The organism is Tropicimonas aquimaris, from assembly GCF_042676185.1.
GTDB lineage: Bacteria > Pseudomonadota > Alphaproteobacteria > Rhodobacterales > Rhodobacteraceae > Tropicimonas > Tropicimonas aquimaris.
Window position 1 is genome coordinate 671,969 of sequence record NZ_JBHTJT010000008.1, and the last position, 57,206, is coordinate 729,174.

Consider the following 57,206-nt stretch of genomic DNA (forward strand, 5'->3'; position numbering starts at 1 on the left):
GACCGGGCCGGCTATTGTTTCGGCACCGCGCTCGGCCAGGCGCTCTATGACAATGGCGATTGCCTGGGCAAGGAGGTGGCGCTGGCCGCGCCGCAATCCCGGCAGGTCGCCGCGATCCAAGGGCTGGAGCGGCAGATCGGCTGCAAGGTCAACACCGGATCCACGTACCTGGAGCTTCCACTGATGGAGCACTACCGCCGTCTGTCCGACATGCCGCTGCCTGACAACGGCGCTTCGGCCTGCCTGAACTGGATCGGTCCCACCGTGCCGCTCATGTCCGGATACGCCCGCGGCGCTCGACAACTGGCGTCCATCGAGCGCGGCGACAGGATCGGGTTCGGCTATATCCCTGAAGGCTCGTGGGTGGCGGTGGTGTTGAGCAAGGGCGCAGCGGGAGGGAGCGAGGTGCTCGGCTGGTTCGACAGCGGGCCGCTCAATCTCGAAACCGCCTGCTCTGGCTGGGCCGGCTAGCGCAACTGCCTCGAAAAGGGCGAACCACTCTTCTTCTTGGCAAAAATTCCCATTCGGGAATCGGGCCTACGGCGGAGGGCTATATCAAGGGCGCCGCGTAACCACCCACACTGCAAACGAAAACCCCGCCCGCGGCGTGCGGACGGGGCAATCTTGCGCTCTTTCGGGCTCAGCCTTTCGGCTTCGGGCCAACCATGTTTTCAGGCCGCACGACGGCGTCGAAGGTGGGCTCGTCGACGAAACCGAGGTTGATCGCTTCTTCCTTCAGCGTGGTGCGGTTCTTGTGTGCGGTCTTGGCGACCTTGGTGGCGTTGTCGTAGCCGATGGTCGGGGCCAGCGCGGTGACCAGCATCAGCGACTCGTCGCGCAGCTTTTCGATCCGCTCCCGGTCGGCCTTCAGCCCCTCGACGAGATTGTCGGTGAAGGCCGAGCAGACATCGCCCAGAAGCTGCATGGATTGCAGCACGTTGTAGGCCATCATCGGCTTGTAGACGTTGAGCTCGAAATGGCCCTGGGAGCCGGCCATGCCGACCGCCATGTCGTTGCCCATGACGTGGCAGCAGACCTGGGTCATCGCCTCGCACTGGGTCGGGTTGACCTTGCCGGGCATGATCGACGAGCCGGGCTCGTTTTCGGGCAGCAGCAGCTCGCCGAGGCCGCAGCGCGGGCCGGAGCCGAGCAGGCGGATGTCCGAGGCGACCTTGAAGAGCGAGGCGGCGACGGTCTTCAGCGTGCCGGACATCTCGACCATCGCGTCATGCGCGGCCAGCGCCTCGAACTTGTTCGGCGCGGTGACGAAGGGCAGGCCGGTGATGTCGGCCATGTGGCCGGCGACTTCCACATCCCAGCCCTCGACCGTGTTGAGCCCGGTGCCGACGGCGGTGCCGCCCTGGGCCAGCTCGTAGATGTCTTTCAGCGCGATTTCAACGCGTTCGATGGACTTCTTGAGCTGATGCACATAGCCGGAGAATTCCTGGCTCAGGGTCAGCGGCGTGGCGTCCTGGGTGTGGGTGCGGCCGATCTTGATTATGCCGTCGAACTCCACGACCTTCGCCTGCAGCGCCGAGTGCAGCTTGCGCAGGCCCGGCAGCAGCACGTCGCGCGCCTGCATGGCGGTGGCGATGTGCATGGCGGTCGGGAAGGTGTCGTTGGACGACTGGCCCATGTTGCAGTGATCGTTCGGGTGCACCGGGTCCTTGGAGCCGATGACGCCGCCCAGAAGCTCGATCGCGCGGTTGGCGATGACCTCGTTGGCGTTCATGTTGGACTGGGTGCCCGAACCGGTCTGCCAGACCACGAGCGGGAAGTTGTCGTCCAGCTTGCCGTCGATCACTTCCTGCGCGGCGGTCTGGATCGCCTCGCCGAGGTCCTTCGGCAGCTTGCCCGAGGCCGTGTTGGCGATGGCACAGGCCTTCTTGATCACACCGAGCGCGCGGACGATCGGCACGGGCTGCTTTTCCCATCCGATGGGAAAGTTCATGATCGAACGCTGGGTCTGCGCGCCCCAGTACTTGTCTGCGGGAACTTCAAGCGGGCCGAAGCTGTCGGTTTCGGTGCGGGTCTGCGACATCGCGGTCATCCTCCGGTTGGCGGTCGGATGCGGTTTATCCGCAGGTTCGGGACGGGGCAACAGCAACAGAAGCCCGCCGGGCCGGGCCAATTGGCGCAGGATGCCATGGGCCCGGCGGCAGGCTGAGGATCGCAGCGAGGCGGCTCTACTTCCGGAAGGAATCTAGGCTCACGATTTCCGCGTCTTTCACCGGCGCGGGCTCGGGCTCGATGTTCTCGGCCAGCGGCGCTTCCTCGTCGGACTCGTCGTAAGGCTCGGAGCCATGCGTATCGTCCTCGTCGTCCTCGTCGGCGTGACCGGTCTCGAACCGCAGGCCGAACTCGACCGAGGGATCCACGAAGGTCGCGATCGCGTCATAGGGAATATAGAGCGGCTCCGGCGTGTCCCCGAAATTCAGGGTCACCGAGAAGCCCTCGTCGGTCACGTCCAGGTTGTCGAACCAATGCTGGAGCACCACTGTCATCTCCTCCGGGTAGCGATCGCGCAGCCAGTCGGCGATCGCAACGTCGGGGTGCGTGGTGTCGAAGGTGATGAAGAAATGGTGCTGGCCCGGAAGTCCGCGTGTGGCGACTTCGCCAAGCACCTCCTGGATCAGGCCGCGCATCGCCCGGTGCATGAGTTTTCCGTAGTCGATACTTTGCGACATGGGTGGTCAGGACTCTCTGTTAACTATCCCCGTCAGCGTCAGCATAGGGGATTTGGAATTGAATGATACCCCTCCTTGGCGGGGCGGGGCGGCATGTGGAAAAACGGTCATCCGGGGCGATGCGATGGCGCGCCCGCCATGGCCGAACCGGTGCCGGAAGGCAGCGCATCGCCCAACGCGGCCCCGGTTTCCGGATCATAGGCAAGCAGCGTGAAGTCATCGGCATAGACCTCGCGCACAATGTCCCGCATCGGATCGGTCCATTCCAGCGGTGCGCGCGTGGAGCGGTTCTTGTGTGGAAGATCCGTCGAGAGGCCGGCGCGCTGGCGAATGTCGGCCCAGTCGCGGGAGAGCGTTTCGAGCCGGTAGATCCGGCTGACGAGCACCTTGCCGTCCGGATCCGTGAGAAATGTCGATTGCGGGCGGTACATCTCGTTGGCGACGCGCCGCGGAACCATGCGGTTCACAAAGGCCGCAAAATCCGCCCGCTTGTTTGCCCGGGAGTAGAAATAGAGCGATTCGAGGCGGGCGAACGGGTTGCGCACCGTCGAGAAGGTGAAGAACGTGTCCCAGAGCCGGCCGGGCAGGTAGTCGTGGTGGACGTAGTCGCGGGCCGGGAGGTGGGCGAGGCGATTGACGGAGCCGCCCCAGCTTCCGTTCTCCGGCCGCTCGAACATCAGCAGCAGGTGACGATGCCGGTTCCAGTCCAGTCCGAGATCCTCGCAGAACGCTGCCTCGATACTCTGACCGCCGCACTTGGGAATGTGCACGAAAACGGTCCGGTGCGGCAGGCTGATCAACGACGGCTCCCTGGTTCTCCAACGGCCCTGGAGTGCCGCATGCGCCCTGTTTGTTTCACGCAGCAAAGCGAGCGTCAATCCGACCCCGGGTGGGGGGACTGGGCTGCCGGTGCGGCGCCGCGCACGGGCGATCGGAAGATTGTCGGGAGAACTTCGCCCTGGCGCGGCGGGGTCGAGATGTGCGCTGCTCTACTGGAAGCAGTGGCCGGCCATGCCGAGGGCGAGGGCGTCGGGCGGCACCAGCCCGAGCTGCTCGAAAAGGCCCAGAAAATCGATGCAGTTGAAAGCCTCGACGATCCGGTCATCGACGATCCGCGCCATCAACATCCCGCTGCCGGTGATCGTCTGGCCGTTGGCGAGGACGTTCGCCTCGAAACTGGCCATCACCGCCAGCCACTCGCCCTGTTCGACGGTCTTTTCGAAGGTGACGCGTTGAACGTCGAGGAATTCGAGCAGCGCCGCGACGAATTCGTGGAACTCCACGGCTCCGACCGCCAGATCCGGCATGAGGCCGCTGGCCTCCGCGGAGGTGTCGAAAAAACGCCCGGCTTCGTCAATCGCGCCGTCGACCCAGACCCGGTCGTAGAAGCCCTGAAGCAAGTCTGTCTTGGAACCCATGGCTCAACTCCTGATTGCATGGGCCAAGCTACGGACCATTGCTGAACAATTGCTGAACCGGTGCATAAAAGGAGGGATAGAAGTGCAGGCTTCTGTTGCCAGGTGCCTGCGAACCCCGCCAGACCGCTGCTAGGCGACTGGGCTTAGATTTCGGTTTTGGTCACTGCTTACGCAGCGACGGCCACCGGAGCACGATTGTCGTTGGCAATTATGCTTATCGGACCGGTAACGGTGGTACCTCACCGAGCGAAAGCAAACCCCTTTAGACGTCCGTCGATCCTATTTCGGCCCCATGATCCCCCAACGCGGGATTTTTGGTGGAGCCGCCGGGTACCGCCCCCGGGTCCGAGCCGCTTATTACGAGCGCGTTTATCGCCATAGTCCCCGAAGAGACATGATAGAAATAGGGCTTTGGCTGCGACGATTCAAGCGCCATTCGAGGCTTGCGGGCGCGGGGAAGGATGATATTTTGGAATCATTCTAATTCATGCCCGGTATCCCCATGCGCTCCCTCCTTTCCAGCCGCAAGCGCTTCGACGATCTGTCGGAGCAGGAAATCCTCGCCCTCGCGATCTCCTCCGAAGAGGACGACGCGCAGATCTATCGCGGTTTCGCGGCACGGTTGCGCGGCGATTATCCCTCCACCGCGGCCGTGTTCGACGGCATGGCGGAGGAGGAGGACGGGCACAGGGCGGCGCTGATCGAGCTGTTCCGGAGCCGGTTCGGCGAGGTGATTCCGCTGGTCCGGCGAGAGCATGTGGCCGGGTTCTATGCCCGCAAGCCGGTCTGGCTGATGGAATCGCTGCCGCTCGAGAAGATTCGCGAGATCGCGGGGGACATGGAATTCCAGGCGGAGCGGTTCTACCGGGCGGCCGCCGGCCGGGTGACCGATGCCGCCACCCGCAAGCTGCTGGGCGACCTCGCGGCGGCGGAGGCGCAGCACGAGCGGCGGGCGGACGACCTGGCCGAGACGCACCTGACCGAAGAGGCGGTGGATACCGAGGACCGCAACGCGCATCGCCAGTTCGTTCTGACCTGGGTGCAGCCCGGGCTCGCGGGGCTGATGGACGGGTCGGTCTCGACGCTGGCGCCGATCTTTGCAGCGGCCTTTGCGACCGGCGACACCTGGAACACCTTTCTCGTGGGGCTCGCGGCGTCGGTGGGCGCGGGGATCTCGATGGGGTTCACCGAAGCGGCATCGGACGATGGCGAATTGTCGGGGCGGGGCAGTCCGGTCAAGCGGGGCATAGCCTCGGGCGTGATGACGACCCTGGGCGGCATGGGCCATGCGCTGCCTTACCTGATCCCGCACTTCTGGACCGCGACGATCATCGCGGTGATCGTCGTCTTCGTCGAGCTCTGGACCATCGCCTGGATCCAGAAACGCTACATGGACACGCCATTCTGGCGGGCGGCGTTGCAGGTAGTGTTCGGCGGGGCGCTGGTCCTGGCGGCGGGTATCCTGATCGGCAGCAGCTAGAGACCTTTGCCGGGGCGCTCCCGCCCGCCGGGGCGGCATCGAGGATGCGCCGCCGGCGGTTGGGGGTGGCCGCGCGCGATGCGCGCGGCGGGTGGCGCTGCTGCGCCGCGGCATTCTCATTGACAAGCGGGCGCGTAGGCGTCGAGATATTGCCATCGCACGGCTGCAGACGGAGCTTCGTCCGGTGATTTCAGTGGATTACGCCCGCGAATTGGCGTGCTACAACCGTTGGCAGAACAGCGCGGTGATCGCCTGCTGCGAGGCGTTGGACGAGAGCGAGCTGACCCGCGAACGCGGCGCCTTCTTCGGATCGATCTTCGCCACTTTGAATCACCTGCTGTGGGCCGACCGGATGTGGATGTCGCGGATCGCGGACTGGGTGCGGCCGGAGGGCGGGATCGCGGAGAGCGTCATACTCTGTCCGACCCTGGCCGCGTGGAAGACGGACCGGATGCGGGCCGACGGCCGGCTCGAGCTCTGGGCGCGCGAGCTGCGACCGGCGGCGTTGCGGGGCGAGCTTCGTTGGACCTCGGGCACTACCGGGCGGCAGATGTCGCGGCCGGTTGCAACCTGCGTGGCGCATATGTTCAATCACCAGACCCATCACCGCGGCCAGGTCCATGCAATGCTGACAGCGGCCGGGGCGCAGCCGGCAGCCACGGACCTCGTGTTCATGCCGGAGGATATCTGACGCCGGCCCGCGGTCCGGCAGCAACGGAACAGCAGGGAGGGTCGGGCGATGCGCGCCGTGATCGTGGAACAGGCCGAGGACGGCAGCACCAGCGCCTCGGTGCAGGAGATCGACGAGTCGCGCCTCCCGGAGGGCGAGGTGACGGTTCGGGTAGAGTTCACGACCCTGAACTACAAGGACGGGCTCTGTATCGGCCCGGGCGGGGGCCTCGTGAAGACCTATCCGCATGTGCCGGGGATCGATCTTGCCGGCACCGTGGAGGCCAGCGAGGACGCGCGCTACAGCCCCGGCGACAAGGTAGTGCTGACCGGCTGGCGGGTGGGGGAGCTGCACTGGGGCGGCTATGCGCAGAAGGCGCGGGTCAAGGCCGATTGGCTGGTGCCGCTACCCGAAGGGCTGACCACGAAACAGGCAATGGCGGTGGGAACCGCCGGCTTTACCGCGATGCTGGCGATCATGGCGCTGGAGGATCACGGACTGACGCCAGACGCCGGCGAGGTGCTGGTGACCGGCGCCACCGGCGGCGTGGGCTCCATCGCGACGGCGATCCTCGCCAATCTCGGGTACGAGGTGGCCGGCGTCACCGGGCGGCTGGAGCAGGCGCAATACCTGGCGCTGCTCGGGGCCTCGAAGATGGTGAGTAGGGACGAGCTGGACCATACCGTCAAACGTCCGCTCGAGCGGGAGACCTGGGCGGGCTGTGTCGACGCGGTCGGAGGCGCGATGCTGGCTCGGGTGCTGGGGCAGATGAAACACGGCGCCTCGGTGGCGGCGGTCGGGCTTGCCGGCGGGGCGCAACTGCCGGCAACGGTGGTGCCGTTCCTTTTGCGGGGCGTGAATCTTCTGGGGATCGATTCCGTAATGCAGCCCCATGACGCGCGGCTGCGGGCGTGGCGGCGAATCGCCTCCGATCTGCCGATGGATCGGCTGCAGGGGATGATGGTCGAGGCGCGGTTGGAGGATCTGCCGAGGCTCGGCGCCGAGATCCTCAAGGGCCGGGTACGGGGGCGTGTCGTGGTGAACGTCAACGCCTGAAACCGACCAGCCTTGCGGGGGGCGCGGGCTGCGCGTCTCCCCCCCCCTTAGTGCGTCGTGTGTCCCTGGTGTGAACCGCGCGGCCGCATCGGAAATTCGGCTCATTCAGAGACAAGCATCGGAAGAAATTCGCTTTTTCCTTCGAAATGCCCTAGGATTGCTCCGTGCGCGGCGTCGGGGTCTGCTCCCGGCCGCAGGATCGCAAGACCGCAGCCCGGCCATTGGGCTTCGCCCGTAACGGCCTCGCGAAGAGTTTCCCGGGACGCGTTCCCGAGTTGGTACGCTGCGGAAAAATCAGGGAGTGAAAGATGTTCAGCCGCATCATGATGCCGGTCGATCTCGCCCATATCGGCACGCTGAAGAAGGCACTCAAATGCGCCGCGGACCTGTCCCGGCTCTATGGCGCGCCGGTGACCTATGCCGGCGTGACGACAGCGCTGCCAAGCAAGCTGGCCCACACGCCGGAAGAATTCGCGCGCCTGCTGGCCGGCTTCGCCGAGGAACAAGGCAAGGCCGAGGGGATCGAGACGGGCTTCCATTCGATCCTGTCCCATGACCCGACCATCGACCTCGATCCCGCGCTGATCCGCGCGGCGGGCGAGATCGAGGCGGACCTGATCGTCATGGCGAGCCACCTGCCGAACCCGATGGACTACGTCTGGCCGTCGAACGGCGGCACCATCGCGATGCATTCCAGGGCCTCGGTCTTCGTGGTGCGCACCTGACCGCGCATGACCTCGACGATTCCTGAAGACTTTCCGGAAAGGGACTGAAATGACAGATGAAACACCGCAGGGAATTCCGGAGCCGGAAGGGCCGGTAGAGTTGATCGAGACGGATTACGAGATCGGCCAGGACAATGTCGAGGGCAGCGTGGGACCGTTCGGTTTCGACGTCCACAACCCTGTATTCCTGATCTCGGGCCTGTCGATCGTCCTCTTCGTCTTTTACGCGCTGGTGTTCCGCGAGCAGGCGACCGAGGCCTTCGGCGCGCTCCGGCCCTGGCTTACCAGCACGTTCAACTGGTTCTTCCTCGGAGCGGCAAACATCTTCGTGTTGTTCTGCCTGGTGCTGATCGTCACGCCCTGGGGCAGCGTGCGCCTTGGCGGCCAGGATGCGACGCCGGATTATTCCTACGCCGGCTGGTTCGCCATGCTCTTTGCCGCGGGCATGGGGATTGGGCTGATGTTCTTCGGGGTGCTGGAACCGGTCTATCACATGGCCATTTCCGAGCCGCTCGGGGTGCCGTCGCCGATCGCCGAGGACGGCACGATCATCGAGGCCAATGTCGAGGCGGCCAAGCGGATGGGGCTTGCGGCGACGATCTATCACTGGGGCCTGCACCCCTGGGCCATCTACGCCGTCGTTGCGCTGGCGCTTGCACTGTTCAGCTTCAACAAGGGGCTGCCGCTGACGATCCGCTCGGCCTTCTACCCGATCTTCGGCGAGCGCGTCTGGGGCTGGACCGGCCACGTGATCGACACGCTGGCCGTCTTCGCCACGCTCTTCGGCCTCGCCACCTCGCTCGGCTTCGGAGCGCAGCAGGCCAATGCGGGGCTGGAGCATGTGTTCGGCGTGCCCAACAACGTCGAGGTGCAGGTGGTTCTGATCACGCTGATTACGGTGGTCGCGCTGGTTTCGGTGCTGCGCGGTCTCGATGGCGGGGTAAAGGTGCTCTCCGAGATCAACATGGTGATGGCGGCTGTGCTGCTGCTGTTCGTGTTGCTGGTCGGGCCGACGCTGGTGATCCTCTCCGATTTCGGTGCCGGGCTCGTCACCTATGTCGGCGATCTGGTGGCCTTCTCCAATCCGATCAACCGCGTGGATACGGACTACATGAACGGCTGGACGGCCTTCTACTGGGCCTGGTGGATCTCTTGGTCGCCCTTCGTCGGCATGTTCATCGCCCGGGTCAGCCGTGGTCGAACGGTGCGGGAGTTCCTGATTTGCGTGCTGATCATCCCGAGCCTCGTCTGCGTGCTCTGGATGGCCGTTTTCGGCGGCGCCGCAATCGAGCAGGTGCTGGCCGACCCGGTCAACAGCCCGGTGAAGGCGCAGGTGATCGACAGCTACAACCCGCCGCTCTCGCTCTTCGCGATGCTCGAAGGGCTGCCGCTCTCCGGCCTCACCTCGACGCTCGGGATCATCCTTGTGATCGTTTTCTTCGTCACCTCGTCGGATTCCGGCAGCCTCGTGATCGACACGATCACCGCGGGCGGCAAGGTCGACGCGCCGGTGCCGCAGCGGGTGTTCTGGTGCACCTTCGAGGGCGCCGTGGCGATCGTGCTGCTGCTTGGCGGCGGGCTGACGGCGCTGCAGGCAATGGTGATCTCCACCGGACTGCCATTCACCATCATCCTGCTGCTGATGTGCGTGGCGATCGGGAAGGGGCTGGCCAGCGAGCCGCGCTGACCTCGGGGAATGTCGGGGCGATTGACGGGCGGCGGTGCTTGCGCATCGCCGTCCTTTGTCCTTTCTATGGCGCGATCATACGCGGCGGAATGGAGAGGACCCATGGCACTCGATGTGGATTTCGTGCGGGCGCAGTTCCCGGCCTTTTCGGAACCCTCGCTGGATGGCCAGGCCTTTTTCGAGAATGCGGGCGGCTCCTATACCTGCGGCCCGGTGATCGACCGGCTGACGCGCTTCTACCACCAGCGCAAGGTACAGCCCTATGCGCCCTATGCCGCCTCCGAACTCGCAGGCGCAGAGATGGACGAGGCCCGCGCGCGGCTGGCGGCGCTGCTCGGTGTCGAGACAGATGAGCTGAGCTTCGGGCCATCGACCACCCAAAACACCTATGTGCTGGCCAATGCGGTGCGTTGCTGGCTGACGCCGGGCGAAGCGATCGTGGTGACAAACCAGGACCACGAGGCCAATTCCGGCCCCTGGCGGCGGCTCGCCGACGAGGGGATCGAGGTGCGCGAGTGGCGGATCGACCCCGAGACCGGGCATCTCGACCCCGAGGCGCTGGAGCCGCTGCTGGCCGATGGCAACGTCCGGCTGGTCGGCTTCCCGCATTGCTCCAACGTGGTGGGCGAGATCAACGACGTCGCCGCGATCACCGCGCTGGCCCATGCCGAGGGCGCCTTTGTCTGCGTCGACGGGGTGTCCTATGCGCCGCACGGCTTCCCGGACGTGGGCGCGCTTGGGGCGGATGTGTATCTGTTCTCGAGCTACAAGACCTACGGGCCGCACCAGGGGATCATGGTGATCCGCCGCCAGCTTGGTTTCGAACTGCCCAACCAGGCGCATTTCTTCAATGGCGAGACGCTCTACAAGCGCTTCACGCCGGCGGGGCCGGATCATGCCCAGGTCGCCGCCTGCGCCGGCATGGTCGATTACGTCGAGGCGCTGGCCGCCCATCACGGAATCGCCGGGAAGAGCCCGGCCGAGACCGGCGACGCGGTGCACGCGCTCATGCGCGACCACGAAAGCGCGCTGCTGCAGCCGCTGCTGGACTACCTCGCCGGGCGCAACGACCTGCGGCTGATCGGTCCGCGACAGGCGGAGGGCCGGGCGCCGACCGTAGCGGTGGCGCTCGACCGCAATGCCGAAAGCGTGGCGGCCGAACTGGCCGAGCACGGGATCATGGCGGGGGGCGGCGATTTCTATGCCGTGCGGCCGCTGGAGGCGCTCGGGGTGGACAGCAAGAAGGGCGTTCTGCGCCTGAGCTTCGTGCATTACACCAGCCCGGCGGAGATCGAGATGCTGATCGCGGCGCTCGACGCAACGCTCTAGCGGCGCTTGCGTCCCGGTGCGCGCTGCCGTTCTAATGAGCCTTGTCGTTCCTCCGGGATGGCGACAGGGAACAGCCACGGGAGAGCCACCATGTCCGACGATCAGATACGCGCCGCGCTGGATCACCTGAAGGCGGGCGGCCTCCGGACGGGTCCCCAGATGGAGGCGGCGCACGAGATCTGTCAGCAGCACGAGGGCGAGCCGGCGTTCGACTGGATCCACGCTCTGGTGCACCGGATCGAGGGCGACGAATCCAACGCCGATTACTGGTATCGCAGGTCCGGCAGGATGCGGCATCCGGGCACGGTCGAGGAGGAATGGGACGTCATCCGGATCGCGTTGCTCGGCCGCTGAGGCCAAAGCCGCCGGCAAGTGGTGGCCACGGCTTGCCCTTCTTCAGGACGGGCTAGATCAAGGTTCCCCAACGAGGCCGCATCATGACGTCTGCATCCCCGATCCTTCTCTGGCTGCGCCGCGACCTGCGGCTCCACGACGCTCCCGCACTGGCCGATGCCTGCGCCTCCGGTCGCCCGGTGATCCCCGTGTTCATTCGCGATGCGCTGACCGACGGGTTGGGCGCGGCGCCGAAGTGGCGGCTGGGGCGCGGTCTGGAAGTGTTTTCACACCTGCTGGAGGCAAAGGACTCGCGGTTGATCCTGCGCAGCGGTCCGCCGCAGGAGGCGCTGCAGGCGCTAGCCGAGGAGACCGGCGCGACGGATGTCTACTGGACGCGCGCCTACGACCCGGCATCGGTCGAGCGGGACACGGGCGTCAAGGCGAGGCTCAAGGACGCCGGGATCGGCGCGCGCAGCTTTGCGGGCGCGCTCCTCTTCGAGCCCTGGGAGGTGCAGACTAAGGATGGTGGGCCGTATCGGGTCTATTCGCCGTTCTGGAAGGCGGTAAAGGGCAGGGAGGTTGCGCCGCCCTGTGCCGCGCCCAAGCGGATTGCCGCGCCGAAGGCCTGGCCCGAGAGCGAGCGGCTCGCCGACTGGGCCATGGGGGCGGCGATGCAGCGGGGGGCGGACGTTCTGGAGCGCCATGTCGATGTGGGCGAGGTCGCCGCGCGCGGCCGCTTCGAGCGGTTCCTCGACGAGACGCTCGACAGCTACAAGGCCGACCGCGACGCGCCAGCGGCGGACGGTACCTCCGGCATGAGCGCCTTCCTCGCCACCGGCGAGATCGGCCCGCGCACGCTCTGGCATGGCGCGATGCGGGCCTGGCACGAGGGTAATGCGGGCGCGGAGACCTACCTGAAGGAGCTGGTCTGGCGCGAGTTTGCCTGGCACCTCGCCTGGCACACCCCGCATATCCTCGAACGCAACTGGCGCGAGGAATGGGATGCGTTCCCGTGGAGCGAGGACGAGGACCGTCCCGAGGTGCTGGCGTGGAAACAGGGCCGCACCGGGATCCCGCTGGTTGACGCGGGGATGCGCGAGTTGCAGGTGACAGGGACCATGCACAACCGCGTGCGGATGATCGTGGCCTCCTACCTGACCAAGCACCTGATGACCCACTGGCGGATCGGTCAGCGCTGGTTCGAGGAGCACCTGGTGGACTGGGACCCGGCCTCCAACGCCATGGGCTGGCAGTGGGTGGCGGGCTCCGGCCCCGACGCGGCGCCCTATTTCCGCATCTTCAACCCCGAGACCCAGCGGGAGAAGTTCGACCCCAAGGAGCGCTACCTCCACCGCTGGATTGGCGAGGGGCAGGGCGCGCCCTCGGAGACCGCGCTGGCCTATTACGAGGCGATCCCCAAAAGCTGGAACCTGTCTCCGGGGGATGCCTATCCGGAGCCGGTGGTCTCGCTGCCCGACGGTCGGGCGCGGGCACTTGCAGCCTACGAGGAACGCCGAGGCTGAGCCGACGGCCGGGGCTGGCCGATTTCTCAAAGGTTTGCGGCCCGAGGCTTGACGCGCGGGTCAGGCTCGGGTCCGATCGTCCCGTCGCGGCCGCAGCGGGCCGGGAACAGGGGACAGGGGCGTCATGCCGGAGGGGAACATGCAGATCAGGACCACCACCACGGGCGAAACCGGGCTGCCGCGCTATTTCTCCCACGTCTTCGACCGGGCGCGCCTCGTGCCCGGCGGGCGGCTGGACATCGCCCTGCCGGACGGCCGCGTGTTCCGTGCCGAAGGCACCGGCCCCGGTCCGGTGGCGCGGCTCGACGTGGTCAACGAGGACATCTTTGCCAGGCTGGTGCGCGAGGGCGATCTCGGTTTCTGCGAGGCCTATCTGGACGGCTGGTGGACCACGCCCGACCTGCAGGCTTTCATGGATTATGTCCATTGCGCCGAGGAAGAGATCTATGACGAGTTCCGAGGCATGGCGCTGGTGCGGCTCTACGAGCGGCTGCGCCACCGGCTGCGCGACAACAGCCGCGCCCAGGCCCGGCGCAACATTTCCTACCATTACGACCTCGGCAACGACTTCTACCAGCTCTGGCTCGACCGCACGATGACCTATTCCTCGGCCCGTTTCGACAGGGGCGACGAGACGCTGGAGGAAGCCCAGACCCGGAAATACGCAAGCCTTCTGGACGGAATGGGCGCGCGGCCCGGCGATCACCTGCTGGAGATCGGCTGCGGCTGGGGCGGTTTCGCCGAGTTCGCGGCGCGCGAGCGCGGGGTTAAGGTCACCGGGCTGACGATCAGCCGGGAGCAGCACGATTTCGCCCGCGCCCGCATCGCCCGTGCCGGTCTTGCCGATCAGGTGGAAATCCGGATGCAGGATTACCGGGACGAGCGCGGCCGCTACGACGGGATCGCCTCCATCGAGATGTTCGAGGCGGTGGGCGAGAAGTACTGGCCGACCTATTTCAGAACCCTGCGCAACTGCCTCGAGCCCGGGCGGAATGCCACGCTCCAGATCATCACCGTGCAGGACCGCCGCTTCGATATCTATCGCAAGGGTGTCGATTTCGTTCAGAAGTACATTTTCCCGGGCGGAATGCTCCCCAGCCCCTCGGTGCTGCGCGCCGAGGTCGAGAAGGCCGGACTGGCGGTGCTGGGATCGGTCGAGTTCGGCGACAGCTACAGCCAGACGCTGCGCCGCTGGCACGCCACCTTCAACGAGCGGTGGGACGAGATCTCGGCGCTCGGCTTCGACGAGCGGTTCCGCCGGATGTGGGAGTTCTATCTTTGTGCCTGTGCTGCCTCATTTTTGTCCCGAAACTGTGATGTAACGCAGATCACCGTCAATCGGACCGCGTGAAACGCGCCCCACAAAGGAGCCTCGACCCGAATGCCGACCGCCGCCAAGCTCTTTGCCGCCGTGGCCTTTGCCTTCGTGGCCTTCTTCGCTTCCGAGGTCTACAAACCTCTGCTGCCCGAGGGCACGCAGTTCGGTATGCTGACACCGCTCAACACGCTTGTCGGCATGTTGTGCGGCTGGATGACGATGGGGCGTCTTGCCGGGCGCGGCTACTACTCCGCCGCTGGTGCCGGTGTTCGCACCACCGGCGTCATGCTGTTCTACGTCCTGCTGATCTGGGCCTGTTACGAGATGCTCAAGCGTTCGACGCGGTTGTATTACGATGGGCCGACCGAAGCTCTCGCTGCCGTGATGGACCTGATTGCAAAGTATTTCTTGCTGATGCTAAGCGATCCGCAGGTGCCGATCATTCTGATCTGCGGGGGGATTCTCGCAGCCTTCCTGTCGGAATGGGCGTCCGAACGCTGGGCCTGAACCCCAGGCCCGCTCCGAGCAGCGGGGGCTGACATCATGACGCCGATCTTCCTTTATGGCAGCCTGTGTCATGCGCCTCTTCGGGAGGTGGTGACCGGAGACGCCGGTGGCGGCAAAACTCGTCCCGCGCGGCTGTTGGACCATGCGGTTGTCTGGGCCGAGGGCGAGAGTTTTCCCATGATCGTGGAACGGGTCGGAGCGGAGGCCGAGGGCCTGCTGCTGGACGCGCCAGGCGAACAGGCGCTGGCGCGGCTGGACTACTACGAAGGCGGTTTCGGCTATCGGCTGGTCCCGGTCGAGGTGCAGACCGATGACGGCACGGTGCAGGCGCGGATGTATGTGCCGCCCGAGGTCGGTCTGACACCCGGTTCGCGCTGGCTTCTCTCCGAATGGGCGGAACGCTGGGGACCGTTGAGCTGCCTGACTGCCGAGGAGGTGATGGCCGACATGGACCAGCGCCCGCCGGCGGAGGTGGCGCGGCGGTTTGGCCCGATGCGGGCGCGGGCGCAGGCGCGGCTCAATGCGCGCAAGGCCGCGCCGACGACCCTGCGCCGCCGTGCGCGCCCCGAGGACGTGCACCTTCGGCGCCGCAACCTTGCCTATTCGCAGTTCTTCTCCGTGGAGGAATACGATTTCAGCCACCGCCAGTTCTCTGGCGAGCACGGGCCGGAGCTGAACCGGACGGCCTTCATTTCGGCCGATGCGGTGACCGTGCTGCCCTACGATCCGGTCCGCGACCGTGTCCTTCTGATCGAGCAGTTCCGCGCCGGGCCCTTCGCCCGCGGAGATGCGCAGCCCTGGATGCTGGAGGCGATCGCCGGGCGCATCGACGGCGGCGAAACGCCCGAGGAGAGCGCCCGCCGCGAGGCGCTGGAGGAAGCCGGGCTGGAACTCGGCCAACTGCACCTTGTCGCGCAATATTACCCGACGCCGGGGGCCAAGAGCGAATTTCTCTATGGCTATATCGCGACGGCGGACCTTCCCGACGAGGTGGCCGGTGTTGCCGGGCTGGAGGTCGAGGGCGAGGACATTCGCAGCCACGTGATCAGCTTCGACCGCGCGATGGCGCTGCTCGACAGCGGCGAGATCAACGTCGGGCCGCTGATCCTGCTGGTTCTCTACCTCTCACGTCTGAGGGAGACGCTGCGCTCGGGCAGTTGACACGGCCCCGCCCTCGGATAGCAAGGGGGGCAGCCTAGTTGATGGAGCCCAGACGATGCAGATCAAGACAGACCTCGCCGATGCCGTCGGTAATACGCCGCTGATCCGGCTACGGGCGGCCAGCGAGGCGACGGGCTGCGAGATCCTGGGCAAGTGCGAGTTCCTCAATCCCGGCCAGTCGGTCAAGGACCGTGCGGCGCTGTTCATCATCCGCGACGCGATCGCCAAGGGCACGCTGCGCCCCGGCGGCACGATCGTCGAGGGGACCGCCGGCAACACCGGCATCGGGCTGGCGCTGGTCGGCGCGTCGATGGGGTTCCGGACGGTCATCGTGATCCCGGAGACCCAGAGCCAGGAAAAGAAGGACATGATCCGCCTCGCCGGAGCGCAGCTCGTCGAGGTGCCGGCGGTGCCTTACAAGAACCCGAACAACTATGTGAAATATTCCGGCCGGCTGGCCGAGGCGCTGAACCGGACCGATCCCAATGGCGCGATCTGGGCCAACCAGTTCGACAACGTGGCGAACCGGCAGGCGCATGTAGAGGGCACAGGACCGGAGATCTGGGAGCAGACCGGCGGCAAGGTCGACGGCTTCATCTGCGCCGTAGGGTCGGGCGGCACGCTGGCCGGCGTCGGCGCGGCACTTCAGCCGAAGGGCGTGAAGGTCGGGCTGTCCGATCCGATGGGGTCGGGTATGTACTCGCTCTTCGCTACCGGAACAGCAGCCCCCGAGGGCGGCTCGATCACCGAGGGGATCGGGCAGGGGCGGATCACCGCCAATCTCGAGGGTTTCCGCCCTGACATGGCCTACCAGATCCCCGACGCGGAGGCGCTGCCGGTCGTGTTCGACCTGCTGGAGCATGAAGGGCTCTGCCTCGGCGGCTCCTCCGGCATCAATTTGGCCGGCGCGATGCGAATGGCGCAGGAGATGGGGCCGGGCCACACCATCGTCACCGTGCTCTGCGACTATGGCACGCGCTACCAGTCCAAGCTCTTCAACCCGGCATTCCTGAAGGAAAAGGGCCTGCCGGTGCCGCACTGGCTCGAGGGAGCGCCACGTAATCTGCCGGCCGTCTTCGAGGAGACGTGATCATGCGCCGCCTGCTTGCCGCGCTGCTGGTTCTCGTTGCGACTGCGGCGCTGCTGTCCGCCCAGTTGGGCAACGGGGCAGGCGGGGCCGGTCTGTCTTCGGGAGCGGCCTGGGCGCAGGAGGCGGCACAGGACACTGCTGCGGCGGCCCAGGCTAAAGCACCGCTCAATGATGAGGAATACCGGGCCTGGGAGGAGCAGGCGACCGCGGCGGAGGAAATGCTCGACTCGGGCGATGCCTCGATCAGCGAGCTCGAGAGCCTGCGCCGCGCCCTCAACGACTGGCGGTCCCGTTTCAACGTCGAGCAGCAGCGCGACTCCGACCGGATCGGAACGCTGGAAAGCCAGATCGACGCGCTCGGCCCGCCCCCCGAGGAGGGCACGACCGAGGCCGAGGACGTCGCGGCCCGGCGAACGGCCCTGAACGAGGAATACCAGGCCCGCCTCGCGCCGGTCGTGCGGGCGGAGGAAGGCTACGCCCTTGCTCAGAGTCTGATCGGCCGTTTCGACCGACTGATCCGCGAACGCCAGACACAGCGCCTGCTGGAGCGGAACCCGGCGCCGATCATGCCGGCTAGCTTGCGTTCGGCGCTCGAGGACGCCGTGGAGATTGTCAGCACTCTGACAGGGGAGGTTCGGGAGTCGATCTCCCAGGACAGCCATCGCCAGGAATTCCGGAACAATCTGCCGTCCATCGTGTTGATGCTTGCGCTGGCCCTGCTCCTGCTGGTTTCCGGTCGCGGCTGGATAGGCCGGACGGTGCGACGCATGGTCAAGAACCGTCCGGGCGGCGACAAGCGCTTCGTCGCGGCGATGATCCTTTCCATCAACCAGTTCCTGCTGCCGCTGATCGGGCTGGCGGTTCTGGCGGCGGCGCTGAAGCTGACCGCCGCCTTCGGACCCGTGGGCGAATCCGTGATCGATTCCATGGCGGGCGGCGGTATCGCCTTCGCCTTCGCCCGCTGGCTTGGCGGACAGACCTTCCCCAAGGACGACAACTGGCCCACCAGTCTGACACTGTCGTCGCGGGAACGTGTGCGCGGTCGGTTCTACAGTTCCTCGCTTGGGGTGCTGATGGGCCTCTCTGTGGTCGTCGCCCAGCTTGTCGACCTGTTTCCGCTCGGTTCTGCCACGGTTTCGGCCTACGCGTTTCCGATCATCGTCGCGACGGCGATCTGCGTCAACGGGCTGGCGCGGCTGCTGGTGTCGAGCGGCAAGCGGGTGGACAAAGCCGACGATGCCGACCCGGAGTCGGCCGAACGGCGCTTCTTCGACAATCTCTTTGGCGCCATAGGACGCTTCGTCGCTCTGCTGGCCTTCATCGGCCCCTTGGTCGCGATGATCGGCTACACGCGGGCAGGCATCGGGCTGACCCTGTCGCCGGGGCTTACGCTGGGGCTGCTGGCATTGATCGCCTACCTCCAGCGCCTGTCCTCCGGCATCATCGGGTTGTTCTCCGAGCCGGGCCAGGCGCGCGACGGTCTACTGCCGGTGATCATCAACTTTCTTATCGTGATCGCGGCACTTCCGCTCTTCGCGCTGATCTGGGGGGCGCGCGTCGCGGACCTGTCCGAGATCTGGACCCATCTGCGGGACGGATTCACCATCGGCGGCACCCAGATATCGCCCTCGCTGCTGGTGGTGCTTGTGACGGCCTTCGGTGCGGGCTTCCTGCTAACCCGGCTGGTGCAGGGCGCTCTGTCCTCCTCCGTCCTGCCGCGCACCTCGCTCGACCCGGGCGCCCAGAAGGCCATGATCTCGGGGCTCGGCTATGTCGGTATCGCGCTCTCCGCCGTGGTCGCCGTCTCGGTCGCGGGGCTCGACCTCAGCAACCTTGCCATCGTCGCCGGTGCGCTCTCCGTGGGCGTTGGTTTCGGCCTGCAGAACATTGTGCAGAACTTCGTCTCGGGGCTGATCCTGCTGATCGAGCGCCCGGTGACCGAAGGCGACTGGGTCGAGGTCGGCGGCGTGATGGGGACGGTGCGCAAGATTTCCGTGCGCGCGACCACGATCGAAACGTTCGACCGGACGGATGTCGTGGTACCAAACTCCGACTTCGTCACCGGGCAGGTCACAAACTGGACGCGGGGCAACCTGACCGGCCGGCTGATCCTTACGGTGGGCGTGGCGTATGGCAGCGACACGCGCAAGGTGGCCGAGATCCTCCAGGAGATCGCCGAGGCGCACCCGCTGGTGATCGTCAACCCGCCGCCGATGATCGTCTTCCAGGGATTCGGCGCGGATTCGCTCGATTTCGAGATGCGGGTGATCCTGCGCGACATCAACTTCGGCCTCGGTACCCGCAGCGAGCTCAATCACCAGATCGCCGAACGTTTTGCCGCCGAGGGGATCGAGATTCCCTTCGCGCAGCGCGACATCTGGCTGCGCAACCCCGAGGCACTGCGCGGCGGGAAGCCGACGCCCGCGCCGCCGCCGCTGCCCGATACTGGCACGGACACGGGCTCGCGTTCGGCGCCCGGCCCGATCCGACCCGATTCCGACCCGGAATTTCCAAGCGAGGACGTCCGATGACCGAAATGCTGTTCCGATCCGATCCCTACGCCCGCGAAACCATCGGCACGGTGGTGGCCCATACGGCCGAGGGCGGCATCGTGCTGGATGCGACGATCTTCTATCCGCAGGGCGGCGGCCAGCCTGGCGACAGCGGCGCGCTCCATTGGCGGGACCAGATCCTGCGCATCGCGACGACTCTCAAGGGCGAGGGCGACCAGATCGTGCTGGTGCCAGCCGAACCCGCCGGCCTGCCGCCCGTCGGCACCGCGTTGCGCCAGGCGCTGGACTGGGAACGGCGGTTCCGACACATGCGCGTCCACACCGGCCTACACCTGCTGTCGGTCGCGATCCCGTTGCCGGTGTCCGGCGGTGCGATCTCCTCCGACAAGGGCCGGCTTGATTTCGACATGCCAGAGGCGCCCGAGGACAAGGAAGCGTTGGAGGCGGCGCTCCAGGCGCTGATCGATCGCGATCTTCCGGTGACGGAGGACTGGATCACCGACGCGGAACTCGAAGCGAATCCGGGCCTGGTCAAGACCATGTCCGTCGCCCCGCCCAAGGGCCAGGGCCGGGTGCGGCTGGTGCGCATCGGGCAGGGTGCCGCCCAGATCGATCTGCAGCCCTGCGGCGGCACCCACGTCGCCACGACGGTCGAGATCGGCCGCATCCGCATCGGCAAGATCGAGAAGAAGGGCGCCCGAAACCGCCGCGTGAACATGCACCTGGTCGACTAGCACCGAGCTGTCACGAAAGCGCGTTTATCCCCTTGCATGTCTCCCCGGGTTGCGGATAAACCCACGCGCATCGGAGAGGTGGCCGAGTGGTCGAAGGCGCACGCCTGGAAAGTGTGTAGGCGGGAAACCGTCTCCAGGGTTCGAATCCCTGTCTCTCCGCCACCGACAATCGTCTCTTTTTTCCATGTCCATTTTGCGCCGAATAACGGCGTTTTTCCAGTCGGTTAAGCGCTGCGCTCAAGACCTGAGACGCACCTTTCCCAGCTATTCCCGGAGCAAGACTCGAGGTGTCTCAGTTGGCCCGAACCGCCGGTCCGCTTTCGGGTGGTTTTCCCTGATCCGGCCCGAATTACAGGGAAAATTGATGATTTGCAGGGATTTCGGCTTTGAATCCAGCCGATTTTGCGAGCGATATCAGTGGCTTAAGGAGGATTTCCCTACTCCGAAGAACAGGGAATTATTGGACCCGGACAGGGAATGTTTCTTGACGGAACAGGGAAAATGTCCGCGCGATCAGGGAAGCGGTTCAGGCGCCGAATCCGAGCACCTGTTTCTGAGCGCTCCATTCCAACGGCAAACTGTTGCGCAGGAGCCGCTCCAGCGTGAGATCGATCGGCTGGGTGCCGTCGACGATGGCGGCCTGGATCTTCGGCGAAAGACCGGCGAGCGCGATGATGCGCGCGACGTATCGTTCGGAGACGTTCACCTCAGAGGCAAGTCGTTTCAGCGAGGTGCCGGACTTGACCGAGTCCGACCAGCCGTGAGCGTTGCGCAGCGCACGGATCATCGCGACATCGGGCGCTTGGGCGATGTTGCCAGCGATGATCTTCATCTCGACACCGCGACGACGGAAGGCGAACGGTTGCTCGAGCGTCAGCAAACCCGGATTGAAGTCTTCTACCGACAAGCCAGTTGCATCGGCAATGGCACCGACATCAAGCTCGATCGTGATGCGTCCGTTTCCAAGGGCCCCTTTGGTGATCAGTGTGCTCGCGGCGAGGATTCCGTCGGACCGGATCTGGTGCGAGAGCCTCTCCACGGCTTCTGACGCGGCGACAGATTGCAGAGCGTCCTTGCAGCAGAGAACGGCATGGCGGCTCGCATGTTCCGCGAGATGACCCGCGATGAGTTTGGCAACGGTTGCCTCGAGTGCTGGTGCCGGCAGGCGCCACCCTGTCGGATCGGTACCGCCGGAGACCAGCCGGTTCGAGATGTAGTAGCGCAGATGCTTACCGTTCTTCCGGGTATGGGTCGGGGTGAGCAGATCCTCGGTTTCGTCCCGGAACTTGCCCTTGAGCGGTGCTGCATCACTGCTGGGCTGTCCGGCTGGAACGCCGCGCCGCCGGGCACTGGCGGCCTGCAGAAGGTCCTGCACCTCGTCCCATAAACCCTGATCGACGATGGCTGGATGTTTGCCGGGGAAAGTCTTCTCCTTGTGCCGGATCAAGCCAAGATAGATCGGGTTGGTGAGAATTTTGTGGATCTGGCCGCGGCTCAAGCTGTTGCCGCCCTGAACCCTCCCGGTCGAGAAGACATGGCACTTGGAGCGCAGGCCAATGTCTTCAGCTTCGCGGGTGACGAGGTTCAGGCACCTATGAGTGGCATAGAGAGCAAAGATCTGTCGGACCACGTCGGCCTCTGCCGCGTTGACCACGAGTTCCCGGCGCATCGGATCCGGATGTGGGTCGTAGCCGAGTGGGGGAACGCCGCCCATCCAAAGCCCCTTCTTCTTCGAGGCGGCGATCTTGTCGCGGATCCGCTCAGCGGTGACTTCGCGCTCGAACTGGGCAAAGGAAAGCAGCACGTTCAGTGTCAGCCGGCCCATCGACGAAGAGGTGTTGAAGGCCTGGGTGACGGAAACGAAGGAGCAATCTTTCTCTTCCAGACGCTCGACCAGCTTGGCGAAGTCGGCGAGCGAGCGGGTCAGCCGGTCGATCTTGTAGACCACGACCATGTCGATGCGACCGGCATCGATATCGGCGAGCAGCCGCTGCAACCCGGGGCGCTCGAGCGTGCCGCCGGAGATGCCGCCATCGTCGTAGCGCGCCGGCAGCATCTTCCAGCCCTCGTGGCGCTGGCTGGCGATATAGGCGGCACAGGCCTCGTGCTGGGCATCGAGAGAATTGAATTCCTGGTCAAGCCCCTCGTCGGAGGATTTGCGTGTGTAGATGGCGCAGCGGATCCGGGGCTTGCTCATGACCGGGCCTTTCTGTTGAGGCCGAAGAACCGCGGTCCGGACCAATGGGCGCCGGTGATCTCGCGAGCGATGACCGACAGGGACCGCCAGCTCTGGCCATTCCAGCGGAACCCGTCCTCGGTGACCTCGACAACATGGGTGACGCCGTTCCACTCACGCAGCAACCGACTGCCCGGCTCGAGTTTGGCCGTCTTCGAACGACGTCCAAGATCATCGCTCTGCATCAACGCCTTCCGGACCCGGGCGGGCAGACCACCGGATCTGCGGGTCTGGATCTCGGTGGCAAGGAACCGGCGCAGGAAAGACCGGCTTAGCCCTTTCGGCACCTGGGTGTCGAAGATCTCGGTCCAGGCCGCGATCAACGCGGCCCGGTCCATAGTTTCGAGATCGGCGACGCGGATCATTCGGACGCCTCGGCCTCGGCCGTGATCCGGTAGAGGGACGGACTGCCCTTTTCGAGGGCCGTTTGCCGCTCGACCGTGTAACCGGCCTTCCGTAAACCGCTCAGGACCGCCCGGGCGGAATGCGGCTGCCATCCGGTGGCCTTGCAGATCGCCTCGATGCTCGTGCCCTCGGGGCGAGCGAGCATCGCACGCACCTTGTCGGTCTTTGTCTGCTTGCGCTTGGTCATTGGTCTTCTCCTCAGGTAGCGGGCCGGCGGGATGCCAGCCCCGGTACCGAGGAGAGCCCGATCTGTTCGGGCGTGTTGTCAGTGACGCTCTGATCGCGGCAACAGTCCAGCGGAACTTGTGCAATGGCGCATGCTCGAAAGATCCTTTCATGTTCGTTCACAGAGCACCTGTCGAAACCGGCAACCGATCACGTTTTGCCTCTCTCGATGCTCGGCTGCGCGCTGCACAACCCGGACAGGCAGAATTATAGCATGCCCACGATTTTTGTTTATTTACAATTCATTAAGGCAATTTCATCCTTGACGAGAACAGCTGCGCAATGATAGGCGCTATCCTGCCTGCTTCATTACGGGGGCTAAATCGCTACCCTGGCAGCACTCACATGGGCACCATGCCCAGCAGAGAGCATTCGAAGCGGCAACAAACCGGATCCATCGGTCCGGGGAGTTGCTGTGTATGCTCTCTCCGTATTCCCGACGCGATCCATTCTGACCTTCGCCGTTCCCACGGCACCTATGAATGGAGACACAAATGCGTGCCCGCCCCACAAAACCCGCCGCCCCGGCATCGACCAAACCCATCTGGATGGCTGACAAGGTCGTCCAGACCCCGGTTGCTGACCTCAAACCCTATGCCAACAACAACCGTATCCACACGGCGAAGAACGTCGGCAAGCTGAAGGCCTCGGTGGCCAAGTTCGGCTTCGTCGCGCCTATCCTCGTTGACTGCGACGGCGTCATCATCGCTGGCCATGGGCGCCTGGAAGCTGCGAATGCGCTCGGCCTGACCACAGTTCCGACCGTGGTGGCGGATCACCTGAGCCCGGCCGAAGTGCGGGCGCTGCGGATCGCCGACAACAAACTGGCCGAACTCTCCGACTGGAACCCGGAAGCATTGCAGATCGAGTTCACCGAGCTGATGGACCTGAGCCTCGACGGCGACCTCGACTTCACGCTCGACATCACCGGCTTCGAGATGCCGGAGCTCGATATCATCATCGGTGGTGCCGGCGAGGCCGAGGCGGCACCTGCGGAAACCGTCGAGGCGCCCGATCCGTCGAAGCCGGTTGTGACCCAACCCGGCGACCTCTGGGTCCTCGGGGATCATCGCATTCTCTGTGGCAATTCGCTGGAGGAGGCCAGCTATGCCCGTGTCCTCGATGGCGAGAGCGTCGGGATGGTCTTCACCGACCCGCCCTACAACGTGCCGGTGAACGGCCATGTCCGCTCGGGCAATGGCGGGGAACATCGCGAGTTCGCCATGGCCTCGGGCGAGATGTCGGATTCTGAGTTCCGCAGTTTCCTCGCGACATTCCTGACCGGGACCCGGGACAAGATGGCCGAGGGTGCCGTCGGCATGATTTGCATGGACTGGCGGCACATCGGGGATCTGATCGCGACAGGCAAGTCCTGCGGCCTCGAGTTGATCAACCTCTGTGTCTGGAACAAGACCAATGGCGGCATGGGCAGCCTCTACCGTTCCAAGCATGAGATGATCTGCGTCTTCAAAAAGCCGGGCGCGCCGCACATCAACAATGTCGAGTTGGGCAAGCACGGTCGCAACCGGACCAATGTCTGGGACTATGCCGGCGTCAACAGCTTCGGCAAAGCTCGCGAGGCGGATCTCGCCGATCACCCGACCGTCAAACCGACCGCCCTTGTTGTCGATGCAATCATGGATGTGAGCCACCGCGGCAGTGTGGTGCTGGATGCCTTCGGCGGCTCTGGCGCAACGCTCCTCGCCGCCGAGAAAACCGGTCGTCGGGCGCGGCTGATCGAACTCGACCCGGCTTATGTCGATGTTGCCATCCGCCGTTGGCAGGAGATGTCCGGGAAGACGGCAGTGCATGCCACGACCGGCGAAACCTTCGATGACCATACCGCGGCTGTCGGTACTGCCAATCCGATGGAGGCGAGCCATGTCTGAGCCCGAGAAAAACTACGAGGTCGGCTACGGCCGGCCTCCGAAACGCACGCAGTTCAAGAAGGGCCAGTCGGGCAATCCGAAGGGCCGGCCGAAAGGCGCGAAGGGTTTCAATGCCAGCCTGCAGCGTGAACTGGAGACCAAGGTCACCGTTCGCGAGGGCAATCGTGAGGTGAAGATCTCCAAAGCGGAGGCCGCAGCCAAGCGCCTTGTCGCAACGGCCCTGAAGGGTGACATGAAAGCCCTGACGATGCTCGCGCGTTTCGATGCCGACCTGTCCGGACGGCTCGACGCCGACGCCGCGGGCACTGCTCTTTCCGACACGGCTGAGCAGGTGGACTACGACATCCTTCGCCATTTTTTTGCAGAGGAAGATGGCGACGATGCGACGACTGAGGATGAGGAGGGAGTCGATGACTGCTCCTGATCCGCATCAGGTTCGTCTGGCCGCGCTTCAGCGCAGCCGGAAAAGTTTCTTTTTGTTCGTGTGGCGGGTGTTCGACACCCTCCACAAGGGGGCGAATGACCGGTTTGAACCGGCGTGGCACGTCCAGGCGATGTGCCATGAGCTCGACAATGTACGCATCGGCGAGAACAAGCGGTTGGTGATCAACATCCCGCCGCGGTGTCTGAAATCCGTGACGGTGGCGGTTGCCTATGTCGCCTTTATCCTTGGGCACAACCCCGGGGCCAAAATCATCGTTGCGAGCTACGGGCTCGATCTTGCGCGCAAGCATTCCGACGATTGTCGGCGGGTCATGTCCTCAAGATGGTATCAGCAGATGTTTCCTTCGACCCGGCTCGCGAAGAAAGGCAACACTGCCGAGGAAATCCGGACAACGAAAGATGGCAGCCGCAAGGCCGTCTCCATCGGCAGTTCAGTCACAGGCCACGGGGCCGACTACATCATCATCGACGATCTGCTGAAGGCCGGGGACGCAAACTCGGAAGCGGAACTTCTTCGCGCGCAGGAGTTCATCGAGGGATCGCTGCTGTCGCGGTTCAACAACCAGGCCGAAGGCCGCGTGGTGATGATCGCTCAACGGCTCCATGAACTGGATCCGCCGGGATACCTGCTCGACAAGGGAACCTATCGGCATCTCAACCTGCCGGCGATCGCCGAGGAGAACGAGAGCGTCCGCATCGGGAACACGAAGGAACAGGTCCATTGCCGCTGCCCCGGTGATCTGCTGTTCCCTGAGCGGCTCGACCGCGAGACGCTGGACCGCATGCGCCGCGAAATGGGATCGGTCATCTTCAACTGTCAGTACCAGCAGAACCCGATCGCCCCTGACGGGTCGCCGCTTCGCTGGGAGTGGTTTGGCACCTACGAAACCGTCGAGGACCGGCGGTGGTATCAACTGATTGTCCAAAGCTGGGATACAGGAATGTCCTCGTCGCCGAGTTCCGATTTCTCGGTCTGCACGACCTGGGGGTTCCGGGAACACAAGTGGTATCTGCTAGATGTGTGGCGGGGCCAACTGGACTATCCGGACCTCAAAAGCAAAACGTTGCAGTTGGTTGCCCAATGGGATCCGGATCGTGTCCTCATTGAAGACGCGGCAACCGGGCGCCCCCTGTTCGATGACCTCTTCCCGGAAGATCGACGGCGCTATGAGCGGATACGACCCGAGAAAGAGAAGGAGATCCGCTTCAACGCATCTTGTGCTCCGGTCGAAGAACGCAAGGTCTTCCTTCCGGCCGAGGCCCCCTGGCTTGCGGGCTTCAAACATGAACTCCAGGCTTTTCCGCGGGCTCGCAACGACGACCAGGTCGACAGCTTCAGCCAGTTTCTGAACTGGTCCAAGGGCAATGGCCCGTGGCGGGCGCTTGGCCGGCATCACCCCCTCGTTGAAGAACGTCGCGAGAAAAACCGGCAGAAGCGGCGACGGTAGTGGTAGCTCTCAATACTCTGGCTCATAACCTGAAGGTCGTAGGTTCAAATCCTACCCCCGCAACCAAAAATCACTGGAAAAACAAATACTTACGGACGCGCCCGCAAAGGCGCTCGTAAGCTGTTTTTTCTTGCTCACCACTTGCTCACCAAATCGCTCGTCCGCCAGCCGTGGTGCGAGCGACCATGGTGCACGCCTCTCATTAAGATGAGTCGGCCACGAACGTGGAACTTCAGAGTTCCGGCCGAATGCTCGCGTGGTCTGTCCAGTTCGACTTCGGTAGCCTCTTGCGCCTCAGTACCCAATTTGGATCGCAGCGGTCTCACTTTGGTGCATCGTTGCAGCCGAGAGCCGGATACACCGTCGGATGCCTGCTGATTGCGAACAAGTTCACGGAGGTGATTGCTCGTCTCCGATTTGTGCTGCTATCCCGTGAACGGTTTGTCTCACTCGACAAGGTCACGTTCGTCAAGCTGGCGTAATCTCCCAAATGGACTGAGGTCATTTTCAAGCCTGTTGGGTTGCTATTCTGAGAATAGGATTGGACTTCTCGTGGTCGATCTGGGCGAATGCGTCGATCGTCATGTAGCGGCTTGAGGTAAGCCATTCGTCGTTATGCTCGAACATGACAGCGCCGATGAGCCGGGTGATGGACGCCTCGTTGGGGACGATCCCGACCATGTCAGCGCGTCACTTCCTTGTTCGGGCGCTCGATTGGGTTGATCGCGTGTCGTCCGGTTGCTCACTGCCCATCCAACAGTGCGGCGAGATTGAAGGTCGAGGATCACTGCCGGGAAAAACCAGCGTTCCTGCGTCCATACAAAGCTAATGTTACCGGCCGATCTCCGGTTCGGGCGATCTGCCGAGAAGTCGCGATCCATCAGGTTGTGCGCGATGTTGAAGCTGTGCTTGCTGTCTGTCGTGGCCTTGAACTTCTTGCCTCTTTTCACAGATTTGCCGTTCTCACGCATCGGCCTGTCGACACGACGAAGAACGACATGGAGGCCAAGTCCCATCAACTCCTCGGTCGTGCGTGGGCGGCCATAGCTGCCTAGAGACTGGGCGAAATGCCCGCGAATGTGAGCGGCCAGGACCACCTTGTCCTTGCGCCATCTGTCGCTGAGCGGACGGCGGCGCTAGGCGCGATAATCCCAAGGCTAAAACCCATTGTATCACAGAGTCGGTGCTCCGGGATTTCGTAGCGGAGTTCTTCGACGAAGGCGAACCCCACCTGCTTCTTCCCGCGACGAACACCGTGGCCGTTTTTTCAAATCCCTCTCCTCCCGGAGCTGACGGTTCTCTTTCCGAAGTTCGGCGATCTCGCGTTCAAGATCTGATTGGATCTTGGGTTTCTCAGGACTGCCCTTGTCTTTGGTATCCAACGGCTCAGCTTTAAAAACTCAATCCGAAAATCCGCTGCTACTTGCTTTCGCGGCGACCCGTTGGTCAATGCTTCGCGCACCGCTGCAGCGCGGTATTCCTCTGTTGGGCGTGATCCCATCTGTGTTCTCCTTTTGCGACACGATAAGCGGTCAAAGGAGCAGCACAATCCCGCGACAGGTCCACGTTTCAGTCGCCGGAAAATACGCCGACCCGACGCTCAAGAAGCGCTGCGACTGCTTCCTCGTGGTCTGCCGTCTGGTGCGCGGCTCCTTGGTAGGCCGCAGATAACTCGAGGACTTGATCGAGCGTGGAAACCGTTCCCTCCCGCATCAGTCGCTTTGTCAAGCGAAGCTGTCTCGGTGGGTTTCGGGCAATCCTTTGGGCCAAGGTCATTGATGTGTCGAGCAATTCTTCGGGTGCTGTTACCTGCGAAACAAGGCCCCAGGCCAAGGCCGTGTGGGCGTCAACCGGATCAGCCGTGAAGGCCATTTCAGCAGCGCGTGACAGGCCAACCTGACGAGGCAGGATCCATGCCCCGCCATCGCCGGAGATTATGCCGACATTCACGAAATTCTCGGCAAATGTCGCAGTCTCGGACGCGATACGTATGTCGCAGAACAACGCAAGGTCGCAGCCCGCGCCGTAAGCTGGGCCATTTATCGCAGCGATCAGGGGCACCTCGACGGACCAGACCGCCTTGGCCACGCGCTGTATCCCGGCGCGATATGCATTGCGCACGGCAATCGCATCGCCGGCGAAGATGCCCTCCTTGTTGCGCATGTGTTTCAGATTGCCGCCCGAGGAGAAGGCCTTGCCCGCCCCGGTCAGGATCGCGCAGCGGATCGACTGGTCGGCATTGAGCCAGTCCATGGCGGCACAGATCTCGGCCACCATGTCGGTGTCGGTGATCGGGTTGCGCAGTTCAGGCATGTTGAGGGTCAGCGTGGCGATTCCGTCCTCTTGCGTGATCAGGAACTTGTCGCTCATGGAGTGCCTCCGGCTTTGGGTTTGGCGCGGGTATCCCCTATCGTGCCATCAGACATAAGGGCCCCGAGATCGAAGGTTGACGGGTCGAGCAATCGCGACAGGACCGCACCCGTATCCGCGCCGAGATCGGGGGCGGCAAGCGGTGCAACAGCCGGTGTCCGCGATAGCTTCAGTGGAGAGCCGACACCCACCAGCGCGCCGCCATCCGGCGTTGTGGGATATGTCTGCAGCTCGCGGAACCGGACGTGGGGATCGGCGAAAACCCGTTCGATGGTGTTGATCGGCCCGACGGGTACATTGGCTGCATTCAGGGTCGTTATCCAATCGTCCATGCTGCGCCCTGACATCAGACCCTGAAGGATGGGGATCAACACGTCTCGATTGCGCACCCGGCCTGGATTGGTGGCAAAGCGTTTGTCTTTCGCCAACCCCGGCGCGCCGGCCGCCTTGCAAAACCGGGCAAACTGACCGTCATTTCCTACGGCGAGGATAACGTGACCGTCACTCGCGGCGAACGCCTGGTATGGAACGATACTAGGATGTGCATTGCCAAGGCGGCCCGGCGAGGTGCCGGTGGCCAGGAAATTCATCGCCTGGTTGGCGAGCGTGGCGACCTGAACATCCAGCAAGGACATGTCGATATGCTGCCCTTCGCCGGTGGCATCACGGTGTCGCAAAGCAGACAAGATGCCGATGACCGCGTAAAGCCCGGTGAGCACGTCTGTGAGCGCCACGCCAACTTTCATCGGTTCCGCACCCGGTGTCCCATCGGGTTGGCCGGTCACGCTCATCAGCCCGCCCATGGCCTGGATCAGGAAGTCGTAACCGGCGCGGTTCGCATAGGGCCCGGTTTGCCCGAACCCGGTGATCGAGCAATAAACGATATCGGGTTTGATCGCCTCAATGGAGGCATAATCGAGCCCGTATTTTGCAAGGCCGCCGACCTTGAAATTCTCGATGACCACGTCGCATTGGCCAGCCAATGCCTTCAGAACCCGTTGACCTTCCGGCCGGACCATATCGACCGTGACCGATTTCTTACTCCGGTTAGCACTATGAAAGTAGGCGGCACCACGATCTCTGCCCTGTTGGTCGGTAACGTTTGGCGGGCCCCAACTGCGGGTGTCGTCGCCCACGCCGGGACGTTCGATCTTGATCACCTCAGCCCCCATATCCGCAAGGATCTGCGTGGCCCACGGGCCCGCAAGGATCCGGGTCATGTCCAGCACGCGCAGTCCGGAAAGGGCGGCTCCGGGCGCGGTTTTTGAGGTCTCGGTCATGTTCCGCCTAGCGCATGGTGGAAAAAGCGGTTGGAGCGAGGAAACTGGACGCAATATTTGCGACCACCTCTCCATGGGCCTCTTGATGCGCCGCGCGCGCGGCGAGCCATTCGGGATCGCTGGCAAAAGTGTTCCAGAGCCGCTCGCGTTCCTCCAGTGACTCCCAGGCCAGGAAATAAGTCAGGTCGTGGTTCGAGGGGCCGACAAGAGTGGTGAAAAAGCCCACCGGGCGCAGACCGATCCGCTCCCATATCCGGAGGGTCGAATTCTCGAACCGCTGCAGCAGTGCCGGCATACCGCCGGGAACGCAGGAATAGATGCGCATCTCGTAGATCATGGTTTGTCCTTGCGGTGTCAGGCCATTGTGTAGGCAGTTTTAACTGTGGTGAAGAATTCGGCGGCATAGCGGCCCTGTTCGCGCGGCCCATGGCTAGACGCCTTGCGCCCACCGAAGGGTACGTGGAAATCGACGCCTGCTGTTGGCAGGTTGACCATCACCATACCGGCTTCGGCGTTGCGCTTGAAATGGGTGGCATGCTTCAGGCTGGTGGTGGCGATACCAGCAGACAAGCCGAATTCGGTATCATTGGCGACGCTGAGCGCCTCGTCATAGTCCTTGACCGCGATTACCGCGGCCACGGGGCCAAAGATCTCCTCGCGCGCAATTCTCATCTGGTTGTTGCAATCGGCAAACAGGGCAGGCATCTGGAAATAGCCCTCGGTGTCGCGGCTCACGCGTTCGCCCCCTGCCACCAGACGGGCGCCTTCATCCTGGCCGATCTCGATATATTTCTCGTTTTGCGAAAGTTGGCTCTCGTCGACAACGGGGCCAATCTGAGTCTCGGGTTCAAGGGCGTTGCCCACGCGCAAGCCCGCCATTCGTTCGGTCATCTTGTCGAGAAACGCGCCCTCGATGGCCTCCTCAACGATGATCCGCGATGACGCAGTGCAGCGCTGACCGGTCGAGAAGAACGCGCCGTTGATGACGCAATCGACGGCCACGTCCAGATCGGCGTCGGCCAGGACGACGAAGGGGTTCTTGCCGCCCATCTCCAGCTGCACCTTGCGCATGAGTTGCGCGGATTTCGCGGCCAGCGCAGCCCCCGTCGGAACGGAACCGGTAAAGGTCAGGGCAGCGACGTCCGGGTTGTCGACGATGGTTTGGCCGACGACCGATCCGCGCCCCATTACCAGGTTCAGAACCCCGTCCGGCAGGCCGGCACGCCGCAGGATGTCGACCAGCGCCCAGGCACAACCAGGCACCAGGTCGGCCGGCTTGAAAACAACCGTGTTGCCGTAGCAAAGAGCAGGCGCCAGCTTCCACGCTGGGATTGCGATAGGGAAATTCCATGGCGTAATGATTCCAACAACGCCCATGGGTTCCCGCGTGATCTCGACGCCGACACCGGGCCGAATGGAAGGCAGGACTTCGCCTGTCAGGCGCAGTGCCTCTCCCGCGAAAAAGTCGAATATCTGGGCGGCGCGGACCGTTTCACCGATGCCCTCGGCCAGGGTCTTGCCTTCCTCGCGCGACAGCAACTGCCCCAGTTCCTCCTTGCGAGCCAGAATCTCGTCGGACGCCGCGCGCAACACAGCGTGCCGTTCCAATGGGGTCGAGCGGGACCACGCAGGGAAAGCCGCCTTGGCGGCATCAATCGCCATTCGGGTCTGCGCGGCGCTGGCTCGAGCATAGAGGCCCACGATATCCGTTGTGTCGGACGGGTTGATGTTGGGCGCTGCGTCCCCAGCGACCCAGTCGCCTCCGACAAGGTTCGGCTTCGGTTCTGACATGACTGTCTCCGGTGGTTCGGGGTGTTTGGATCAGCCGATGACTGCGGTCTGATCGGAGTATCTGACGGTCACGGTCATCGCGCCTTCGTTGAGCATCCAGCGATGCAAACTGTACTGGCGTAGCCCCGCGGCATGAAAAGGATCGGCATCGGCCAATGCACGAGCTTCGGCTTCATCCGGGGCGCGCACGATAATCATGCCTCCGGTGGGGGTGGTTCCACCGTCTTCAAAGATCGGGCCTGCGCCGAAAAGGGTTCCCTCGCGTTCCATCGCTATCTGGTAGTCGAGATGTGCGGGCAAAAGGTCTTGCATTCCGGGGCCACGGGCAGGTCTCGTAGTGATGACCCAGAGGGACTGGCGAAGCATCGTGGCGTAGAGTTCTTCCGGGGTTTTCGCAGTCATGCCGCCCTCATGGTCTTGATGATGTGAGAACGGCGCACGGCAACAGGATCACCGTGCGCCGAAATGGTTTAGCGCCGCTCGATACCCGCGGCCGCGATGACCTCGGTCCAGACCGCAATTTGGCGCTCGATCAGCGCTTTCAGTTCCTCACTGGTAGAACCGCCCGGAGCCGCACCAAGGGCTGCGATTTTTTCCTGAACGTCAGGCTGCGCAAGGGCTTTTCCGATAGAAGTGGACAGGATCTCCACAACATCATCCGGCACGCCGGCGGGGGCGCCAAGACCGGTCCAGGAAACGACATCAAAGCCCGGCGCAACCGTTTCGTTCAGCGTCGGAACATCTGGCGCATCGGGCCAGCGCTCGGCCGAGGTCACTGCAAGGATGTCATAGACTCCCGCTTCGGCCTGACCGGAGATCACGGTGCCGGTGTCGATGATCACGTTGACTTCGCCGCCCATCAAAGCGGTCGAGGCCGCTGCGCCCCCTTTGTAGGGTACATGGATGAACTCGGCACCTGTCTGCAGATCCAGAAGCTCCCCGGTCAGGTGCTGGGTCGAGCCGACGCCGGAATGGCCGATCACGATGCTGCCCGGTTCGGCTCGTGCAGCTTCGATCAGGGCCGTGATGGATTCGTACTCACCGGCGCGCGCGGCGACGAAGAACGGGAACTGTCCCAGGGTCGAAAGAAAGGTAAAATCATTCACAGAGTCGTAGGGCAGTTCGTTATAGAGCGCCGCGGCAACCGCATGCCCGCCGACAAGCAACTGCATCGTGTAGCCATCAGGCGCTTCGCTGGCCACATAACCCGAAGCCACGGTGCCACCTGCGCCAGGACGCGACTCCACGACGACGGGCTCTCCCAGATCCGCCGAGATTGCCTCGGCCATGATGCGGGACACGGTGTCAGCATTTCCGCCCGCACCGAAGCCGTGAACGATCCGCATCGCGCGATCGGGGAAACCCTGTGCGAATGAAGGCGCGGCCAGCGCCAGCGTCAGCGGCAAAGCGACGAGTAGTTTCTTGATCATTGTCTTCCTCCCAAGGTTTTCGGACGTCCTGTTTTTTATGGCCTCGGACCTCCCTTCGGCCTAATACGCGCCCTCTGTCGGGCACGGACTTTCCCGGTCACGACAGCACCCGGGCGGTTTTTCGCCGGGCTTTGATACTCGACCGAATTGCAAACACGACCAGCACCACCGAACACGCAACGAGAATCGCGCTGATAGGGCGGGTCAAGAAAACAGTGAAATCACCACGATAGATAAGCATTGCGCGCCGGAAGTTGTCCTCAAGCAGTGGCCCAAGGACAAAGCCCAGAAGCACGGGTGCCGGTTCGAACCGGTAGTTCTTCATGACGTAACCCAGAATGCCGAAGGCCAGCGTGAGAACCACATCGGTGACACTGGTGCGGTGCGAATATACGCCTACGCAGATCATCACGATGATCACCGGATAAAGCTTCTGGTACGGGATGCGCAGCAACAGAACCCAAAGCCGGATCAAAGGTATGTTGATCAGCAGCAAGATGATGTTGCCGACAAAGAAGCTCGCGATGACGCCCCAGAACAGCTCGGGCTGATCGACCATCAGACGCGGACCGGGGATTATGCCGTTCAGGATCAGCGCACCGATGATCAGCGCCATGACGGCATCGCCGGGAATGCCAAGGGTGAGCGTTGGGATGAACCCGGTCTGTGCCGCAGCGTTGTTGGCGGATTCTGGCCCGGCAAGGCCCGGCAGGTGCCCGGTCCCGAATTTCTCTGGCGTGCGTGAAACGCGCTTTTCGATCGCATAGGCCATGAAGGACGCAATCGCCGCTCCGGTTCCCGGCAGGGCGCCGAAGAAACTGCCGATGCTGGAGCCGCGCAGGATGGGCAACCCAAGGGTTCGCGCCTCGGCTCTTGTCGGGATCACATCGCGCATCCGGATAGACATAACGCGGCCCGGTGTGCTTCGGACAGCCGCGTTGCGGATGATCTCGCTGACACCGAACAGACCCATTGCAAGCGACACAAGGCTTATTCCGTCGGCCAGTTCGGGTATCGCGACAAAGCGGTAATAGCCGGTTGTCTGGTCGGCGCCGACAAGTCCTAGCGCGATCCCCAGAACCACCATCGCAAACGAACGGATCTGCGACCCGGTCCCGATCAGCGAGGCGGCCAGCAATCCAAGAATGACCAGCATCGCATATTCCGGCGCACCGAAGCGCAGGGCGATTATCGTCATCGGGATCGCGGCCAGAACCAAAATTGCAACGCCAAACATACCCCCGACAAAAGAGGAAAACGCCGCCACGAACAAAGCCAGTCCCCCGCGGTTGCTCTTGGACAACGGGTAACCTTCGAGGCAGGTCACGACCGACGACGGCGTGCCCGGCAAATTCAGCAGAATGGAGGCGATCGACCCGCCATATTGCGAGCCGTAATAGATGCCGGCCAACATGATCATCGACGTGGTCGCATCGAGATAGAAGGTCACCGGCAGCAGCAAGGAAATCGCGGTGATGGCCCCGATCCCTGGCAAGACCCCGATCAACTGTCCGATAAAGACCCCGATGAACGCATACATCAGTATTTGAGGTTGCAGGACGACACCCAGGCCAAGGAGGAACTGATCAATCATCATTACCTCCAGAACGCCGGGATCGGCAGTTCGAGGGCTACAACGAACAGAAGCCATCCGCCAAGTGTCGCCAGGATCGCGTATACCAGTATGTTCAGCGGGCGTGCATCGAAATCCGCGAACATCGAGACGGTGACTGCTAGGAACATGGACGGAACAAGGCCCACCCTATCCACAACGGATGCAAAAATGAGGATCGCCGCAGATACGAAGATCAGGCCTCGCCAGTGGATTTTCTCGCCACGCGCATGGCTCGGGGCCGATAAGTCGATGGCAATGATCGCAGCAGCTAGCGCACAGATCACGAACCCAACCACGCGCGGGATGAAACCTGGCCCCATCTGAGTCAGTTTGCCGACAGGGTAATTCCAGGCCACGACGAGGATAATAAGCCCGATCAGCAGAAGCACGCCACCGCTCGAGGCACGCTTTGCGATGGATGGTTGTACTTGGTCTACGCCTTGCATTTTGCCTCTCCCTGTTGGCGTCGATGCGTCGTGACTGTCGTGGTCTCGCGGAACCTTTGCCGCTAAGGGGGCGGCATGGATGTCGGTGCGGCAATGCCGAACTTGGCGGCCATGTCGGCCAGTCGGTTGAGCGTGCCCTCCGCAATCGGAATGCCCGTCTTATTGCGTTCTTCGGCAAGCCGAAATCCGCGCTCACCCGGCATCAGGATTTCCTCCGTGCCCAGTGCTTTAGGTAGCGCCTTGAGGCTGCTGGCCAATTCAGCGATCTGGCTGGCAAAAACTTCAGGATCCGAAAATGCCTCAATTCTGATGGCCAGTGCAGCGCCGTTCATTGCGCCCTTGCCCCCCGACAAGACGCCCGAGATTGCAGGATTGGAGACCAGAACGCTGGCCAGTATCTCGATCATCAGCGACAATCCCGATCCCTTGGGACCGCCAAGCGGCGTCAGGGTCGAGACTTTCGCGGGGTCGGTCGCCGGCGCGCCGTTGGCGTCGATGGCCCAACCTTCCGGGATCGACCTGCCTGCATCCCTGGCGTGCATGATCTTGCCAAGCGCCACGGTCGATGTGGACATATCCAGCAACAGCGGCAATCCGCGACCGGGGACTGCGATCGAGATCGGGTTGGTCGACAGCCCGGCAACCCGTGCGCCATGATAGGCCATCAAGGGGCCCGAGGCGGTCATTACAATACCCAGATATCCCCGCTCGGCCGCCCGCAGAGCGAAATAACCGACCGCGCCCGCATGGGTGATGTTGCGCGCCGAGCACCAGCCAATCCCAAGGCGGCTGGCGATTTCCACCGCCGTATCTGTCGCGGTCACCATCGCTGAAGGCCCCGGAGCGCGGGCTGCTTCAACCACCGCGACTGCGCCCTCTTGCGACACGACCGACGGAACGGCGGCGGGATCGATCATGCCCTTCTCGACCATTTCTCCATAGCGCGGGATGCGCAGGACACCATGGGAATCCGCACCTCGAGCGTTCGCCCAGACAAGGATATCCGCTGTCCGCTCCGCGTGACACGGCGAATAGCCGGCCGCATGCAACAGCGCTTCGGCATAATCCTTCAGATCCTCGGCACGAAACCGGGTCATGCGTGATCGCCAAGCGGTGTCGGGAAGAATTTCTTCAACCAAGCAGAGATCAACGCGCGCGTGTAGGGTGCGTCTTCATCGGATAACGGGAAATGAGACACTCCGGTCGGGATCATCAGCTCGGCATTGGCGCCGGCCTTCTGGAACAGGCTGATGGATTGTTCCATCGGCGTGATGACATCGCCAGCCGTATGGAACAGCAACAGCGGCCGCGGAGCGATATCGGCCACGACATCCTCGGCGCGGAAATGATACATGCTGATCGCCGTTTCCACGGGGACCTCGAACTGTGCATGAGGCGACAGGTTCTTGCGCAACTCCTCGGGGATCGGAACCACATCGAAGCGCGACACCCACATGCTTTCGCCGGTCTCGGCAAGGTGACGGCGCCCCTCGTCCAATATGCCGGTGAACTTGGCCCAAGCCTCTGGCGTGGGGTGCTGGCCACGGAATTTCCGCTCGCCGTCGCCCCATCCGCATAGCGACATGACACAAGCCACGCGCCGATCCACCCCACCGGTAAAGATCGCGACGGCCGCGCCAAAGCTGTGCCCGGTCAGTCCGATGCGGTCGGGATCCACCTCTTCGCGTTCGGAGATAAACGTCAACGCATTGCGGGTGTCGGCCACCTGATCGAAACACCGGACCTCACCGCGCGCGCCCTCGCTTTGCCCGCAGCCGCGAAAATCCATACGGAACACGCAATAGCCCATCTCTTCGATCATCCGTGCGACCAGTTCGACATGGGATTTGTCCTTGGTTCCAACGAACCCGTGCAAGACAATGAAGGTCGGCAGTCTCTGACCGGGTTTGCGCCCTTCGGGCACATGCAGAACGCCGGACAGCTTCAAGCCATCAGACATGAAGGAAAGCGGATATTCCATGAGTCGCGCCCTTTCTTCGGATAGTTTCGATATCGCGCTCAGGCGCGACGCCAAGATTGACAAAATGCTTCAAACGCAACTAGGTGGCCGCGAAGGAAGGTTTCGGTTTCGGCGTTCGTGATCTGACCCGCCTCTACATCCACCTTGCCCTTGGCGCCCGCAACCTGCACCTCGGGCTTGGCCATGATAATCACCTCCTGGCAGTGCAACGTTTGGCGCAGGCTTTCATGGACACGCGCGCCGCCGAGAAGACCGGGCGAAACGCTCCAGATCGCTGCCGGCTTGCGGGCCAGCGGATTGGGGTTCACACGCGAAAGCCAGTCAATCGCGTTCTTCAGCCCGCCGGGGATCGACCAGTTGTATTCGGGCGTAACGATCAGTATCGCATCCAAATCTTCGACCGCAGCGATCATGGCGGCCGCGGGATCGGGCATTCCTTCGTCCAGAATGTCCTGGTTGAACAGTGGAAGACTACCCGGGTTGGGCAAAGCCACAGCCTGCATCCCTTCCGGAACGAGGCCCGTAGCTGCGCGCGCCACTGCCCGCGACAACGACGCTCGCCGCAAGGAACCTTCGAGAATTCCAATCTTGATCACGAGTCTACCCTTTTTTGAGTTCGTTCAAGCCGCCGGGGAGGCCCAAGGGAACCTGTGCTCGCGCCACGGCAGCGGAGCAGGCTCGCCCCAGACATTCATGACGCGCACGTTGTCGGGCCGCTTGAGCGCGGTAATCACGTTGGGCTCATAGCGGTCATCATCGTTGATCAGCGCCATGTTGCCCGCGCATTCCACCATCGCGCCGCAGGCGTCGATGTAGTAGGCGTAAGTGTTGTCACCCGGCCGGTGGCGGCCCGGTCCCCAGATGAAATTCTTTTCGATCGTGTCCAGCAGATCGCCAAGGCGGCAATAATCCGAGAATTCCGCCACTTCCCAGGAATAGTGATGCAAGCCTGTTTCGCCCCGCACGATGCCGAGAATGTGATGCAGACGATTTGCGCCCCGCATCCAGCTCAGCCCATCATCCACCATCCTCTCGGATAGGCGCATCCCCATGATTGTCTCCATTTGGGCACGGGTCTGGGCCGGGTCGGGCGAAGTGATGTTCACATGGTCGATCCGCAGCGGCCCCATCCCGGTGGTTGCGTGGCGGTTGCCGTAGATTTCTGTCGCGACGGGGCTGTGAAGTTCGAACGTATGCCCCTGGGGCGTCACGAAGCTCACCCCGGTCACGCAACAATCAAGACTGGGTTGCTCGGACAGAAGCGTGCACCCAGCTTCGGCAACACGGCTTGCTGCCTGTGCGACCGCCGCCTCCGAGATAGCCTCGAAGCCGATTGACCGGGTCGAATTCTCCTGAGCCTCATGAAGCACCAGCTCGGCCATGCGCCCATTGGACGAAAGCCAGACACATCCGGCCTCTTCCCGTGTCACGCGAAGCCCAAGAATATCGCATGATTCGCGGACTAGTGCGTCGACATCAACCACGTTCAACTGAACGTGCCCTACCGAATTCACCAGATAACCCATAGCTCTCTCCCCTTGGCCCCGGTTTATTCTTGCTAGCACGGAGTTTCGGTAATCGCAATTATTTTCGAAAATTGTTCGGAAATTGAAAATCGCAGGATTATCCGTGGCCGTGGCAGGGGCCTGGTAACCTTATTTTTCAGCTTCCACGGTGTTGGACAGGACGCCGATCCCCTCGATCTCTACTTCCACGACGTCACCGGGCTTGAGGAATTCAGGCGGCATACGCTTGCTGCCGAATCCGGCACAGGTTCCTGTTACGATCACGTCGCCCGGCTCAAGCGGTGCGAAAGTTGAGATGTAAGAAATCAGATAGGGGATGTCGAAAATCATCCGCGATGTATCGGTGCGCTGTTTTTCGACGCCATTGACACGGGTCACCAACGACACACACTTGTGAGGAATAGGCAGGTCAGCCGCTTCCACCATCCAGGGCCCGAATGCACCGGTTCCGGAAAAGTTCTTGCCGGGTGTGAACTGGTGACTGTGCTTTTGCCAATCCCGTACGCTGCCGTCGTTATAGATCGAATAGCCCGCCACATGGGCCATCGCCCCTTCAGCCGGAATGTGCCGGCCACCCGTTCCGATAATCACTGCCAGTTCGCCTTCGAAATCCAACTTTTCCGAAGATCGGGGCTGAATCAGGGGCGCATCATGGGCAATCTGCGAGGATGGCAGGCGCAGGAAAAGAACAGGATATTCAGGAAGGTTTTCCGGTAGGGTAGAATCCTCGCGATAATTTATCGCCGCCATGACGATCTTGTCGGGGTTTGGAATCACTGGGGCCAGTTCGACCTCATCGAAACCCAACTCGGCCCCATCGATGCCGGCGAGCATCTCCCGTGGTCTTCCCGCTGCAATGAAGGATCTCAGATCTGCATACTTACCGTTGGAGCGCGCCCCTAGGTCCACAATACCCTGGTCCGAGACCGCTCCCCAGGACGACCGTTCGTTCAGCACGAAAGACAACAGCTTCATTCGTAACTCTTTCCTTTTTCGAAAATACGAATACTATTGAAAGTCTAGTACGTGAACCCCTATTCTCGATCACGGTGTTGCTTGGCGATCGGATGGGATATTCGAAAACCCGGGGCGCCAGCTGCATGGCGCTACGATTCCGCCGATCTATTATGGAGCGACGTGTGACCTCAGGCACCCTGAACCCGACAAGCGGCCCGTCTTCGCGATCCGAGGCATCCAGTTCACGAGATGTTCTAACACGCCTACGCACGGATATCGTCAGCAGCGTATTCGGGCCGGAAACCCGCCTGAAATTCGCGGACATGACGAAGCGCTATGATGTCAGCATCGGCACCTTGCGAGAGGCGCTTTCGCAACTTTCCTCGGAAGGGTTCGTGACGGTTGAGGCCGGCAAGGGTTTCAAGGTGTCGCCGGTTTCAGCCGAGGAACTCATCGAGATTACCGATCACTTCATCAGCTTTGAGAAGCGCGCGGTGCGAGAGGCCATTATACATGGCGGCGAGGACTGGGAAGCCAACATCGTCGCCGTGCACCATCGCCTGAGCCTTATCGAGGGGTTGCCGTGGGAACGACGCATGGAACGGCATTCTGAATGGGTCGAGCGCCACCGCGAGTTTCACGAGGCCATAGTCGCAGCATGCCCGGGGCGGTGGCTGTTTAGATTGCGCTCCATCATGTTTGACCAACTCGATCGATATCGCTTTGTGACAAAGCGGGCACCGGAGGGTCTTGGCGGACGGAAATTCGAGGAGCACCGCGAAATCATGATGGCGACGCTCGCCCGCGATGCCGATCTCGCCTCCGCCTTGATCGAGCAGCACATTCGCGACACCTCCGAGCGCGCGCTCAAATTGCTATGACCGAAAAGAGGCTAGAGACATTCAAAGGTATTCTCGCAATTCTGAGCTTGCGACGGTGCGTGGCAGCCATCCGGCGATCTGTGCCTGACGATCTCATGGTAGACCATTGCTCCAAGGCGCGCCCAGGAAAAGCAGGCCAAGCGGGCCTGTATGCTCAAACCGTTGCAAATTCCCCGAAACGGCACGCATTCCAAAGCCACGAAAACTCCCGTTCAATTCAACGGCACAAGCAAGGAACGCCCCGGGTGCGACACGTGCTAAACGAGACGGTTGGCGCAAAGCCTTTCCCTGGATTGCAGGAGGTGATTGTAGTCCGTGGACGTGTAGCTGGTCGAGTAGGAACTCGTAGCAAGCTTTCGCGCCTATTGTGCACAGATACCCTCGCGGTGGCGCTCCCAAGGGCCGAGCGCGCTGGCATCCTTTTCGCCAACCATCCGCAATCGTTCCTTTGGCAGACAACTCGCGATGTGCCGGGGCAAGGTGTTCCCGAAGCTGCTTTTTTTCATGTGAGCAAGGCCACCGCAGCAAGGAGTTCCTTTGAGTGTTGCACTGAGCATGACACCATCCGGAATCGTGGAACTTCTATGACCTTTGGGCGGGACCTTCCGAGATGACCAGTTTCATGGAGGTGCTGTCGGGTGCCCTGCCTACAAACGCCATTTTGACGGGCGACGCCGCGGCCCCATACCTGACTGACTGGATGGGCGAACTCAAAGGCGAAGCTCTAGCCGTTCTACGCCCTTCCACGGCACAGGAGGTGTCGCGGATTGTCACGATATGTCGCGATGCGGGTGTCGTGATCGTGCCGCAAGGCGGCAATACTGGTTTGGTCGGCGCGGCCACGCCCGTCACCAAACGCGCCGCTGTCGTTGTGCAATTGGGCCGGATGAATCGTATTCGCAGGGTCGATGCACGCGATAATGCCGCGACTGTGGAGGCGGGATGCGTGCTTGCAACTCTACAGGCGGCGGCCGAGGCGGAGGACCGGCTTTTTCCGTTGTCTCTCGGGTCGGAAGGCTCGGCGCAAATCGGTGGGTTGATCGCTACCAATGCAGGCGGAACCATGGCGTTGCGTTGGGGCATGATGCGCGATCTTGTGCTCGGCTTGGAGGTGGTGCTGCCAGACGGACGCATATGGTCGGACCTGTCCAGTCTGCGCAAACGCAACCTTGGGATCGATCCCAAACATCTCTTTATCGGCGCCGAGGGAACGACCGGCATCGTGACCGCAGCGGTCTTGAAGCTGGTGCCGCGCCCCGCCGCCCGAGCGACCGCCTGGCTCGCCCTGTCTCGCCTTGAGGCCGGCCCGGAATTTCTCAGCCTTGCGTTGCAACATGCCGGCGGCGCGGTCGATGCCTGTGAATTGATCCCGCGCCAGGGACTCTCTTTCGCCTCCGCCCACGTCGATGGCGCACAGTCGCCGCTCGATCCCACGCCAGACTGGGCCGTCCTTATGGAGATCAGTGGGCCGGACGCGGAACACCTCCAGGAGACCTTGATGAGTCTCTTGGAGGTTGCGATGGATAGAGACCTGGTCTGTGATGGTGTCGTCGCCGCCAGTGAGGGCCAGAGACGAGACCTCTGGTTTCTACGTGAGGCTATCGTCGAGGGGCAGCGCCTGGCAGGTTTTCAGATCAAGCACGACATCGCGGTGCCAGTTGCCGAGGTTCCAGAATTCATTCGGGTGGCCAGCGATCGGGTATCAAAGCTTGATGCACATGTGTTGGTTTCGGCGTTCGGCCATTTGGGAGATGGGAACATTCACTTCAATCTTTCGCCGAGCGCGAGTGCTGATCCGGCGGAGCTCTCAAAATGTGTATATGGCACCTGCCTTGAGTTTGGCGGAACAATCAGCGCCGAGCACGGCTTGGGGCGAAAAAAGAAAAAGATCGCCAAAGACCTGCAAGCGGTACAAACCTGCCCGTTCGAAATCGAGTCACTTCTCGACCCACAGCGCATTCTAAATCCTCTTTCCGAATCGTGACGGCCTCAGAAGAACCCGAACTGAGGATGCAATGTCGCAGAGAGGCGGCTCGACGCTTGACGCCACTATTTCGTCATTGGCAGGCGGCGCGGACCATCTCGGCGGTGCCGAATGCGTTGAAGTGGCCCATCGGCACGGCGATATGGGATATGTGGCCGCCCTCCAAAACTGGGCCAATGTTTGGACCAAGAAATGAGTAGATCCGTCTCGGGCACCAGCACCAAAAGCTTGCAGAAACCGGAGCATTAAGAACAGAGGTCAGTCGATTCCGCCACCTGTCCTCGACCATGCGTTCGTCTCTGCAAGCAACGTCTTTCCCGCTGGGGCCGAGACCTGCGTTCTATTTGCCTGCTAGGCGCTTTCCCGCACAATCATCTCGCCAAGGAATCCGCAAAGGTGGGCCGGGTCGTTATTCCCCTTCAGCACCTCGACAAGCGCCTCGGCCATAGCAGAGATAGGCTGCCGGTAGGTCGTCAGCCGATAATTCGGGCTCGCCGCTTGCGGGACATCGTCGAAGCCGGTGACGGCTATGTCCTGCGGCACACGGAGACCGAACCGGAAGCGGATCGCATCGATTGCACCCATAGCAAGGGCGTCGTTCTCGCAGACGACAACATCAGGGTAGTCCGACCGATCGTGCGAAGCGAGATAGTCCGCGGTACGCTCGTATGCGAGAAGCGGATCGTAGAACGGAACGGAAATACTCGCGGGCAGGTCGCCCCGATTTTGTCTCCAGAGCTCGAGGAAGGTGTCCTTGCGCTTGAGATGCGCCGACTCGGTCTGTGGACCAGCAAGGAACAGCGGCTTTCGGTAACCTTTGTTCAGGACGTAGTCGGCAATCGCGGTCATTGCGCCTACGTCATCACAGCAAATCGAGATCGTGTTTGGGTTCTCGGAGTCGCGTGCAAAGATGATAAGCTTTCTAACGCGCTGCGCGCCGAGGGCCGTTGCCAGCACTTCCTCGTTGAACTGGATCCCGATCAGGATCGCTGCATCCACGCGGCGTTGGCTGGCGCTCAGCAGCGCGGCTGAGGTGTCGGCCTCTCCGAGCATGTTCACGAGCAGCGTGTCCCAGCCGTGCTTGCGAAGGATACGGGTAAGGCGTTCCATCATCACGAGCTTGTGCGGGTTGGCAAAGTCGTCCACCAGCACCGCCACGAGGTTCGAGCGTTCCGAACGAAGGCTCGAAGCAAGAAGATCGGGCACGTATCCGAGCTTTTCGGCCGCCTCCATAACCTTCTTGCGGCTCTTGGCGGAGATCGAGGCTTCCTGACGAAAGGCGCGATTGACCGTCCACCGGGACACTCCTGCTTCGGCCGCGACATGATCCGCGGTCACGGTGCCAATTTGATTCAGTTTTCCGTCCTTTTGTATCGACATTCTATTGGCTTCCCTTCGCCGCATCCTACCCCGTCCGAAGTCGAGTGCCAATCAATTTGCTCCCGTGTGCAAAAAGTTCTTGCTCACGAGAGCAGAACTGAGCATCTTGCTGGAAATCGGATTGGCGAGTCGGGAGGAGTCGCGGATGCTTAGAGTGGGTTTGCTGGGGGCGGGCCGGATCGGCCAGGTGCATGCTGTCAACATTGCCGGAAACGCGAGGAGCAGCCTTGTCGCCGTGTCCGATGTCAAAGCCGAGGCCGCAGATTCGCTTGCCGTCATGTATGGTGCCTATGCCTGTTCGATCGAGGACATGCTCGCGGACGAAGGCATCGACGCGGTGCTGATCGCAACATCTACGGACACGCACTCCGACCTGATCGAAGCTGCCACCGCGGCGGGTAAGGCAGTGCTCTGTGAAAAGCCGGTGGATCTGTCGCTGGAGCGCGCACGGACCTGCCTGGAGAAGGCAAGCGCGACCGGTGTGCCGGTGATGATCGGCTTCAACCGTCGGTTCGACCCGAATTTCGCGGCGGTCAAGGCTGCCGCCGATGCGGGCGAGATCGGCAGAAGCGAGCTTCTGTCGGTGACCTCCTTCGACCCAGCGCCTCCGCCGGTCAGCTACATCAAGGTGTCGGGCGGGCTGTTCCGGGACATGATGATCCACGATTTCGACATGGCGAATTTCATCATGGGTGCGCTACCCGAGAAGATCATGGCCGTCGGAAGCTCGATCGTCGATCCGGAGATCGGGAGGGCAGGCGACGTGGACACCGCCGTGGTGACCATGACCTATGCGGACGGACGGATCGCCGTCATCCGCAACAGCCGCCGCGCGGTCTACGGCTACGACCAGCGGGTCGAACTGCTCGGTTCCGAAGGGTTGCTATCCGCAGATAACATTCTCGAGACCACTGTGTCCAAGGCGACCAAAGACGGCGTGACCAGCGGCAAACCAGAGTTCTTTTTTCTTGAGCGCTACATGCGTGCCTACGCGGTAGAATGGGCGGCGTTCGTCGAAGCGATCGCGGCCGGCGAAGAAATGCCGGTCACACTTCAGGACGGTATCAGTGCGTTGGCAATGGCCGAGGCGGCGGCGGAATCCGCACGTATCGGCGCACCAGTCACCGTGGCCGTCTGACATAAAATACGTGGCGATGAGGCGACAGGAACGCCGAACGCCGCTGTATCATCCATCCGTGCGGTGCAGAGCAAACAGGGCACACGCGGTGGTTCAAAAGATTCCGGCAGAGAGGATGCCGGAGAGCGGATGGCGAGTTTTGCCGTCCGGAGTTTGAAGCCAAGGGAGGACCCAATGAACAAGCTTCTTTCGACAGTCGCCGTGGCGGCTACCATTGCTGTGGCCGCACCTGCGCTCGCGGCCGACATCATCGTCGTCGCGCATGGCCAGGCCAACGACCCGTTCTGGTCGGTGGTTAAGAACGGCGTGGAGAAGGCCGCCGAACACACCGGCGCCAACGTGGAATTCCGCGCACCCGAGACCTTCGATATGGTGGCCATGTCGCAGCTCATCGACGCCGCCGTGAACCAGGAGCCTGACGGGCTGGCAGTCTCGATTCCCGACGCCGATGCGCTCGGGCCATCAATTGAGCGCGCTGTCGCCGCCGGCATCCCGGTGATCTCGATCAACTCGGGTTCCGACGTCTCCAAGAGTCTTGGCGCCCTGCTGCATGTCGGTCAGGACGAGTTCGACGCCGGTAAGGCGGCCGGCGAGAAGCTTGCCGAACTGGGCGGCACCAAGGGCATCTGTGTGAACCAGGAAGTCGGCAACGTCGCCCTCGACCTTCGCTGCGAGGGTTTCGCGGAAGGCTTCGGCAACGAGATCACCGTCCTGCCGACGACCAACGACCCGACCGAGATCGAGTCCAAGGTGCGCGCTGCGCTCGACAGCGACCCTGATATTGATACCGTGATGGCGCTCGGTGCTTCGACCGCCGGCGAGCCGTCCGTTGCCGCCGCCAAGGCCTCCGGCCGCGACGTGCTGGTTGCCAGCTTCGACCTGAGCGCCCCCTTCCTTCAGTCCATCGTGGATGGCGATGCCGCCTTTGCGATCGATCAGCAGCAATTCCTTCAGGGCTACATGGCGGTCAATTTCCTGGCTCTGAATGCGGAATACGGTCTGATGCCCGGAGGCAACGTGCCCTCCGGCCCGAACCTGATCACGGCCGAAAAAGCCGGCCAGGTAATCGACCTGTCCGCGCAGGGCATTCGTTGATCGCCATCAAGCGATTTGGGAGTGGCTCCTTTCGGGGCCACTCCATCCATAGGGGAGGATTCCATGACCGACACGTCACAACTCGTCGTCGATGAACGGCTCAAGCCCGAGTCATTCGGCGCCAAATTGATGAAACGACCCGAGCTCGGCGCGATCGCCGGGGTAATTCTGGTTGTGATTTTCTTTGCCATCACCGCTGACCCGGCGATGTTCACCCTGTCGGGCTTCATGAACTTCATGACCCCCGCGGCCCAGCTCGGGATCCTCGCCATCGGCGCGGCGCTCCTGATGATCGGCGGAGAGTTCGACCTGTCGATCGGTTCGATGGTCGCCTTCTCCGGTCTATTCTTCGCGGTTTGTACGGTGACCTGGGGTTTTCCGCTGATCATCGCAATTCCCGCGACTTTCATCTTTGCTGGCTGTTTCGGTGCGCTCAACGGCACCATCGTCATTCACTCCGGCCTGCCGTCCTTCATCGTGACGCTTGCCTTCCTGTTCATTCTGCGCGGTCTCTCGCTCGTCGGGTTGAAATGGGCGACGGGCGGCTCCACGCAGCTCCGCGGCGTTCGCGAGGCGGTCGAAGGGGACTTCCTGGCCCCGCTCTTCTCCGGCGACGCGTTTCAGGGACTCTTCGCCTCCCTGGCAAATGCCGGTCTTGTCGAGACGTTCAAGAATGGAACCCCCAAGGTTCCGGGGATTCCGGTCGAGATCATCTGGTTCGTGCTGATTGCATTGCTGGCCACCTACATTCTGCTCAAGACACCGGCCGGCAACTGGATCTTCGCGGCTGGTGGAGACAAGAACGCCGCCGCCAACTCGGGCGTGCCGGTGAACCGGGTGAAGGTTTCGCTCTTTGTTCTGACTGCCTGCTGCGCCGCGATGGTTGCCATCATTACGGTGATGGATGCAGGCTCCACCGATGCCAGACGCGGCTTCCAGAAGGAATTCGAAGCGATCATCGCGGCGGTTATTGGCGGTTGCCTCCTGACCGGCGGATACGGCTCGGCCATCGGCGCCTTCTTCGGCGCGATCATCTTCGGCATGGTCGTGATCGGCCTCACCTACACCAATTTCGATCAGGACTGGTTCCAGGTTTTCCTCGGGGCGATGCTGCTGATCGCCGTTCTGTTCAACAACGCCATTCGCAAGCGCGTGACAGGAGAACGTTGAGATGACTGTAGACACCAACTTCCACCACGGCGATGCGCCCGATTCCGCGCCGATCGTCGAGATGCGCGATATCGAGAAGCACTTCGGAAACATTATCGCGCTGGCCGGCGTCAGCTTCGACGTCCGCCCTGGCGAGTGCCACTGCCTTCTGGGCGACAACGGCGCCGGCAAGTCGACCTTCATCAAGACGATGTCGGGCGTGCACAGACCGACGAAGGGAGAGATCTTCTTCGAAGGCAAGCACATGAACTTCGCCAGCCCGCGCGACGCAATGGAAGCCGGCATCGCCACCGTGTTCCAGGACCTCGCAATGATCCCGTTGATGTCGGTCACGCGCAACTTCTTCATGGGCCGCGAACCCACCAAGGGAAAGGGCCTCTTCAAGCGCTTCGACACCGAGACCGCAAACCGGATCGCCGTGGAGGAGATGCGGCAGATGGGCATCAATCTGCGGGGGCCGGACCAGGCCGTCGGCACGCTTTCGGGCGGCGAGAGGCAGACCGTCGCCATCGCCCGCGCCGTTCATTTCGGCGCCAAGGTGCTGATCCTGGACGAACCGACCTCGGCGCTCGGCGTGCGTCAGACCTCGAACGTGCTCGCAACCATCGACCGCGTTCGAAAACAGGGGATCGGCGTCGTCTTCATCAGTCACAACGTTCGCCACGCACTCGCTGTCGGGGACCGTTTCACGGTCCTCAACCGCGGCAAGACACTTGGAACCGCAAGGCGCGGCGAGATCAGCCCGGAGGAGCTGCAGGATCTCATGGCGGGCGGGCAGGAATTGGCCCAACTCGAGGGGTCGCTCGGCGGGACCGTCTGATCGTCGTCACATGGCGATCTGCCGCCGCCACGCCCGAACCACCGAAACGACGGTACGATGAAAGGGAGCCAGCATATGACGAATCCAATGCCATCTGCGCCGCTTGGCGTCGCCCTGATCGGCACCGGCTTCATGGGCAAGTGTCATGCAATGGCCTGGCGCAGCGTGGCCGCGACCTTTGGTGGAGCCCACCCGCAGCTCGAGATCCTGTGTGACACCCCGTCGGAAAAGGCGGACGACTTCGCGCGGCAGTTCGGGTTCGCCCGGTCGACGGGCGACTGGCGGGTGGCGGTTGCCGATCCGGCGGTGGACGTGGTCTCGATTGCCGCGCCGAACGGCCTGCACCGCCCGATGGCAGAGGCTGCCCTCGCGGCCGGCAAGCATGTCTGGCTGGAGAAACCGATGGCACTGACGATGGCCGACGCCGAGGCGATGGCCGCTTTGGCGGCCGAGCGTTCCGGTCAGGTGACGATGCTGGGGTATAACTATCTGCGCAACCCTGCGTTTCAAGCTGCGGTGAGGTTGATCAGATCTGGTGCGATCGGCCGGCCAGTGGCCTTTCGGGGCGTCAATGACGAGGACTATTCCGCCGATCCATCACTCCCGTGGTCATGGCGGATGACTCACGAGGCTGGCGGTCTCGGCGCCCTGGGCGACCTCGGCTGCCACCTCGTGAGTCAGATGCTCGCACTCATGGGACCGGTGAAGGAGGTCACGGCGCTGACCCATATCTCGATTGGGGAGCGTCACTCTTCCGACGGGCCGAAGCTGGTGGAAAACGAGGATAGTGCACTCTCGCTGGTGCGGTTCGCATCCGGTGCGCATGGCTCCTTTGCCACGAGCCGGGTCGCCCGCGGCCGGAAGGGACGCCTGCAATGGGAGGTCCACGGGACGGACGGCACGATCCACTTCGATCAGGAACGAATGAACGAGATCTGGGTACACCGTGAAGGTGAGGACGGCTTCACCCGCCACCTGTCGGGCGCCGGCGACCCGGACTATGCCGCCTTCTGTCCGGCGCCAGGCCACCAGATTGGATTCAACGAGCAAAAGGTGATCGAGGCTAGAGACCTGCTGAGAGCGATTGCCGGCGGTCCGAAGGCCGGTCCGGATTTCGCGGAGGGCCTCGTCATCGAGCGGATAATACATGCAATGGCGAGCTCCCAGGGCCGCCCCGTAGCGATCTGAGGAACAAGCGATGATCAAACCACTGGACGTAATCACGATTGGCCGGGCTGGTGTTGACTTCTACGGCACGCAGATTGGCGGTCGTTTGGAGGATATGGGCTCCTTCGACAAGTATATTGGTGGCAGCCCGACGAACATGGCCTGTGGGACGGCGCGGCTGGGGATGAAATCTGCCCTTCTGTCGCGCGTCGGCGACGAACATATGGGGCGGTTCATCCTTGAGGAACTTCAGCGACACGGTGTCGAGACGCGCGGGGTCAAGACGGACCCGGAGCGGCTGACGGCACTGGTCATCTTGGGGATCCGGGACCAGGAGTCGTTTCCCCTGATCTTCTACCGCGAGAACTGCGCGGACATGGCGCTGTGCGAGGATGACGTTGACGAGGATTTCATCGCCTCGGCGCGTGCGGTAGTCGTAACCGGCACCCATCTGAGCCATCCGCGTACGGAGGCCGCTGTTCTGAAAGCGCTCGCGCTGGCGCGCAAGCATGGCTGCCAGACCGCTCTTGATATCGACTATCGCCCGAATCTCTGGGGCGTTGCTGGCCACGGCGAGGGCGAAAGCCGCTTCGTGGAAAGCGCGAAGGTCACTGCGAAGCTGCAGTCGCATCTGCATTTCTTCGACCTGATCGTGGGCACCGAGGAGGAGCACCATATCGCGGGCGGCTCAACTGACACGGTGGCGGCGCTGCGGGCGGTGCGGAAGGTTTCCGACGCCACGCTGATATGCAAGCGCGGCCCGATGGGAGCGGTAGCCTTCACCGGCCCGGTTTCTGACAGCCTGGACGATGGCGAGACGGGGCCGGGTTTCCCGATTGAGGTGTTCAACGTTCTGGGTGCAGGGGATGGCTTCATGTCCGGGCTGCTGAAGGGTTGGCTCGATGGCGAGGACTGGCCGACGGCGCTCAAATACGCCAATGCCTGCGGCGCCTTCGCGGTGAGCCGGCACGGCTGCACGCCGGCCTACCCGTCATGGGAGGAGCTGCAATTCTTCTTCAAGCGGGGCATCGTTCGTCCCGATTTGCGCCATGACGCGGAACTGGAGCAGGTGCACTGGGCAACCAACCGGCATGGCGACTGGTCCACGCTCAGGACCTTTGCCTTCGATCACCGCAGCCAGTTGGAGGAGATGGAAGGTGCGACGCCGAAGAAGATCGGTGCTTTCAAGCAACTCTGTCTTCGGGCAGCGCTGAAAGTGAAAGGTGATCAGCCCGGCTACGGCATCCTCTGCGATCAGAGGCTGGGCCGCGATGCGCTCTACAAGGCGGAGGGCACCGAACTCTGGATCGGCCGGCCCGTGGAATGGCCTGGCTCGCGGCCGTTGACGCTGGAGCCACATCTCGGGGCTGATTTCGGCGGCCTGGCGGAATGGCCGCGCGACCAAGTGGTGAAGTGCCTGTGCTTCTGCCATCCCGACGACGACGCGACGACATGGACGGCACAGGAGGAGACGGTGCTCCGGCTGTTCACGGTGGCGCGCCGCAATTCCCTGGAGTTCCTGCTGGAAGTGATCCCCTCGAAAGTCGGCCCTGTGGAGGACGACACAACAGCAAGAGTTATTCAGCGTTTCTATGACCTGGGGGTTTACCCCGACTGGTGGAAGCTGGAACCCTTCAAGACCGAAGCGGCCTGGGAGAACGCCGTGGCCGCGATCGAGGCGAACGATCCGCGCACGCGCGGCATCGTGGTGCTCGGGCTCGACGAGCCGGAAGCGGAGCTGGCCGAGAGCTTCGCACTGGCGGCGCGGCAGCCGCTGGTCAAAGGCTTCGCGGTGGGGCGCACGATTTTCGCCGACGCGGCGCGAGCCTGGCTCAGGGGCGAGATCACCGACGGCGAGGCGGTGGCGCAGATGGCCGAGCGCTTCGAGCGGCTTTGCGGGGTTTGGGACAAGGTGCGCCAAAGCGCTATGGAGGACGCGGCATGAAAACGATCCGGTTGACGGCGGCGCAGGCGATGGTGCGCTGGCTAAGTGTGCAGATGACCGACGACGGCGATAGGTTCATCGAAGGCGTCTGGGCGATCTTCGGGCACGGCAACGTGGCGGGCATCGGCGAGGCGCTGCACGGGATCGGGGAGGCTCTGCCGACCTGGCGCGGCCAGAACGAACAGACCATGGCGCATGCCGCTATCGCCTACGCCAAGACGAAGAAGAGGCGGCGTGCGCAGGCCGTGACCTCCTCCATCGGCCCGGGCGCCACCAACATGGTTACTGCGGCGGCGCTGGCGCATGTCAACCGGCTACCGGTTCTGTTGATACCCGGAGACGTCTTTGCCAACCGCCGGCCCGATCCGGTGCTGCAACAGGTGGAAAACTTCGACGACGGTACAGTGAGCGCCAACGACGCCTTCCGACCTGTGGTGCGCTACTTCGACCGCATCACGCGGCCCGAGCACCTGCTGACCTGCCTGCCGCGGGCGCTCTCGGTGATGACCGACCCGGCGAATTGCGGTCCGGTCTGCCTCGCCTTCTGCCAGGACGTGCAAGCGGAGGCCCATGACTACCCCGAGAGCTTCTTCGAGCCGCGGGTCTGGCGGATCCGCCGGCCTGAGCCCGACTCGCAAGAGGTGGCCGAGGTGGTGGCCGCGATCAAGGCGGCCGAGCGGCCAATGATCATCTCGGGCGGCGGCGTTCTCTATTCCGGCGCCGAGGCGACGCTCGCGGAGTTCGTGAAGAAGCACGGCATTCCCTTCGTGGAAACCCAGGCCGGAAAGGGAGGAATCTCCTTTGAGGACGAACGCAACTTCGGCTCGCCCGGGGTGACGGGCTCGGCTTGCGCCAACGACCTGGCGGCGCGCGCTGACCTGGTGATCGGCGTCGGCACTCGTTTCCAGGACTTCACGACTGGCTCCTGGACCGTCTTCGGGGCCGAGGACCGGAAACTCGTCTCGATCAACCTCGCGGGTTACGATGCGACCAAGCACGGTGCGCTGCCGGTGGTGGGCGACGCGAAGGTAACGCTGGAGAAGATCTCCGCCGGCCTCGGCGAGGCCCGCTTCGACTGGCACGACCCGCAGGCGCGCACAGACTGGCACGAGACGGTGCGCACCGTCACCGCCGCGCCTAACCACGCGGGTCTGCCGAGCGATGCGCAGGTGATCGGCGCAGTGCAGCGCCAGGCCGGGCCGAACACCGTCGCCATGTGCGCCGCCGGCACCATGCCTGGCGCGCTGCAGGTACTCTGGCAGGCGACGGCGGGCGGCTACCACATGGAATATGGCTATTCGTGCATGGGTTACGAGATTGCCGGTGCCATGGGGATCAAGCTCGCCACGCCAGAAAAGGAAGTCATCTGCTTCGTCGGCGACGGCTCCTACATGATGGCGAACTCGGAACTGGCGACGGCGGTGATGCGCAAAGTTCCGTTTACAGTTATTTTGACCGACAACCGTGGCTTCGGCTGCATCAACCGGTTGCAGCAGGCCTGCGGCGGTGCCGAGTTCAACAACATGTACCGCGACAGCAACGTCGCGATTCAGCCCGAGATCGACTTCGTCGCCCATGCCGCCTCAATGGGCGCCCATGCCGAGAAGGTCGCCTCCATCGCAGATCTCGAGGCGAAGATCGCCGCAGCGCGGGGCCGTGACATCCCAAGCGTTATCGTCATCGACACCGAGGCCGTGTCCGGCACGGGCGCCGGCGGCCACTGGTGGGACGTCGCCGTGCCCCAGGCCGGCGGGACGGGACGGCTGGAAAAGGCCCGCGCGAGATACGCTGCGGGCATCGCAAGGCAACGCGTCCACGACTGATTTCCAATCCCGGGCGGCCCGATCCGTCCGGCCCATCCAGATCCGCCGCCGGACCGCGGCAGGGAGACGAGCCATGATCCTCTTTGGAACCAACCCCATCGCCTGGGCGAACGACGACGACCACAGCCTCGGCGCCGACATCCCCACCGAGCGGATCCTGCACGAGGCCGCGGAGATCGGCTTCGACGGCATCGAGAACGGCCACCGCTGGCCCGACGATCCCGAGGCTCTGAAGCAGTTACTCGGCAGCCACGGGCTCAGGTTCATCTCCGGCTGGTATTCGCTGAACCTGCTCGCTCAGTCGGTCGAAGCGGAGATGGTCGCGATCCAGCCGCACCTCGACAAGCTCAAGCACAACGGCTGCAAGGTCTGCATCGCCTGCGAGACGTCGAACTCAATTCAGGGGCTCCCGTCTCCTCTCTCCGAAAGCCCGGTGCTAACGCCGGAGGGGATGCGGGACTTCGGTGCGAAGGTCGAGGCGCTCGCCGCCTACACCGCCGACCAGGGGATCGACCTCGTCTATCACCACCACATGGGTACTGTCGTCGAGACGCCCGAGGAGATCGATGCATTCATGGCGGCGACCGGTCCGGCGACACAGCTTCTTTTCGACGCTGGCCATTGCTACTTCGGTGCAAACGGCACCGACCCCACGCCGATCCTGGAGAAATACATCGACCGGGTCAGCCATTTCCACGCTAAGAACGTCCGCCCAGCGGTGATGCAGCAGGTTCGCGAGACCGGAATGTCCTTCATGGACGGCGTGCGCGCCGGAGTTTTCACGGTCCCGGGCGACCCGGAGGGCGGCGTCGATTTCGGTCCGCTGATGCGGATCCTCAAAGACGCAGGTTATGCGGGTTGGATCGTTATCGAGGCCGAGCAGGACCCGGCCGTGCGTAACCCGCTCCACTACCAGTCGATGGGTCTGCTCACTCTCAAGGATATCAGCAAGGAGGTGGGTCTGGCATGAGCGGTCTTCTTCACAAACCCTTCGGGGCACATGGCAAGGTACACGAGATCACACCGCAATCGGCTGGCTGGCGTTACGTCGGCTTCTCGCTCTACCGGCTGCGCGCTGGCGAGAGCGTGTCGGAAGCCACGGGTGACAGGGAAGTCATCCTCGTGATGGTCGAGGGAAAGGCGCAGTTGCAAGGTGCCGGGCAGAACTGGGGTGAGCTTGGCGAGCGGATGAACGTGTTCGAGAAGAGCCCGCCGCATTGCCTTTACTTGCCCAACGGCACGGAATGGGAGGCCGAGGCGACCACCGGTTGTGTATTGGCCGTGTGTTCGGCCCCCGGCATGGGGGGGCACGAGGCCCGCCGGATTGGCCCCGGCGGCATCACACTGACCGAGCGCGGCGAGGGCACCAACACCCGCCACATCAACAACATCGCCATGGAGAACGAGGACTTCTGTGACAGCCTGTTGGTTACGGAGGTGTTCACGCCGGCCGGGCACTGGTCGTCCTATCCATCGCACCGCCATGACGAGGATGACTATCCCCGCATCACATATCTCGAAGAGACCTATTACCACCGGTTCAACCCTGCTGACGGTTTCGGAATCCAGCGCGTCTACACCGACGATCTGCAACTCAACGAAACTATGGCATTGCATGATGGCGATGTCGTCTGCGTTCCCCGCGGTCACCACCCTTGCGGCGCGCCCTACGGATTCGAGATGTATTACCTCAACGTCATGGCCGGCCCCTTGCGCAAATGGCGCTTCGTCCCCGCGCCAAATGTCGAACACCTGATGTAGCGCTGCCGACCGGGTTATACGCACATGCCTCACACCTTCACGCTCGCCGCTTGCGCCGAGATGCTCTGGCGGGACCGCCCCATGGAATGGCGTGTCAAGCGTCTGACAGAACTCGGTTTTCAGGTCGGTCTTTGGAACTGGCCGGACCACGATCTCGATATGCTGGAGAGGTCCGGAGCCACATTTTCGATCATGAACGGCTATCTTCGCGGCCGGTTGACCGACAATGAAGGCGCTGATGAACTGCTGGCGACAGCCCGCGAGACCGCGCAGGTCGGCAAGCGGCTTGGAGTTGCGCGGCTGAACCTGCACGGTACCGGGCTGGGCGATGGAGGGCTTCCCGTCGCGCCCTGCGAGGTTGTCACTGGTGCGATGTGGCTCAGGGCGCGAGACACGCTCTGTCGCATAGGCGAGATGGCGGAGGAAGAAGGCGTGACCTTCACGCTCGAAAACCTCAACCTTCCCGTCGATCACCCCGGCACGCCCTTCGGCCGGGCCGAAGATACGCTGGCGCTGGTCTCGTCGGTGGATCATCCGCGACTGAAGCTGAACCTGGATCTTTACCATGCGCAGATCGGCGAGGGGAACCTTGTGGAACTCTGCCGCAGCTGCCTTCCGTGGATCGGTGAGGTCCAGGTTGCCGACGTGCCCGGCCGCATGGAGCCCGGAACCGGCGAGATCAATTACTCCGGGATTGCAAAGGCGCTCCGCGAGATGGGATATGCCGGCCCGGTTGGCATGGAGGCCTTTGCATCAGGTGATCCGGAAGAAGCGCTCGTTGCCTTCAGAAACGCGTTCGACGCCTGAAGTACGTGCAACAAACCGCGGGCGTGATTCCTGTCCAATCGTCCTACATGGACAGACACGCCGGAGCGCGGCAATCACGAGGACAGCCGCGCTCCGAAGACATTCCCGACACGATTTGATGCAGGACCGGGCGCCGAACCTCCCGATCCCGCTCGACATCTCAACCTCTGAAGAGGCGCAATGCCGAATGGTGCGGACCCGCGGACCCAAAGTGCGGACCCAAATAAAATCCCTGTCGCTAGAGAACTTCCGGGCAAAAGCCCCCCGCATAGGATGCACGGCCGCGAAGGACCCAAGCACGGGGAGGGGATCGGGCGCCGGGGGCCTCGCATCGGCTCCCCTCCCGATCATGCCATGAATATGCCCGCGAAACCGGCGGTTTGTCGCGCCGTTTATGACACGTGCCGCGCCGTCCGGGCGACGGATCGGACACGTGCAGAGCCGTCGAAGACGCGGTTGAATCCGAGGACTCGGACGTCAGTGGCGGCGAGAGCGCATCCATGCCCTCTGCAACTCATTGTCGTTAAATGAGATTGCACCGCACCACGGTGATGCGGTCGCTGCTATTGGTTGTCACTGCAACCGACGAGCAGGAGAGAGCCGGTAGGTGGTCGCAAAGCCCCTGAAAGGCTAGTCACCGCTTTCGAGATCAAATGATTGTTGGGGATCTTCCGGCGGCAGGTCGAGATCGGCCGTACGGTAGGCCTTCATACCGGATCGCGTCGCGTAATTGTGCACGTCATCGTCGTCGGAATAGACTGAATGTGCGCCTTCTGCCTTTGCGATGGCAACGATCTGCCTGTCGAACTTGATCTTGGTCTTTGTTGCATCGGGGCTAGCTGCGTCAACGCGATGTCCGCCGCGCCGGATTGCATCACTCATGGCTAAAGCGGCTTCAATGGCTGCCTTCTGGTCGAAAGGAGCAATCCGAAAAACGGACTGGCCATTGAGCGTGTCG

The 57,206-nt window shown here is 63.0% G+C and carries 52 protein-coding genes, 1 tRNA gene, 1 other RNA gene and 1 pseudogene (2 of these 55 running past the window's edge); 31 read left to right on the top strand and 24 right to left on the bottom strand.

Annotated elements, in window-relative coordinates:
- Positions 1-471, top strand: partial view of a DUF4453 domain-containing protein gene (locus tag ACFQ2S_RS09635; RefSeq protein WP_386074241.1) — the 3' portion only. Its footprint begins 123 nt before the window's first position; the window shows 471 of its 594 coding nt (coding positions 124-594); its start codon lies off the left edge, out of view; the stop codon is at positions 469-471.
- A 169-nt stretch (positions 472-640) separates the two neighbouring features.
- Here ACFQ2S_RS09635 and fumC read toward each other — a convergent pair whose 3' ends face one another.
- The 5 genes from fumC to ssrA all read right to left on the bottom strand — a co-directional run bounded on the left by fumC (position 641) and on the right by ssrA (position 4,538).
- Positions 641-2,041 (bottom strand): class II fumarate hydratase, encoded by a 1,401-nt coding sequence (fumC, locus tag ACFQ2S_RS09640; protein WP_386074242.1) that lies wholly within the window; start codon positions 2,039-2,041, stop codon positions 641-643.
- A 145-nt stretch (positions 2,042-2,186) separates the two neighbouring features.
- The gene (locus ACFQ2S_RS09645; RefSeq protein ID WP_386074243.1) at positions 2,187-2,687 is read right to left on the bottom strand and encodes an SspB family protein; all 501 of its coding nucleotides are present in this window, start codon (positions 2,685-2,687) and stop codon (positions 2,187-2,189) included.
- A gap of 107 nt (positions 2,688-2,794) precedes the next feature.
- A complete protein-coding gene (locus ACFQ2S_RS09650) occupies positions 2,795-3,487 on the bottom strand; it encodes a sulfotransferase family 2 domain-containing protein (RefSeq protein WP_386074244.1) in 693 nt (230 codons plus the stop codon).
- 189 nt (positions 3,488-3,676) lie between these two features.
- Positions 3,677-4,105 carry an ester cyclase gene (locus tag ACFQ2S_RS09655; protein ID WP_386074245.1) on the bottom strand — a complete coding sequence of 143 codons (429 nt, stop codon included), beginning with the start codon at positions 4,103-4,105 and terminating at the stop codon, positions 3,677-3,679.
- Positions 4,106-4,186: 81 nt separating this feature from the next.
- Positions 4,187-4,538, bottom strand: a transfer-messenger RNA (tmRNA) gene (gene ssrA, locus ACFQ2S_RS09660).
- 69 nt (positions 4,539-4,607) lie between these two features.
- On the opposite strand from ssrA, the gene mbfA reads away from it, so the two are divergent.
- From mbfA to ACFQ2S_RS09735, 15 genes are all read left to right on the top strand, one after another.
- Positions 4,608-5,585, top strand: coding sequence for an iron exporter MbfA (gene mbfA, locus ACFQ2S_RS09665; RefSeq protein ID WP_386074314.1), 978 nt, complete (start codon positions 4,608-4,610; stop codon positions 5,583-5,585).
- A gap of 184 nt (positions 5,586-5,769) precedes the next feature.
- Positions 5,770-6,276: a DinB family protein gene (locus tag ACFQ2S_RS09670; RefSeq protein WP_386074246.1), complete on the top strand. Its 507-nt coding sequence runs from the start codon at positions 5,770-5,772 to the stop codon at positions 6,274-6,276.
- Positions 6,277-6,324: 48 nt separating this feature from the next.
- Positions 6,325-7,311 (top strand): oxidoreductase, encoded by a 987-nt coding sequence (locus ACFQ2S_RS09675; protein ID WP_386074247.1) that lies wholly within the window; start codon positions 6,325-6,327, stop codon positions 7,309-7,311.
- A 308-nt stretch (positions 7,312-7,619) separates the two neighbouring features.
- A complete protein-coding gene (locus tag ACFQ2S_RS09680) occupies positions 7,620-8,036 on the top strand; it encodes a universal stress protein (protein ID WP_386074248.1) in 417 nt (138 codons plus the stop codon).
- Between the two features lie 49 nt (positions 8,037-8,085).
- A complete protein-coding gene (locus ACFQ2S_RS09685) occupies positions 8,086-9,723 on the top strand; it encodes a BCCT family transporter (RefSeq protein ID WP_386074249.1) in 1,638 nt (545 codons plus the stop codon).
- 102 nt (positions 9,724-9,825) lie between these two features.
- Entirely contained in the window at positions 9,826-11,052 is a 1,227-nt protein-coding gene (locus ACFQ2S_RS09690; protein WP_386074250.1) for an aminotransferase class V-fold PLP-dependent enzyme, read from the top strand.
- A 90-nt stretch (positions 11,053-11,142) separates the two neighbouring features.
- Positions 11,143-11,406, top strand: a complete 264-nt coding sequence (locus tag ACFQ2S_RS09695) for a hypothetical protein (protein ID WP_386074251.1) — start codon at positions 11,143-11,145, stop codon at positions 11,404-11,406.
- Between the two features lie 83 nt (positions 11,407-11,489).
- The gene (locus tag ACFQ2S_RS09700; RefSeq protein ID WP_386074252.1) at positions 11,490-12,911 is read left to right on the top strand and encodes a cryptochrome/photolyase family protein; all 1,422 of its coding nucleotides are present in this window, start codon (positions 11,490-11,492) and stop codon (positions 12,909-12,911) included.
- A 139-nt stretch (positions 12,912-13,050) separates the two neighbouring features.
- Entirely contained in the window at positions 13,051-14,262 is a 1,212-nt protein-coding gene (locus tag ACFQ2S_RS09705) for a class I SAM-dependent methyltransferase (RefSeq protein ID WP_386074253.1), read from the top strand.
- Positions 14,263-14,292: 30 nt separating this feature from the next.
- A complete protein-coding gene (locus ACFQ2S_RS09710; RefSeq protein ID WP_386074254.1) occupies positions 14,293-14,736 on the top strand; it encodes a TrgA family protein in 444 nt (147 codons plus the stop codon).
- Between the two features lie 36 nt (positions 14,737-14,772).
- Positions 14,773-15,897, top strand: a complete 1,125-nt coding sequence (locus ACFQ2S_RS09715; protein ID WP_386074255.1) for an NUDIX domain-containing protein — start codon at positions 14,773-14,775, stop codon at positions 15,895-15,897.
- A 55-nt stretch (positions 15,898-15,952) separates the two neighbouring features.
- Positions 15,953-16,987 carry a cysteine synthase A gene (locus ACFQ2S_RS09720; protein ID WP_386074256.1) on the top strand — a complete coding sequence of 345 codons (1,035 nt, stop codon included), beginning with the start codon at positions 15,953-15,955 and terminating at the stop codon, positions 16,985-16,987.
- Positions 16,988-16,989: 2 nt separating this feature from the next.
- On the top strand, positions 16,990-19,518 hold the full coding sequence (locus ACFQ2S_RS09725) for a mechanosensitive ion channel family protein (RefSeq protein WP_386074257.1): 2,529 nt from the start codon (positions 16,990-16,992) through the stop codon (positions 19,516-19,518).
- Positions 19,515-20,234, top strand: a complete 720-nt coding sequence (locus ACFQ2S_RS09730; RefSeq protein ID WP_386074258.1) for an alanyl-tRNA editing protein — start codon at positions 19,515-19,517, stop codon at positions 20,232-20,234. The genes ACFQ2S_RS09725 and ACFQ2S_RS09730 overlap by 4 nt, the downstream gene beginning before the upstream one ends.
- A 72-nt stretch (positions 20,235-20,306) precedes the next feature.
- Positions 20,307-20,396 (top strand) — tRNA-Ser (locus ACFQ2S_RS09735).
- 364 nt (positions 20,397-20,760) lie between these two features.
- On the opposite strand, the gene ACFQ2S_RS09740 is transcribed toward ACFQ2S_RS09735, so the two are convergent.
- The 3 genes from ACFQ2S_RS09740 to ACFQ2S_RS09750 are packed head-to-tail and all read right to left on the bottom strand — an operon-like array spanning position 20,761 to position 23,062.
- On the bottom strand, positions 20,761-22,431 hold the full coding sequence (locus tag ACFQ2S_RS09740) for a recombinase family protein (RefSeq protein ID WP_386074259.1): 1,671 nt from the start codon (positions 22,429-22,431) through the stop codon (positions 20,761-20,763).
- Positions 22,428-22,835, bottom strand: a complete 408-nt coding sequence (locus ACFQ2S_RS09745) for a DUF2924 domain-containing protein (protein ID WP_068318412.1) — start codon at positions 22,833-22,835, stop codon at positions 22,428-22,430. Before ACFQ2S_RS09745 ends, ACFQ2S_RS09740 begins: the two co-directional genes overlap by 4 nt.
- The gene (locus tag ACFQ2S_RS09750) at positions 22,832-23,062 is read right to left on the bottom strand and encodes a DUF3489 domain-containing protein (protein WP_386074260.1); all 231 of its coding nucleotides are present in this window, start codon (positions 23,060-23,062) and stop codon (positions 22,832-22,834) included. Before ACFQ2S_RS09750 ends, ACFQ2S_RS09745 begins: the two co-directional genes overlap by 4 nt.
- A 586-nt stretch (positions 23,063-23,648) precedes the next feature.
- On the opposite strand from ACFQ2S_RS09750, the gene ACFQ2S_RS09755 reads away from it, so the two are divergent.
- From ACFQ2S_RS09755 to terL, 3 genes are read left to right on the top strand one after another with little or no spacing between them, the layout of a single operon-like run.
- Positions 23,649-24,989 (top strand): site-specific DNA-methyltransferase, encoded by a 1,341-nt coding sequence (locus ACFQ2S_RS09755; protein WP_386074261.1) that lies wholly within the window; start codon positions 23,649-23,651, stop codon positions 24,987-24,989.
- A complete protein-coding gene (locus ACFQ2S_RS09760; protein ID WP_386074262.1) occupies positions 24,982-25,413 on the top strand; it encodes a DUF5681 domain-containing protein in 432 nt (143 codons plus the stop codon). The genes ACFQ2S_RS09755 and ACFQ2S_RS09760 overlap by 8 nt, the downstream gene beginning before the upstream one ends.
- Positions 25,400-26,881: a phage terminase large subunit gene (terL, locus tag ACFQ2S_RS09765; RefSeq protein WP_386074263.1), complete on the top strand. Its 1,482-nt coding sequence runs from the start codon at positions 25,400-25,402 to the stop codon at positions 26,879-26,881. Before ACFQ2S_RS09760 ends, terL begins: the two co-directional genes overlap by 14 nt.
- Positions 26,882-27,388: 507 nt before the next feature.
- On the opposite strand, the pseudogene ACFQ2S_RS09770 reads toward terL, so the two are convergent.
- From ACFQ2S_RS09770 to ACFQ2S_RS09835, 14 genes and pseudogenes are all read right to left on the bottom strand, one after another.
- Positions 27,389-27,620: pseudogene (locus tag ACFQ2S_RS09770) on the bottom strand (transposase); the annotation flags it as partial.
- An 830-nt stretch (positions 27,621-28,450) separates the two neighbouring features.
- Positions 28,451-29,251, bottom strand: a complete 801-nt coding sequence (locus ACFQ2S_RS09775; protein ID WP_386074264.1) for a crotonase/enoyl-CoA hydratase family protein — start codon at positions 29,249-29,251, stop codon at positions 28,451-28,453.
- Positions 29,248-30,531 carry a CaiB/BaiF CoA transferase family protein gene (locus ACFQ2S_RS09780; RefSeq protein WP_386074265.1) on the bottom strand — a complete coding sequence of 428 codons (1,284 nt, stop codon included), beginning with the start codon at positions 30,529-30,531 and terminating at the stop codon, positions 29,248-29,250. Before ACFQ2S_RS09780 ends, ACFQ2S_RS09775 begins: the two co-directional genes overlap by 4 nt.
- A gap of 7 nt (positions 30,532-30,538) precedes the next feature.
- The gene (locus tag ACFQ2S_RS09785; protein WP_386074266.1) at positions 30,539-30,868 is read right to left on the bottom strand and encodes an NIPSNAP family protein; all 330 of its coding nucleotides are present in this window, start codon (positions 30,866-30,868) and stop codon (positions 30,539-30,541) included.
- A gap of 17 nt (positions 30,869-30,885) precedes the next feature.
- A complete protein-coding gene (locus ACFQ2S_RS09790; RefSeq protein WP_386074267.1) occupies positions 30,886-32,322 on the bottom strand; it encodes an aldehyde dehydrogenase family protein in 1,437 nt (478 codons plus the stop codon).
- A gap of 30 nt (positions 32,323-32,352) precedes the next feature.
- Entirely contained in the window at positions 32,353-32,724 is a 372-nt protein-coding gene (locus ACFQ2S_RS09795) for a YciI family protein (protein WP_386074268.1), read from the bottom strand.
- A gap of 68 nt (positions 32,725-32,792) precedes the next feature.
- Positions 32,793-33,752 carry a Bug family tripartite tricarboxylate transporter substrate binding protein gene (locus ACFQ2S_RS09800; protein WP_386074269.1) on the bottom strand — a complete coding sequence of 320 codons (960 nt, stop codon included), beginning with the start codon at positions 33,750-33,752 and terminating at the stop codon, positions 32,793-32,795.
- Between the two features lie 97 nt (positions 33,753-33,849).
- Positions 33,850-35,346 (bottom strand): tripartite tricarboxylate transporter permease, encoded by a 1,497-nt coding sequence (locus ACFQ2S_RS09805; protein WP_386074270.1) that lies wholly within the window; start codon positions 35,344-35,346, stop codon positions 33,850-33,852.
- A 2-nt stretch (positions 35,347-35,348) separates the two neighbouring features.
- Positions 35,349-35,813: a tripartite tricarboxylate transporter TctB family protein gene (locus ACFQ2S_RS09810; RefSeq protein ID WP_386074271.1), complete on the bottom strand. Its 465-nt coding sequence runs from the start codon at positions 35,811-35,813 to the stop codon at positions 35,349-35,351.
- 62 nt (positions 35,814-35,875) lie between these two features.
- Positions 35,876-36,910, bottom strand: coding sequence for an Ldh family oxidoreductase (locus ACFQ2S_RS09815; RefSeq protein WP_386074272.1), 1,035 nt, complete (start codon positions 36,908-36,910; stop codon positions 35,876-35,878).
- The gene (locus ACFQ2S_RS09820) at positions 36,907-37,848 is read right to left on the bottom strand and encodes an alpha/beta hydrolase (RefSeq protein WP_386074273.1); all 942 of its coding nucleotides are present in this window, start codon (positions 37,846-37,848) and stop codon (positions 36,907-36,909) included. Before ACFQ2S_RS09820 ends, ACFQ2S_RS09815 begins: the two co-directional genes overlap by 4 nt.
- The gene (locus ACFQ2S_RS09825) at positions 37,833-38,390 is read right to left on the bottom strand and encodes an NADPH-dependent FMN reductase (protein ID WP_386074274.1); all 558 of its coding nucleotides are present in this window, start codon (positions 38,388-38,390) and stop codon (positions 37,833-37,835) included. Before ACFQ2S_RS09825 ends, ACFQ2S_RS09820 begins: the two co-directional genes overlap by 16 nt.
- Positions 38,391-38,414: 24 nt before the next feature.
- Positions 38,415-39,320: a VOC family protein gene (locus ACFQ2S_RS09830; RefSeq protein ID WP_386074275.1), complete on the bottom strand. Its 906-nt coding sequence runs from the start codon at positions 39,318-39,320 to the stop codon at positions 38,415-38,417.
- Positions 39,321-39,449: 129 nt separating this feature from the next.
- Entirely contained in the window at positions 39,450-40,295 is an 846-nt protein-coding gene (locus ACFQ2S_RS09835; protein WP_386074276.1) for a fumarylacetoacetate hydrolase family protein, read from the bottom strand.
- 152 nt (positions 40,296-40,447) lie between these two features.
- On the opposite strand from ACFQ2S_RS09835, the gene ACFQ2S_RS09840 reads away from it, so the two are divergent.
- The gene (locus tag ACFQ2S_RS09840) at positions 40,448-41,158 is read left to right on the top strand and encodes an FCD domain-containing protein (protein ID WP_386074315.1); all 711 of its coding nucleotides are present in this window, start codon (positions 40,448-40,450) and stop codon (positions 41,156-41,158) included.
- A 610-nt stretch (positions 41,159-41,768) separates the two neighbouring features.
- A complete protein-coding gene (locus ACFQ2S_RS09845) occupies positions 41,769-43,142 on the top strand; it encodes an FAD-binding oxidoreductase (protein WP_386074277.1) in 1,374 nt (457 codons plus the stop codon).
- A 351-nt stretch (positions 43,143-43,493) separates the two neighbouring features.
- Here the strand turns inward: ACFQ2S_RS09845 and ACFQ2S_RS09850 are convergent, their stop codons facing one another.
- Positions 43,494-44,522 (bottom strand): LacI family DNA-binding transcriptional regulator, encoded by a 1,029-nt coding sequence (locus ACFQ2S_RS09850; protein WP_386074278.1) that lies wholly within the window; start codon positions 44,520-44,522, stop codon positions 43,494-43,496.
- A 145-nt stretch (positions 44,523-44,667) separates the two neighbouring features.
- Here ACFQ2S_RS09850 and iolG point away from each other — a divergent pair, with 145 nt between their 5' ends.
- The 10 genes from iolG to ACFQ2S_RS09900 all read left to right on the top strand — a co-directional run bounded on the left by iolG (position 44,668) and on the right by ACFQ2S_RS09900 (position 56,248).
- A complete protein-coding gene (iolG, locus tag ACFQ2S_RS09855; protein WP_449369414.1) occupies positions 44,668-45,660 on the top strand; it encodes an inositol 2-dehydrogenase in 993 nt (330 codons plus the stop codon).
- Between the two features lie 174 nt (positions 45,661-45,834).
- Positions 45,835-46,755, top strand: a complete 921-nt coding sequence (locus ACFQ2S_RS09860) for a sugar ABC transporter substrate-binding protein (RefSeq protein WP_386074280.1) — start codon at positions 45,835-45,837, stop codon at positions 46,753-46,755.
- 63 nt (positions 46,756-46,818) lie between these two features.
- A complete protein-coding gene (locus tag ACFQ2S_RS09865; protein WP_386074281.1) occupies positions 46,819-47,925 on the top strand; it encodes an ABC transporter permease in 1,107 nt (368 codons plus the stop codon).
- A gap of 1 nt (position 47,926) precedes the next feature.
- A complete protein-coding gene (locus ACFQ2S_RS09870) occupies positions 47,927-48,745 on the top strand; it encodes an ATP-binding cassette domain-containing protein (protein ID WP_386074282.1) in 819 nt (272 codons plus the stop codon).
- A 75-nt stretch (positions 48,746-48,820) separates the two neighbouring features.
- Positions 48,821-49,933: a Gfo/Idh/MocA family protein gene (locus ACFQ2S_RS09875; RefSeq protein ID WP_386074283.1), complete on the top strand. Its 1,113-nt coding sequence runs from the start codon at positions 48,821-48,823 to the stop codon at positions 49,931-49,933.
- 10 nt (positions 49,934-49,943) lie between these two features.
- Positions 49,944-51,857 carry a bifunctional 5-dehydro-2-deoxygluconokinase/5-dehydro-2-deoxyphosphogluconate aldolase gene (locus ACFQ2S_RS09880; RefSeq protein ID WP_386074284.1) on the top strand — a complete coding sequence of 638 codons (1,914 nt, stop codon included), beginning with the start codon at positions 49,944-49,946 and terminating at the stop codon, positions 51,855-51,857.
- Complete coding sequence (iolD, locus tag ACFQ2S_RS09885; RefSeq protein ID WP_386074285.1) at positions 51,854-53,680, top strand: 3D-(3,5/4)-trihydroxycyclohexane-1,2-dione acylhydrolase (decyclizing); 1,827 nt, start codon at positions 51,854-51,856, stop codon at positions 53,678-53,680. The genes ACFQ2S_RS09880 and iolD overlap by 4 nt, the downstream gene beginning before the upstream one ends.
- A gap of 73 nt (positions 53,681-53,753) precedes the next feature.
- The gene (iolE, locus tag ACFQ2S_RS09890) at positions 53,754-54,650 is read left to right on the top strand and encodes a myo-inosose-2 dehydratase (RefSeq protein ID WP_386074286.1); all 897 of its coding nucleotides are present in this window, start codon (positions 53,754-53,756) and stop codon (positions 54,648-54,650) included.
- Positions 54,647-55,441, top strand: coding sequence for a 5-deoxy-glucuronate isomerase (iolB, locus tag ACFQ2S_RS09895; RefSeq protein ID WP_386074287.1), 795 nt, complete (start codon positions 54,647-54,649; stop codon positions 55,439-55,441). The genes iolE and iolB overlap by 4 nt, the downstream gene beginning before the upstream one ends.
- Positions 55,442-55,465: 24 nt before the next feature.
- Positions 55,466-56,248 carry a TIM barrel protein gene (locus tag ACFQ2S_RS09900; RefSeq protein WP_386074288.1) on the top strand — a complete coding sequence of 261 codons (783 nt, stop codon included), beginning with the start codon at positions 55,466-55,468 and terminating at the stop codon, positions 56,246-56,248.
- Between the two features lie 630 nt (positions 56,249-56,878).
- On the opposite strand, the gene ACFQ2S_RS09905 is transcribed toward ACFQ2S_RS09900, so the two are convergent.
- Positions 56,879-57,206 carry the 3' portion of a type II toxin-antitoxin system VapC family toxin gene (locus ACFQ2S_RS09905; RefSeq protein ID WP_386074289.1) on the bottom strand. It continues 215 nt past the right edge of the window, so the window shows 328 of its 543 coding nt (coding positions 216-543); the start codon falls outside the window, past its right edge — the gene reads right to left on this strand; its stop codon occupies positions 56,879-56,881.

Coding starts and splice junctions, on each gene's coding strand:
- fumC (WP_386074242.1), bottom strand. CDS start 2,041: ATGTCGCAGACCCGCACCGAAACCGACAGCTTCGGCCCGCTTGAAGTT.
- ACFQ2S_RS09645 (WP_386074243.1), bottom strand. CDS start 2,687: ATGTCGCAAAGTATCGACTACGGAAAACTCATGCACCGGGCGATGCGC.
- ACFQ2S_RS09655 (WP_386074245.1), bottom strand. CDS start 4,105: ATGGGTTCCAAGACAGACTTGCTTCAGGGCTTCTACGACCGGGTCTGG.
- mbfA (WP_386074314.1), top strand. CDS start 4,608: ATGCGCTCCCTCCTTTCCAGCCGCAAGCGCTTCGACGATCTGTCGGAG.
- ACFQ2S_RS09675 (WP_386074247.1), top strand. CDS start 6,325: ATGCGCGCCGTGATCGTGGAACAGGCCGAGGACGGCAGCACCAGCGCC.
- ACFQ2S_RS09680 (WP_386074248.1), top strand. CDS start 7,620: ATGTTCAGCCGCATCATGATGCCGGTCGATCTCGCCCATATCGGCACG.
- ACFQ2S_RS09685 (WP_386074249.1), top strand. CDS start 8,086: ATGACAGATGAAACACCGCAGGGAATTCCGGAGCCGGAAGGGCCGGTA.
- ACFQ2S_RS09690 (WP_386074250.1), top strand. CDS start 9,826: ATGGCACTCGATGTGGATTTCGTGCGGGCGCAGTTCCCGGCCTTTTCG.
- ACFQ2S_RS09695 (WP_386074251.1), top strand. CDS start 11,143: ATGTCCGACGATCAGATACGCGCCGCGCTGGATCACCTGAAGGCGGGC.
- ACFQ2S_RS09700 (WP_386074252.1), top strand. CDS start 11,490: ATGACGTCTGCATCCCCGATCCTTCTCTGGCTGCGCCGCGACCTGCGG.
- ACFQ2S_RS09705 (WP_386074253.1), top strand. CDS start 13,051: ATGCAGATCAGGACCACCACCACGGGCGAAACCGGGCTGCCGCGCTAT.
- ACFQ2S_RS09710 (WP_386074254.1), top strand. CDS start 14,293: ATGCCGACCGCCGCCAAGCTCTTTGCCGCCGTGGCCTTTGCCTTCGTG.
- ACFQ2S_RS09715 (WP_386074255.1), top strand. CDS start 14,773: ATGACGCCGATCTTCCTTTATGGCAGCCTGTGTCATGCGCCTCTTCGG.
- ACFQ2S_RS09720 (WP_386074256.1), top strand. CDS start 15,953: ATGCAGATCAAGACAGACCTCGCCGATGCCGTCGGTAATACGCCGCTG.
- ACFQ2S_RS09725 (WP_386074257.1), top strand. CDS start 16,990: ATGCGCCGCCTGCTTGCCGCGCTGCTGGTTCTCGTTGCGACTGCGGCG.
- ACFQ2S_RS09730 (WP_386074258.1), top strand. CDS start 19,515: ATGACCGAAATGCTGTTCCGATCCGATCCCTACGCCCGCGAAACCATC.
- ACFQ2S_RS09740 (WP_386074259.1), bottom strand. CDS start 22,431: ATGAGCAAGCCCCGGATCCGCTGCGCCATCTACACACGCAAATCCTCC.
- ACFQ2S_RS09745 (WP_068318412.1), bottom strand. CDS start 22,835: ATGATCCGCGTCGCCGATCTCGAAACTATGGACCGGGCCGCGTTGATC.
- ACFQ2S_RS09750 (WP_386074260.1), bottom strand. CDS start 23,062: ATGACCAAGCGCAAGCAGACAAAGACCGACAAGGTGCGTGCGATGCTC.
- ACFQ2S_RS09755 (WP_386074261.1), top strand. CDS start 23,649: ATGGCTGACAAGGTCGTCCAGACCCCGGTTGCTGACCTCAAACCCTAT.
- ACFQ2S_RS09760 (WP_386074262.1), top strand. CDS start 24,982: ATGTCTGAGCCCGAGAAAAACTACGAGGTCGGCTACGGCCGGCCTCCG.
- terL (WP_386074263.1), top strand. CDS start 25,400: ATGACTGCTCCTGATCCGCATCAGGTTCGTCTGGCCGCGCTTCAGCGC.
- ACFQ2S_RS09775 (WP_386074264.1), bottom strand. CDS start 29,251: ATGAGCGACAAGTTCCTGATCACGCAAGAGGACGGAATCGCCACGCTG.
- ACFQ2S_RS09780 (WP_386074265.1), bottom strand. CDS start 30,531: ATGACCGAGACCTCAAAAACCGCGCCCGGAGCCGCCCTTTCCGGACTG.
- ACFQ2S_RS09785 (WP_386074266.1), bottom strand. CDS start 30,868: ATGATCTACGAGATGCGCATCTATTCCTGCGTTCCCGGCGGTATGCCG.
- ACFQ2S_RS09790 (WP_386074267.1), bottom strand. CDS start 32,322: ATGTCAGAACCGAAGCCGAACCTTGTCGGAGGCGACTGGGTCGCTGGG.
- ACFQ2S_RS09795 (WP_386074268.1), bottom strand. CDS start 32,724: ATGACTGCGAAAACCCCGGAAGAACTCTACGCCACGATGCTTCGCCAG.
- ACFQ2S_RS09800 (WP_386074269.1), bottom strand. CDS start 33,752: ATGATCAAGAAACTACTCGTCGCTTTGCCGCTGACGCTGGCGCTGGCC.
- ACFQ2S_RS09805 (WP_386074270.1), bottom strand. CDS start 35,346: ATGATTGATCAGTTCCTCCTTGGCCTGGGTGTCGTCCTGCAACCTCAA.
- ACFQ2S_RS09810 (WP_386074271.1), bottom strand. CDS start 35,813: ATGCAAGGCGTAGACCAAGTACAACCATCCATCGCAAAGCGTGCCTCG.
- ACFQ2S_RS09815 (WP_386074272.1), bottom strand. CDS start 36,910: ATGACCCGGTTTCGTGCCGAGGATCTGAAGGATTATGCCGAAGCGCTG.
- ACFQ2S_RS09830 (WP_386074275.1), bottom strand. CDS start 39,320: ATGGGTTATCTGGTGAATTCGGTAGGGCACGTTCAGTTGAACGTGGTT.
- ACFQ2S_RS09835 (WP_386074276.1), bottom strand. CDS start 40,295: ATGAAGCTGTTGTCTTTCGTGCTGAACGAACGGTCGTCCTGGGGAGCG.
- ACFQ2S_RS09840 (WP_386074315.1), top strand. CDS start 40,448: ATGGAGCGACGTGTGACCTCAGGCACCCTGAACCCGACAAGCGGCCCG.
- ACFQ2S_RS09845 (WP_386074277.1), top strand. CDS start 41,769: ATGACCAGTTTCATGGAGGTGCTGTCGGGTGCCCTGCCTACAAACGCC.
- ACFQ2S_RS09850 (WP_386074278.1), bottom strand. CDS start 44,522: ATGTCGATACAAAAGGACGGAAAACTGAATCAAATTGGCACCGTGACC.
- iolG (WP_449369414.1), top strand. CDS start 44,668: ATGCTTAGAGTGGGTTTGCTGGGGGCGGGCCGGATCGGCCAGGTGCAT.
- ACFQ2S_RS09860 (WP_386074280.1), top strand. CDS start 45,835: ATGAACAAGCTTCTTTCGACAGTCGCCGTGGCGGCTACCATTGCTGTG.
- ACFQ2S_RS09865 (WP_386074281.1), top strand. CDS start 46,819: ATGACCGACACGTCACAACTCGTCGTCGATGAACGGCTCAAGCCCGAG.
- ACFQ2S_RS09870 (WP_386074282.1), top strand. CDS start 47,927: ATGACTGTAGACACCAACTTCCACCACGGCGATGCGCCCGATTCCGCG.
- ACFQ2S_RS09875 (WP_386074283.1), top strand. CDS start 48,821: ATGACGAATCCAATGCCATCTGCGCCGCTTGGCGTCGCCCTGATCGGC.
- ACFQ2S_RS09880 (WP_386074284.1), top strand. CDS start 49,944: ATGATCAAACCACTGGACGTAATCACGATTGGCCGGGCTGGTGTTGAC.
- iolD (WP_386074285.1), top strand. CDS start 51,854: ATGAAAACGATCCGGTTGACGGCGGCGCAGGCGATGGTGCGCTGGCTA.
- iolE (WP_386074286.1), top strand. CDS start 53,754: ATGATCCTCTTTGGAACCAACCCCATCGCCTGGGCGAACGACGACGAC.
- iolB (WP_386074287.1), top strand. CDS start 54,647: ATGAGCGGTCTTCTTCACAAACCCTTCGGGGCACATGGCAAGGTACAC.
- ACFQ2S_RS09900 (WP_386074288.1), top strand. CDS start 55,466: ATGCCTCACACCTTCACGCTCGCCGCTTGCGCCGAGATGCTCTGGCGG.